This window comes from Kitasatospora sp. Root107, assembly GCF_001424875.1.
Lineage (GTDB): Bacteria > Actinomycetota > Actinomycetes > Streptomycetales > Streptomycetaceae > Kitasatospora.
On the sequence record NZ_LMCT01000067.1, the window covers coordinates 115,344 to 173,014 of the forward strand.

At 71.5% G+C, this 57,671-nt stretch carries 48 protein-coding genes and 1 pseudogene (1 of these 49 only partly in view); 33 read left to right on the top strand and 16 right to left on the bottom strand.

Features of this window, described 5'->3' with window-relative positions; translation table 11 throughout:
- Window positions 1-863: the 3' portion of an ATP-binding protein gene (locus ASC99_RS31775; protein WP_057238593.1), read on the top strand. The gene continues 202 nt to the left of window position 1, outside the view; 863 of the gene's 1,065 nt are visible here — the last part of the coding sequence; its start codon lies beyond the left edge, outside the window; the stop codon is at window positions 861-863.
- On the top strand, window positions 860-2,632 hold the full coding sequence (locus ASC99_RS31780; protein WP_057238594.1) for a hypothetical protein: 1,773 nt from the start codon (window positions 860-862) through the stop codon (window positions 2,630-2,632). The genes ASC99_RS31775 and ASC99_RS31780 overlap by 4 nt, the downstream gene beginning before the upstream one ends.
- 18 nt (window positions 2,633-2,650) lie before the next feature.
- On the opposite strand, the gene ASC99_RS31785 is transcribed toward ASC99_RS31780, so the two are convergent.
- The 3 genes from ASC99_RS31785 to ASC99_RS31795 form a co-directional block, all read right to left on the bottom strand.
- Window positions 2,651-3,385, bottom strand: a complete 735-nt coding sequence (locus ASC99_RS31785) for a hypothetical protein (protein WP_057238596.1) — start codon at window positions 3,383-3,385, stop codon at window positions 2,651-2,653.
- A 290-nt stretch (window positions 3,386-3,675) separates the two neighbouring features.
- Complete coding sequence (gene rpsT / locus ASC99_RS31790; RefSeq protein ID WP_057238597.1) at window positions 3,676-3,933, bottom strand: 30S ribosomal protein S20; 258 nt, start codon at window positions 3,931-3,933, stop codon at window positions 3,676-3,678.
- A gap of 124 nt (window positions 3,934-4,057) precedes the next feature.
- Window positions 4,058-4,363 (bottom strand): antibiotic biosynthesis monooxygenase, encoded by a 306-nt coding sequence (locus tag ASC99_RS31795; RefSeq protein ID WP_057238599.1) that lies wholly within the window; start codon window positions 4,361-4,363, stop codon window positions 4,058-4,060.
- Window positions 4,364-4,549: 186 nt separating this feature from the next.
- Here ASC99_RS31795 and lepA point away from each other — a divergent pair, with 186 nt between their 5' ends.
- Entirely contained in the window at window positions 4,550-6,421 is a 1,872-nt protein-coding gene (gene lepA / locus ASC99_RS31800) for a translation elongation factor 4 (RefSeq protein WP_082598799.1), read from the top strand.
- A 51-nt stretch (window positions 6,422-6,472) separates the two neighbouring features.
- On the opposite strand, the gene ASC99_RS31805 is transcribed toward lepA, so the two are convergent.
- From ASC99_RS31805 to ASC99_RS31815, 3 genes are read right to left on the bottom strand one after another with little or no spacing between them, the layout of a single operon-like run.
- Window positions 6,473-7,546 (bottom strand): NAD(P)/FAD-dependent oxidoreductase, encoded by a 1,074-nt coding sequence (locus tag ASC99_RS31805; protein WP_057238602.1) that lies wholly within the window; start codon window positions 7,544-7,546, stop codon window positions 6,473-6,475.
- Window positions 7,547-7,601: 55 nt separating this feature from the next.
- Complete coding sequence (gene sigJ / locus ASC99_RS31810) at window positions 7,602-8,501, bottom strand: RNA polymerase sigma factor SigJ (RefSeq protein ID WP_235502867.1); 900 nt, start codon at window positions 8,499-8,501, stop codon at window positions 7,602-7,604.
- A gap of 18 nt (window positions 8,502-8,519) precedes the next feature.
- A complete protein-coding gene (locus ASC99_RS31815) occupies window positions 8,520-9,023 on the bottom strand; it encodes a MarR family winged helix-turn-helix transcriptional regulator (protein ID WP_057238603.1) in 504 nt (167 codons plus the stop codon).
- 73 nt (window positions 9,024-9,096) lie between these two features.
- Between ASC99_RS31815 and ASC99_RS31820 the strand changes: the two genes are divergently transcribed.
- On the top strand, window positions 9,097-10,041 hold the full coding sequence (locus tag ASC99_RS31820; protein WP_057238604.1) for an EamA family transporter: 945 nt from the start codon (window positions 9,097-9,099) through the stop codon (window positions 10,039-10,041).
- A 104-nt stretch (window positions 10,042-10,145) separates the two neighbouring features.
- Here the strand turns inward: ASC99_RS31820 and ASC99_RS31825 are convergent, their stop codons facing one another.
- Both ASC99_RS31825 and ASC99_RS31830 read right to left on the bottom strand, forming a co-directional pair.
- The gene (locus tag ASC99_RS31825; RefSeq protein WP_057238606.1) at window positions 10,146-12,143 is read right to left on the bottom strand and encodes an ABC transporter ATP-binding protein; all 1,998 of its coding nucleotides are present in this window, start codon (window positions 12,141-12,143) and stop codon (window positions 10,146-10,148) included.
- A complete protein-coding gene (locus ASC99_RS31830; protein WP_057238608.1) occupies window positions 12,140-13,873 on the bottom strand; it encodes an ABC transporter ATP-binding protein in 1,734 nt (577 codons plus the stop codon). Before ASC99_RS31830 ends, ASC99_RS31825 begins: the two co-directional genes overlap by 4 nt.
- 281 nt (window positions 13,874-14,154) lie before the next feature.
- Between ASC99_RS31830 and ASC99_RS31835 the strand changes: the two genes are divergently transcribed.
- A complete protein-coding gene (locus tag ASC99_RS31835; RefSeq protein ID WP_057238610.1) occupies window positions 14,155-16,050 on the top strand; it encodes a long-chain fatty acid--CoA ligase in 1,896 nt (631 codons plus the stop codon).
- 49 nt (window positions 16,051-16,099) lie between these two features.
- Window positions 16,100-17,329: a radical SAM family heme chaperone HemW gene (hemW, locus tag ASC99_RS31840; protein WP_057238611.1), complete on the top strand. Its 1,230-nt coding sequence runs from the start codon at window positions 16,100-16,102 to the stop codon at window positions 17,327-17,329.
- A gap of 6 nt (window positions 17,330-17,335) precedes the next feature.
- Here the strand turns inward: hemW and ASC99_RS31845 are convergent, their stop codons facing one another.
- Entirely contained in the window at window positions 17,336-18,160 is an 825-nt protein-coding gene (locus tag ASC99_RS31845) for a DUF3097 domain-containing protein (protein ID WP_057238612.1), read from the bottom strand.
- A 125-nt stretch (window positions 18,161-18,285) separates the two neighbouring features.
- Here ASC99_RS31845 and ASC99_RS31850 point away from each other — a divergent pair, with 125 nt between their 5' ends.
- A complete protein-coding gene (locus ASC99_RS31850; RefSeq protein ID WP_057241193.1) occupies window positions 18,286-18,981 on the top strand; it encodes a hypothetical protein in 696 nt (231 codons plus the stop codon).
- Between the two features lie 10 nt (window positions 18,982-18,991).
- On the opposite strand, the gene ASC99_RS31855 is transcribed toward ASC99_RS31850, so the two are convergent.
- Both ASC99_RS31855 and htpX read right to left on the bottom strand, forming a co-directional pair.
- The gene (locus tag ASC99_RS31855; protein WP_057238615.1) at window positions 18,992-19,570 is read right to left on the bottom strand and encodes a hypothetical protein; all 579 of its coding nucleotides are present in this window, start codon (window positions 19,568-19,570) and stop codon (window positions 18,992-18,994) included.
- Window positions 19,571-19,585: 15 nt separating this feature from the next.
- Entirely contained in the window at window positions 19,586-20,506 is a 921-nt protein-coding gene (gene htpX, locus ASC99_RS31860; protein ID WP_057238616.1) for a zinc metalloprotease HtpX, read from the bottom strand.
- Between the two features lie 245 nt (window positions 20,507-20,751).
- Here htpX and hrcA point away from each other — a divergent pair, with 245 nt between their 5' ends.
- The 13 genes from hrcA (at window position 20,752) to era (ending at window position 33,805) form a co-directional block, all read left to right on the top strand.
- Window positions 20,752-21,783: a heat-inducible transcriptional repressor HrcA gene (hrcA, locus tag ASC99_RS31865; protein WP_057238618.1), complete on the top strand. Its 1,032-nt coding sequence runs from the start codon at window positions 20,752-20,754 to the stop codon at window positions 21,781-21,783.
- A gap of 65 nt (window positions 21,784-21,848) precedes the next feature.
- Entirely contained in the window at window positions 21,849-22,988 is a 1,140-nt protein-coding gene (gene dnaJ, locus ASC99_RS31870; protein WP_057238619.1) for a molecular chaperone DnaJ, read from the top strand.
- 40 nt (window positions 22,989-23,028) lie between these two features.
- Complete coding sequence (locus ASC99_RS31875; RefSeq protein ID WP_057238620.1) at window positions 23,029-23,778, top strand: 16S rRNA (uracil(1498)-N(3))-methyltransferase; 750 nt, start codon at window positions 23,029-23,031, stop codon at window positions 23,776-23,778.
- Between the two features lie 208 nt (window positions 23,779-23,986).
- Window positions 23,987-27,193 (top strand): S41 family peptidase, encoded by a 3,207-nt coding sequence (locus tag ASC99_RS31880; protein ID WP_057238623.1) that lies wholly within the window; start codon window positions 23,987-23,989, stop codon window positions 27,191-27,193.
- A 98-nt stretch (window positions 27,194-27,291) separates the two neighbouring features.
- A complete protein-coding gene (locus ASC99_RS31885) occupies window positions 27,292-27,645 on the top strand; it encodes an HIT domain-containing protein (RefSeq protein WP_057238625.1) in 354 nt (117 codons plus the stop codon).
- A gap of 4 nt (window positions 27,646-27,649) precedes the next feature.
- Window positions 27,650-28,567, top strand: coding sequence for a ribonuclease Z (locus tag ASC99_RS31890; protein WP_057238626.1), 918 nt, complete (start codon window positions 27,650-27,652; stop codon window positions 28,565-28,567).
- 168 nt (window positions 28,568-28,735) lie between these two features.
- The gene (locus tag ASC99_RS31895) at window positions 28,736-29,842 is read left to right on the top strand and encodes a PhoH family protein (protein ID WP_057238629.1); all 1,107 of its coding nucleotides are present in this window, start codon (window positions 28,736-28,738) and stop codon (window positions 29,840-29,842) included.
- Window positions 29,843-29,856: 14 nt separating this feature from the next.
- On the top strand, window positions 29,857-30,351 hold the full coding sequence (gene ybeY / locus ASC99_RS31900; protein ID WP_057238632.1) for an rRNA maturation RNase YbeY: 495 nt from the start codon (window positions 29,857-29,859) through the stop codon (window positions 30,349-30,351).
- Between the two features lie 13 nt (window positions 30,352-30,364).
- Window positions 30,365-31,696: a hemolysin family protein gene (locus ASC99_RS31905; protein WP_057238634.1), complete on the top strand. Its 1,332-nt coding sequence runs from the start codon at window positions 30,365-30,367 to the stop codon at window positions 31,694-31,696.
- Window positions 31,697-31,736: 40 nt separating this feature from the next.
- Window positions 31,737-32,249: a DUF4383 domain-containing protein gene (locus ASC99_RS31910; protein WP_057239153.1), complete on the top strand. Its 513-nt coding sequence runs from the start codon at window positions 31,737-31,739 to the stop codon at window positions 32,247-32,249.
- 48 nt (window positions 32,250-32,297) lie between these two features.
- Complete coding sequence (locus ASC99_RS31915; RefSeq protein ID WP_057238636.1) at window positions 32,298-32,642, top strand: hypothetical protein; 345 nt, start codon at window positions 32,298-32,300, stop codon at window positions 32,640-32,642.
- 44 nt (window positions 32,643-32,686) lie between these two features.
- Window positions 32,687-32,839: a hypothetical protein gene (locus ASC99_RS39160; protein ID WP_157531886.1), complete on the top strand. Its 153-nt coding sequence runs from the start codon at window positions 32,687-32,689 to the stop codon at window positions 32,837-32,839.
- A 36-nt stretch (window positions 32,840-32,875) separates the two neighbouring features.
- A complete protein-coding gene (gene era / locus ASC99_RS31920) occupies window positions 32,876-33,805 on the top strand; it encodes a GTPase Era (RefSeq protein ID WP_157531887.1) in 930 nt (309 codons plus the stop codon).
- A 197-nt stretch (window positions 33,806-34,002) separates the two neighbouring features.
- On the opposite strand, the gene ASC99_RS31925 is transcribed toward era, so the two are convergent.
- Window positions 34,003-35,016, bottom strand: a complete 1,014-nt coding sequence (locus ASC99_RS31925; protein WP_057238639.1) for a LacI family DNA-binding transcriptional regulator — start codon at window positions 35,014-35,016, stop codon at window positions 34,003-34,005.
- A 135-nt stretch (window positions 35,017-35,151) separates the two neighbouring features.
- Here ASC99_RS31925 and ASC99_RS38040 point away from each other — a divergent pair, with 135 nt between their 5' ends.
- The 13 genes from ASC99_RS38040 to ASC99_RS39165 all read left to right on the top strand — a co-directional run bounded on the left by ASC99_RS38040 (window position 35,152) and on the right by ASC99_RS39165 (window position 54,711).
- Window positions 35,152-36,552, top strand: coding sequence for an MFS transporter (locus tag ASC99_RS38040; protein ID WP_082598801.1), 1,401 nt, complete (start codon window positions 35,152-35,154; stop codon window positions 36,550-36,552).
- Window positions 36,553-36,578: 26 nt separating this feature from the next.
- The gene (locus tag ASC99_RS31935; RefSeq protein WP_057238643.1) at window positions 36,579-37,292 is read left to right on the top strand and encodes an alpha/beta fold hydrolase; all 714 of its coding nucleotides are present in this window, start codon (window positions 36,579-36,581) and stop codon (window positions 37,290-37,292) included.
- 2 nt (window positions 37,293-37,294) lie between these two features.
- The gene (locus ASC99_RS31940; RefSeq protein WP_157531888.1) at window positions 37,295-39,772 is read left to right on the top strand and encodes a beta-glucosidase; all 2,478 of its coding nucleotides are present in this window, start codon (window positions 37,295-37,297) and stop codon (window positions 39,770-39,772) included.
- Between the two features lie 164 nt (window positions 39,773-39,936).
- Window positions 39,937-40,302 carry a hypothetical protein gene (locus tag ASC99_RS31945; RefSeq protein ID WP_157531889.1) on the top strand — a complete coding sequence of 122 codons (366 nt, stop codon included), beginning with the start codon at window positions 39,937-39,939 and terminating at the stop codon, window positions 40,300-40,302.
- Window positions 40,299-41,300 carry a phosphate ABC transporter permease subunit PstC gene (gene pstC, locus ASC99_RS31950; protein WP_057238646.1) on the top strand — a complete coding sequence of 334 codons (1,002 nt, stop codon included), beginning with the start codon at window positions 40,299-40,301 and terminating at the stop codon, window positions 41,298-41,300. The genes ASC99_RS31945 and pstC overlap by 4 nt, the downstream gene beginning before the upstream one ends.
- Entirely contained in the window at window positions 41,297-44,122 is a 2,826-nt protein-coding gene (gene pstA, locus ASC99_RS39940; RefSeq protein ID WP_200948479.1) for a phosphate ABC transporter permease PstA, read from the top strand. Before pstC ends, pstA begins: the two co-directional genes overlap by 4 nt.
- A complete protein-coding gene (locus tag ASC99_RS31960; protein ID WP_057238648.1) occupies window positions 44,119-46,767 on the top strand; it encodes a hypothetical protein in 2,649 nt (882 codons plus the stop codon). Before pstA ends, ASC99_RS31960 begins: the two co-directional genes overlap by 4 nt.
- Before the next feature lie 138 nt (window positions 46,768-46,905).
- Complete coding sequence (locus ASC99_RS31965; RefSeq protein ID WP_200948480.1) at window positions 46,906-47,913, top strand: substrate-binding domain-containing protein; 1,008 nt, start codon at window positions 46,906-46,908, stop codon at window positions 47,911-47,913.
- A 49-nt stretch (window positions 47,914-47,962) separates the two neighbouring features.
- The gene (locus ASC99_RS31970) at window positions 47,963-49,555 is read left to right on the top strand and encodes an Ig-like domain-containing protein (protein ID WP_057238650.1); all 1,593 of its coding nucleotides are present in this window, start codon (window positions 47,963-47,965) and stop codon (window positions 49,553-49,555) included.
- A gap of 135 nt (window positions 49,556-49,690) precedes the next feature.
- Window positions 49,691-51,385, top strand: a complete 1,695-nt coding sequence (locus ASC99_RS31975; protein WP_057238652.1) for a hypothetical protein — start codon at window positions 49,691-49,693, stop codon at window positions 51,383-51,385.
- Complete coding sequence (locus ASC99_RS31980; protein WP_200948481.1) at window positions 51,382-52,326, top strand: sortase; 945 nt, start codon at window positions 51,382-51,384, stop codon at window positions 52,324-52,326. The genes ASC99_RS31975 and ASC99_RS31980 overlap by 4 nt, the downstream gene beginning before the upstream one ends.
- A gap of 31 nt (window positions 52,327-52,357) precedes the next feature.
- Complete coding sequence (locus ASC99_RS31985; RefSeq protein WP_057238654.1) at window positions 52,358-53,179, top strand: phosphate ABC transporter ATP-binding protein; 822 nt, start codon at window positions 52,358-52,360, stop codon at window positions 53,177-53,179.
- A 53-nt stretch (window positions 53,180-53,232) separates the two neighbouring features.
- Complete coding sequence (locus ASC99_RS39165; RefSeq protein ID WP_057238657.1) at window positions 53,233-54,711, top strand: insulinase family protein; 1,479 nt, start codon at window positions 53,233-53,235, stop codon at window positions 54,709-54,711.
- Between the two features lie 21 nt (window positions 54,712-54,732).
- On the opposite strand, the pseudogene ASC99_RS39170 reads toward ASC99_RS39165, so the two are convergent.
- From ASC99_RS39170 to ASC99_RS32005, 4 genes and pseudogenes are all read right to left on the bottom strand, one after another.
- A pseudogene (locus tag ASC99_RS39170) lies at window positions 54,733-55,050 on the bottom strand (PPOX class F420-dependent oxidoreductase); the annotation flags it as partial.
- 24 nt (window positions 55,051-55,074) lie between these two features.
- Window positions 55,075-56,511: an MFS transporter gene (locus ASC99_RS31995; RefSeq protein WP_057238659.1), complete on the bottom strand. Its 1,437-nt coding sequence runs from the start codon at window positions 56,509-56,511 to the stop codon at window positions 55,075-55,077.
- A 74-nt stretch (window positions 56,512-56,585) separates the two neighbouring features.
- Window positions 56,586-57,068, bottom strand: a complete 483-nt coding sequence (locus tag ASC99_RS32000; RefSeq protein ID WP_057238660.1) for a MarR family winged helix-turn-helix transcriptional regulator — start codon at window positions 57,066-57,068, stop codon at window positions 56,586-56,588.
- Between the two features lie 48 nt (window positions 57,069-57,116).
- The gene (locus ASC99_RS32005; protein ID WP_057238661.1) at window positions 57,117-57,401 is read right to left on the bottom strand and encodes a protealysin inhibitor emfourin; all 285 of its coding nucleotides are present in this window, start codon (window positions 57,399-57,401) and stop codon (window positions 57,117-57,119) included.
- Window positions 57,402-57,671: the final 270 nt, after the last annotated feature.

Consider the following 57,671-nt stretch of genomic DNA (forward strand, 5'->3'; position numbering starts at 1 on the left):
AGATCACCGCCGAGGGCCGGTCCCGGTTCTGCCCGCCGGAGTCGATCGCCAGGGACGAGCCCTACTGCCTCTTCCTGGACGAGCTCAACGCGGCCACCCCGGACGTGCAGAAGGCGTTCTACTCGCTGATCCTGGACCGCCGGATCGGCTCGTACGAGCTGCCGCCCGGTTCGATCGTGATCGGCGCCGGGAACCGGTCCACCGACGGGGCGCTGGCCCGGCCGATGGCCTCGGCGCTGGTCAACCGCCTGGTCCACGTGCACCTGCGGGCCAGTGCCACCGACTGGCTCAACTGGGCCGGGGCCAACGGCATTCACCCGTGGGTGCAGGACTACCTCACCGACCGTCCGGACCATCTGTGGTCCGCGCCGCCGAAGACCGAGGAGCCGTTCTCGACCCCCCGGGCCTGGCACATGCTCTCGGACAGCCTGCACTCCTTCGGGCCGACCCTGGACGAGCCGACCCTCAAGGTGCTCGCGCACGGCCTGCTCACCCCGCCGCACGCGGTGGCCTTCTGCGGCTACGCGAAGATCGTCCGCAACTCCTACGGCCTGGACGCGATCCTCAAGGGCGACGCCCGCTGGCCGCACCGGCTGGAGGACCGCGACCTGCTCTACTACCTGGCCGACGCCTTCCGGGGCCGGCTGGTCAAGGAACTGCCGGCCCGTAAGGAGCATGCCTCCAACTCCCTTCGGCAGACCGCCTTCCGGGCCAAGAGCCTGCTGGTCCAACTGGCCGAGATCTCGGTCGAGGTGGCGCAGACCGTGATCGCGGACGGCCCGGACGGGAACCCGGTGCTGCCCGCCTGGTTCCTGATCGAGGCGGCCCGCGACCTGCCGCGCCTGGTCGAGGCCCGTCGGTGAAGCCCGCCGCCGCCCCCAAGGACCCGGCGGCCGAAGCGTTCACCGAAGGTCTCCGGCTGCTCCGGAACAACCACGCCTTCGCCGCCCTGAACGTCAGCATCTGCTGGGACGCGGACTGCGAGCACGCCCCGCCGGACGGCTGGGCCGTGGTCGACTCGGCCGGCACCGTGCACGCCAACCGCAAGCGCCGGGCCGAACCGGCCGAGTGGGCCTGGGTGTTGGCGCACTGCCTGCTCCACCTGGGCTTCGGCCACGTCCCCGCCGAGCGGGGCCGCCGCAACGCCCCGGACGAGTACCTGCGGACCGCCCGGTGTGCCGTGGTGAACCGCTTCCTGGCCACCTTCCCGACCGGCCGCGCCCCGTTCGAACTGCCGCCCCCGGTCCCGTCCGGCGACGAGGAGGAGCTGGCCGCCCGCTGGCGCCGGGACGGCCTGCCCCGGGTGCCCGGGGTGGCCGGTGGCGGGGCCGACCAACTGCTGGTGCCGTGGACCGGGGAGAGGGACCCCGAGGACTGGACCACGGCCTTCGCCGCCGCGCTCACCCGCACCATGTCCGCCGCGATGGACGTGGCGGGCGGCCGCCGCGAGGAGCTGACGGGGGAGCGGCTGCCGGAGCGCCCCTGGACCAGGGCGCTCAACTGGTTCATCTCCTCCTATCCGCTGCTCGGCGGCATCGCCGCCGGGATCACCCTGGTCGCCGATGCCGAACTGGCCCGCGCCCAGGGCATCTCGGTGGCCGCCGTGAACGCGGAGGCCGGGGAGATCTACCTCAACCCGCTGCGTCACCACACCGACGAGGAGTGGCGGTTCATCCTGGCGCACGAGATGCTGCACGCCGCCCTGCGGCACGGCGAGCGCTGCGGCGCCCGCGATCCGTACCTGTTCAACGTCGCGGCGGACTACGTGATCAACGGCTGGCTGCTGGAGATGGGCGTCGGCGAGATGCCCGAAGGACTGCTGCACGACCCGCAGTTGCAGGGCCTGTCGACCGAGGAGGTCTACGACCGGATCGTCCGGGACCAGCGCCGGATCCGTCGGCTCGCCACCCTGGCGGGCAAGGGCAAGTCCGACCTGATCGGTGAACGGCTGGGCCGCCCGCGCGACTACGTCGACCTGGACGACTTCTACCGGCGCGGCCTCCAGCAGGGTTTCGAACTGCACCGGCGCGACCGCGGCCTGCTCCCCTCCGGGCTGGTCGAGGAGATCCGCGCGCTCGCTCACCCGCCACTGCCCTGGGATGCCCGACTGGCCCGCTGGTTCGACGAGTTCGTGCCGTCCCCGCAGCCGGTCCGGAGCTACGCCCGGCCGTCCCGCCGCCAGGCCGCCACCCCCGGCATTCCGCGCGCCGGGCACTACTACCCGCCCGAGGAGGTGGCTCGCTGCACCTTCGGAGTGGTGCTGGACACCTCGGGTTCGATGAGCCGTCAGCTGCTCGGCAAGGCACTCGGCGCGATCGCCTCGTACGCCGCTGCCAGGGACGTCACCGCCGCCCGGGTGGTGTTCTGCGACGCCGCCCCGCACGACGCCGGGTACCTGCCCACCGACGAGATCGCCGGCCGGGTCCGGGTCCGCGGCCGGGGTGGCACCGTCCTCCAGCCGGGTGTGGACCTGCTCGAGCGGGCCGAGGACTTCCCGCCCGGGGCCCCGGTCCTGCTGATCACCGACGGCGAGTGCGACGTGCTCCGGGTCCGCCGCGAGCACGCGTACCTGGTCCCGCAGGGCGCGGGGCTCCCGTTCACCCCGCGCGGCCCGGTCTTCCGGATGCGCTGATGACCGGCCGACGGAGCGTCAGAGCCCGGCCAGCGCGTGCAGCACGTCCCGGCTGTCCATCAGCAGCGCCTGCCGGACGGTCTCCCGGTCGGGCGCCACGGCCTTGCCCTCCTGGTACGAGCCCGACCAGCTCAGGTAGTACGTCAGCCCGCCGTCCCGGACGTACAGCACCTGGGTGAGGTAGTGCCAGGTCCGGTCCGAGCTGCTCCGGTCGTCCAGGTAGCCGACGTACGCCTGGTCACCCAGGTCGGGGACCTCGGTGATCAGGTACTTCCGCTGCCGCAGCCCGGACTTCTGGGCCTCGAACTCGGCCCGGGGGTTCACCTTCCGGTGCAGCTGCGCCTGCATGTAGAGCGAGGAGTGCTCGGTCTCCCCGGCGCTCTTCTTCAGGTACTGGCTGCAGTACATGTCGTCCAGCGCCGCGTGCCGGGTCGAGTAGTGGTACGGCGTGCCGGACTGCGCGGGGTAGAGCTGGGTGAAGCGGCTCAGCCGGGCGGTGGCGCAGAGGTCGTCGACCACCCGGTAGCTGCCGATCTCGGGGGCAGGGCCGTCCGGCAGGGTGACCAGGCCCGGTACGGTCAGCACCGCGACGGCCCAGATCGCCGAGGTCAGCAACGCGCTCAGGACTCCCCAGAGCAGCGGCCGGCGCCGGGGGCGGGCGGTGGCCCGGGGCGGCGGCCCGTAGGGCGGCGGGGTGGAGCGGCCAGGGAACGCCGGACCGGTGTCCGTCGGCGTCGGCAGCTGATGCGACATCTGATGAGCCCCCAACCGGGATGCGTGCTGGCCACGTCGCAGCGAACCCTATCGGTGTGCGCAAGGTGGCAGAGGGTGAGAAAACCCCCGGACAGACGCCGACAGGCGCCGTAGCCGAAGCTACGACGCCTGTCGTGTACCGCACCCGCGTGGCGAACGCAGGCCGCGTGCGGTACGGAGTTTCTTTACGCCTCACGAGTTCCGGATAGAGGGCCGGAAAGTTGACGTGAGGGCTGGTCGTCGGAGGCGGGTAGAGGGCCGCCTGGCCCGTCGACCGGGGTGGCCTGGAATCAGGCCGAGACGAGCTTGGTGACCGCGGACTTCTTGTTGGCGGCCTGGTTCTTGTGGATGATGCCCTTGCTCGCAGCCTTGTCGAGCGCCTTGGAGGCGGCCCGGGCGAGCTCGGTGGCCTTCGCGGTGTCGCCGGCAGCGGCGGCCTCGCGGGCCTTGCGCACAGCGGTCTTCAGCGAGGACTTGACGGCCTTGTTACGCAGGCGCGCCTTCTCGTTGGTCTTGTTGCGCTTGATCTGGGACTTGATGTTCGCCACGAAATAGCCTCAGTCTTGAGTCGAGATTGAACGGGTTGCACCGAGCGCGGCAGGCTGAGAGGGCATGCCGGTGCCAGGTGCAGCGGCCAACGCTACCAAAGTCGGCAGCCCCAGCCCAAACCGGCTACGCCGTGAGCAGAGCCTCGCCGTAGTGCTCGACCTCGGGGAACGGCTCGTAGAAGCGGTGCAGCAGCTCGCGCCACTGCTGGTACTCGGCCGAACCGCGGAAACCCTCGGTGTGGTCCGCCAGGGTCTCCCACTCCACCTGGAGCAGGAACCGCGAGCTCCGGCCCTGGTCCAGGCAGCGGCGCAGCTCCAGCGAGCGGAAGCCCCGCTGGACCGCGATCAGTGGCCGGGCCTCGGTGAAGGCGGCCAAAAAGTCCTCCTCCTGGCCGGGACGGACGTCGAGCAGTGCGCTTTCCAAGATCATGAGAGCTGATCCTGTCCGACCCCGGCGGACAACGGAAGAGCTGGACACCGTACTGGTCCGGGCTCGTGGGAAGATGGCAGGAACCATTTCGATCGGACGAGACCGTCCGGTCCCGGGAAGCCGCTCGGCGCCGTCAGCGTCGGGCCGGAGCGCCCGGCCCCCGGACCAACGGAGAATCGGACCAAGGTGCCCGCGACCCCCAGCAATGTGCCACAGCCCAGCCGTACCGACCCGGCGCTGATCCGCAACTTCTGCATCATCGCCCACATCGACCACGGCAAGTCCACCCTCGCCGACCGGATGCTCCAGATCACCGGCGTGGTGGACCCCCGGCAGATGCGCGCCCAGTACCTCGACCGGATGGACATCGAGCGCGAGCGCGGCATCACCATCAAGTCGCAGGCGGTCCGCCTCCCGTGGGCGCCGAAGACTGGTGAGAACACCGGCACGACCCACATCCTGAACATGATCGACACCCCGGGCCACGTGGACTTCACGTACGAGGTGTCCCGTTCGCTGGCCGCCTGCGAGGGCACCATCCTCGTGGTGGACGCCGCCCAGGGCATCGAGGCGCAGACCCTCGCCAACCTGTACCTGGCGCTGGAGAACAACCTCACGATCATCCCGGTCCTCAACAAGATCGACCTGCCGGCCGCCCAGCCGGAGAAGTACGCCGCCGAGATCGCGCACATCATCGGCTGCGAGCCGGAGGACGTCCTCAAGGTCAGCGCCAAGAGCGGCCTCGGTGTGCCGGAGCTGCTCGACCACGTGGTCGCGAAGATCCCCGCCCCGGTCGGCGTGAAGGACGCCCCGGCCCGCGCGATGATCTTCGACTCGGTCTACGACACCTACCGTGGCGTGGTCACCTACGTCCGCGTGGTCGACGGTGAGCTCACCAAGCGCGAGCGCATCCAGATGATGTCCACGGGTGCGACGCACGAGCTGCTGGAGATCGGCGTCATCTCGCCCGAGCCGAAGGTCTCGGACGGCCTCGGCGTCGGCGAGGTGGGCTACATCATCACCGGTGTGAAGGACGTCCGGCAGTCCAAGGTCGGTGACACCATCACCTCGATGCACAAGGGTGCGACCGAGGCGCTGGGCGGCTACAAGGAGCCGCGCCCGATGGTGTTCTCCGGCCTCTACCCGCTGGACGGCAGCGACTACCCGCTGCTGCGCGACGCCCTCGACAAGCTCCAGCTGAACGACGCCGCCCTGGTGTTCGAGCCGGAGACCTCGGTCGCGCTGGGCTTCGGCTACCGTTGTGGCTTCCTCGGCCTGCTGCACCTGGAGATCGTCCGGGAGCGGCTGGAGCGCGAGTTCAACCTCGACCTGATCTCCACCGCCCCGAACGTGGTCTACCGGGTGGTGATGGAGGACGGCAGCGAGCACACCGTCACCAACCCGAGCGAGTTCCCCACCGGCAAGATCTCCGAGGTGCACGAGCCGGTGGTCAAGGGTTCCATCCTGGTGCCGAACGAGTTCGTCGGCCCGGTCATGGAGCTCTGCCAGGCCCGCCGCGGCAACATGCAGGGCATGGACTACCTCTCCGAGGAGCGGGTGGAGCTGCGCTACACCCTGCCGCTCGCCGAGATCGTCTTCGACTTCTTCGACATCCTGAAGTCCAAGACCCGTGGTTACGGCTCCTTCGACTACGAGCCGATCGGCGAGCAGACGGCCGATCTGGTCAAGGTCGACATCCTGCTGCACGGTGATGCGGTCGACGCGTTCTCCGCGATCGTGCACAAGGACAAGGCGTACGGCTACGGCATCATGATGGCCGGCAAGCTGCAGAAGCTGATCCCGCGTCAGCAGTTCGAGGTGCCGATCCAGGCGGCCATCGGCTCCCGGGTGATCGCCCGTGAGACGGTCCGCGCGATCCGCAAGGACGTCCTCGCCAAGTGCTACGGCGGTGACATCTCGCGTAAGCGGAAGCTGCTGGAGAAGCAGAAGGAGGGCAAGAAGCGGATGAAGATGGTCGGCCGGGTGGAGGTCCCGCAGGAGGCCTTCATCGCCGCGCTGTCCACCGACGCGGATGCTCCCAAGGGCGAGAAGAAGTAGCCCGTACGCCGAAGGGCCCGGTCCACGAGGACCGGGCCCTTCGGCGTACCGTCAGCGCAGCTGCCACAGGACGCCGGTGACGATGAGGCTCTTCACCAGCCGCGCTGCGGTCCCGGTCAGGGCGCTCGGCTTCATCGAGTCGTCCTTGCGGACCATCTGGACCAGGCCGTCCTTGCGGCCCAGGCTCAGGCAGTGCACCACGTAGCCGTAGTGGAACGGCTTGTCGGTCTTCCCGGTGAGCAGCTTGCCCAGGTAGAGGCCCATCGGCTGGGCGGTGGCGCAGCTCATCCGCAGCTCGCCGACGCCCTCGACCACGACCTGGGCCGCGTCGCCGATCACGTACACGTCGGGGTGGCTGACCGAGCGCAGGTGGCCGTCCACCACCGCGCGGCCGTCGGGGGTGACGGTCAGCCCGGCCTCGGCGGCCAGCTCGCGCGGTTCCATCGAGGCGGCCCAGCCGACCAGGTCGGCGTCGATGGTGCCCTGGTCGGTACGGAGCCCGGCCTCGGTCACGGCGGTGACGGCCGACTGGTCGTGCACCTGGACCCCGAGACGCCCGAACACCTTCCGGATGTGGGCCTGGCCCTTGGCCGAGAGCCAACCGCCGACCTGGCCGGCCGCCACGATCCGGACCTGCCAGGCGGGGTGCGCCTCGGCCAGCTCGGCGGCCATCTCGATACCGGTCGGGCCGCCGCCGACCACCGCGACGGTGCCGGGCTTCGCGGCGGTGCGCATCCGCTCGGCCAGTTCGGCAGCCCGCTCGGCGGGGTAGGCGTGCTCGGCCGCGCCGGGGATGCCGTGCAGCGCGGTGCGGCTGCCCAGCGCGTACACCAGGGTGTCGTAGCTCAGCGCCTCGCCGGAGTCCAGGAAGACCTTGTGCCCGGCCAGGTCGATCTCGGTGACCCGGGCCTGGCGGTGGGTCACCTGACGGCCCCGCACCACCTCGGCCAGGGCCGGACGGTGCTCGGGCAGCCCGGCCGCGGCCTCGTGCTGGCGGACCCGGTGCAGGAACCGGCTCTCCGGCGCGACCAGGGTGACCCGGTGCTGCTTGCCGATCCGGGTGGCCGCCGCCAGGCCCGCGTAGCCGGCGCCGATCACGACGATGTGCTGCTGCTGACCGGTCATCTCGTCCTCCTGCGAAGCGTGTGTGCTGCTTTCGGAAGGTGGACGACGCAGCCGGTCAGCTTGTGACAGTGAGCTGGGTCACATGGGTCAGCTTCTCCGGATTGAGCGCCACGTACGCCGCGGTGATCCGCCCGTCGGTCACCTGGAAGGCCAGCACACCGGCGATCCGGCCCTCGGCGTCGTGCCAGGCCAGGCCCGCTTCGCCGTTCACCAGGACGGGGCTGGTGAAGTAGCCGCTGTCCGGGCCGAGCCACTTGGTGGTCAGGCCGCGCACCAGGCGGGAGACCTTGTCGGCGCCGAGTACCGCGCGGGCGCCGGCCGTGACCACGCCGCCGCCGTCGGAGTGCCAGACCACGTCCGGGTCCAGCACGGCGAGCAGCCCCTGGATGTCGCCCTCGGCGGCGGCCGCCGCGAAGGCGTGCACCACCTGGCGGTGCGCCGCCGGATCGACCCGGCCCCGGTGGCCGCGCTCGCGGACCCGGCGGCGGGCCCGGGAGGCCAACTGCCGGGCGGCGTCCGGGGTGCGGTCCAGCGAGCAGGCGATCTCCTCGAAGCCGACCGCGAACACGTCGTGCAGCACGAAGGCGGTCCGCTCGGCCGGGGTGAGCTCCTCCAGCACCGCGAGCAGCGCGATCGACACCTCGTCGCCGAGCTCGGCGATCCGGTCGGGGGTGCTCTCCTCGGCGACCAGCGGCTCGGGCAGCCATTCGCCGTAGTACGCCTCGCGGCGCACCCGGGCCGAGCCCAGCTGGTCGTAGCAGAGCCGGGTGACGACGGTGGTCAGGTACGCACGCGGCTCGTCGACCGTGCTCCGCTCGGTGGAGCGCCAGCGCAGCCACGCCTCCTGCAGCACGTCCTCGGCGTCGGTCACCGAACCGAGCAGCCGGTAGGCCACCGAGCCCAGGTAGCGCCGCAGCGACTCGAAGACATCCACCCCTGATGCGTCGTCAATCACGACCGGAACCGTACCCGATCAGTGCGTGGCCGATGCCAGCAGACGCCGCAGCAGGTCGTCCAGGGTGGCCCGCTCCTCGGGGGAGAGCACGGCGAGCGTCTCCTCGTAGATCGCCACCCCGGGGTCGACGGCGCGGTCCACCAGCGCCAGCCCCTCCGGGGTGAGGGTGATCCGCAGGCCCCGGCGGTCGTGCGGGTCGGGGGAGCGGGTGATCAGGCCGGCCCGCTCCAGCTTGTCCAGCCGCCCGGTCATCCCGCCGGTGGTGAGCATCAGAGTGGCCGTCAGCTCACGGGGCGAGAGCGTGTACGGGGCGCCGGAGCGGCGCAGGGTGCCGATCACGTCGAACTCGCCCTTGGCGATGCCGTGTGCCGCATGGGCCTGACCGAGCCGGTCGGTCATGGTGCGGGAGATCCGGAAGATCCGGCCGAAGACGGCCATCGCCTCGGTGGGGAGGTCGGGGCGGACCTCGTTCCACTGGCCGGTGATGGCGTCCACGGCGTCGGGGCGAGGGGTGCTGTCCATGGGGAAAGTCTGGCACAGAGTGGCTTGCCCAGAAGTAGCTTGCCAGAAAGTAGCTTAGTGCTAAGTTATCTCCATGCCTCCTGCCACCCTTGGTCTGACCGCCCTCGCCCCGCTCGCCTGGGGCACCACCTATCTGGTCACCACCGAGTACCTGCCGGCCGACCGTCCGCTGCTCACCGCCACCCTGCGCGCGCTGCCCGCCGGGCTGGTCCTGCTGGCCGCCGCCCGGCGGCTCCCGAAGGGCGCCTGGTGGTGGAAGGTGGCCGTGCTCGGGACACTGAACATCGGGATCTTCCTGGCCCTGCTCTTCGTCGCCGCGTACCGCCTGCCCGGGGGAGTGGCGGGCGTGCTGGGTGCGATCCAGCCGCTGCTGGCGGCCGGCCTGGCGATCCCGCTGCTCGGTGAACGGCCCGGCGGCCGGGCGCTGCTGGCCGGCCTGGCGGGGGTGTTCGGGGTCTCCCTGGTGGTACTCAGGGCCACCGCGCAGCTGGACACGGTCGGCGTCCTGGCCGGTCTCGCGGGCGCCGCCTGCATGGCGCTGGGGACGGTCCTCACCAAGCGCTGGGGGCGCCCCGAGGGCGTCGGCCCGCTGGCCATGACGGGCTGGCAGCTGACGGTGGGCGGGCTGCTGCTGCTCCCGGTCGCGTTGCTCGCCGAGGGCATGCCGCCCGCGATGACCGGCACCAACCTGCTCGGCTACGGCTACCTCGCCGTCGTCAACACCGCCGTCGCGTACTGGCTCTGGTTCCGCGGCATCGGCAGGCTGCCCGCCTCCTCGGTCGCCTTCCTCGGCCTGCTCAGCCCGGTCTCCGCCGCCGCCCTAGGCTGGCTCGCCCTCGGTCAGTCCCTGACGCCCCTTCAACTCCTGGGCATGGCCATCGCCCTGGGCGGCACGGCAGTGGGAGCGCTGGGCACTCGCGGACGGAAGCCGGTGGCTCGGGCGCTGCGCTCCGGGCATCAGCCATCAGGGGCTCGGGGAACTGCGACGCCGACCTCGGAAAAGGTCACGCGCACGTAGGTGGTCAGGCACTTTCGCGGTGAACCCGCACGCCAGATCTCCTCGCAGTTCCCCGAGCCCCTCGATAGTGCAACCTTGGGCCCTGCAAAAAAGCTGAGCCTCCGTCAGTCGACCTCGGCCACTGCCTCGGTGAACTGGGCCGCGTACAGCCGCGCGTAGGCGCCCTTCGCGGCGATCAGCTCCTCGTGCGACCCCTGCTCCACGATCGAGCCGTCCTCCATCACCAGGATCACGTCCGCGTCCCGGATGGTGGAGAGCCGGTGCGCGATCACGAAGCTGGTGCGGCCGCTGCGCAGCCGGGCCATCGCCCGCTGGATCAGCACCTCGGTCCGGGTGTCCACCGAGGAGGTGGCCTCGTCCAGCACCAGGATGGACGGCTGCGCCAGGAAGGCCCGGGCGATGGTGATCAGCTGCTTCTCGCCCGCGCTGACCCCGGTGCCCTCGTCGTCGATCCGGGTGTCGTAGCCGTCCGGCAGGGTTCGTACGAAACGGTCCACGTGCGCGGCCTTCGCCGCCTCGACCACGGCCTCCCGGGACGCGCCCTCGGCCCCGTACGCGATGTTCTCCGCGATGGTGCCGCCGAACAGCCAGGTGTCCTGGAGCACCATGCCGATGCCTGCCCGGAGTTCCTCCCGGGACATCGCCGCGATGTCCACGCCGTCCAGGGTGATCCGGCCGCTGGTGGTCTCGTAGAACCGCATCAGCAGGTTGACCAGGGTGGTCTTGCCCGCGCCGGTCGGGCCGACGATGGCGACCGTGTGGCCGGGCTCGACCTTCAGGGACAGGTCGTCGATCAGCGGCTTCTCCGGGTCGTACCGGAACGAGACGCCGTCGAAGGAGACCAGGCCGCGCAGCTCCTCGGGCCGCTCGGGGGCGATCGGCTCGGCCGACTGCTCGGGGGCGTCCAGGAGTTCGAAGACCCGCTCGGCCGAGGCGACGCCGGACTGCACCAGGTTGGCCATGCTGGCGACCTGGGTGAGCGGCTGGCTGAACTGCCGGGAGTACTGGATGAACGCCTGCACGTCACCGATGGACAGCGCGCCGCTGGCCACCCGCAGACCGCCGACCACCGCGACCAGTACGTAGTTGAGGTTGCCGATCAGCATCATCGCGGGCTGGATGATGCCCGAGATGAACTGGGCCTTGAAGCTCGACGCGTACAGCGCCTCGTTCTCCACCCGGAAGGTCTCGGCGGCCTCCTGCTGCCGGCCGAAGACCTTCACCAGGGCGTGCCCGGTGTACATCTCCTCGATGTGCGCGTTCAGCGTGCCGGTGGTCTTCCACTGGGCGATGAACTGCGGCTGGGCCCGCTTGCCGACCTTGGTGGCGACCACCACCGAGACCGGGACGGAGATCAGCGCGATCACCGCGAGCAGCGGGGAGATCCAGAACATCATCGCCAGCACACCGACGATGGTGAGCAGTGAGTTCACCACCTGGCCCATGGTCTGCTGCATGGACTGGCCGATGTTGTCGATGTCGTTGGTGACCCGGCTGAGCACCTCGCCGCGGGACTGCCGGTCGAAGTAACTCAGCGGCAGCCGGGACAGCTTGGCCTCCACGTCCTCGCGCAGCCGGTAGACCGCCCGGTTGATCGCGGTGGCGGCCAGCCGGCCCTGCAGGATGCCGAACACGGCGGAGCCGACGTAGAGCAGCAGGGTCCAGAACAGCACGGTGCCGATCGCGTCGAAGTCCATCCCCTGGCCGGGGACGAAGTCGACCGCGCCGAGCAGGTCGGCGACGCCGCCCTGGCCGCTCGCCCGCAGGCTGTCGAGCACCTGGGCCTTGTCCACGCCGGCCTGGGTCTGCTGGCCCACCACGCCCGCGAAGATCAGGTCGGTGGCATGGCCGAGCACCAGGGGGCCGGTCACCGCGAGGCCGATGCTGAGCACACCGAGCGTCAGCACGCCGGTCAGCAGCCGGCGTTCGGGGCGGAGCATGCCGAGCAGGCGCTTGGAGGAGACCTTGAAGTCGAGCGACTTCTCGGTGGCCTGCCCGCCCATGAACCGGCCGGGACCGGCCGGTCCGCGCCGGGCGGCGGCGGCCTGGGAGTTCTCCACCTGGGGCTTCTTCGGGGTGGCCCCGCGGTCCGAGGTACTCATGCCGCCTCCTGCTCGGTGAGCTGGGAGAGCACGATCTCCCGGTATGTCGGGTTGTCGGCCATCAGCTCGTGGTGGGTGCCGCTGCCGACCACGGCGCCCTCGTCCAGCACCACGATCCGGTCGGCCTCCCGGATGGTGGAGACCCGCTGCGCCACGATCAGCACCGCGGCCTCGGCGGTCTCCCGGGCCAGCGCCTTGCGCAGTCTGGCGTCGGTCGCATAGTCGAGCGCGGAGAACGAGTCGTCGAACAGGTACACCTGCGGACGGCTGACCAGCGCGCGGGCGATCGCCAGCCGCTGGCGCTGACCGCCCGAGACGTTCGTACCGCCCTGGGAGATCGGGGCGTCCAGGCCCTCGGCCAGTTGCTCGACGAACTCCTTGGCCTGGGCCACCTCCAGCGCGTGCCAGAGCTCCTCGTCGGTGGCGTCCGGCTTGCCGTAGCGCAGGTTGCTGGCCACCGTGCCGGAGAACAGGTACGGCTTCTGCGGGACCAGGCCGACCGTGTCGGCGATCACCACCGGGTCGAGCTCGCGGACGTTCACCCCGCCCAGCAGCACCTGGCCGCCGGTGGCGTCGAACAGCCGGGGCACCAGGCCGAGCAGGGTGGACTTGCCGCTGCCGGTGGAGCCGATCACGGCGGTGGTCTGACCGGGCCGGGCGACCAGGTCGATGCCGCGCAGCACCGGGGCCTCGGCGCCCGGGTAGCGGAACTCGACCGCGCGCAGCTCCAGCTGACCGCGGGTCAGCAGCTCGGTGACCGGGTCGGTGGGCGGGACCACGCTGCTGTCGGTGGCCAGCACCTCCTGGATCCGCTCGGCGCAGACCTCGGCGCGCGGCACCATCATGAACATGAAGGTGGCCATCATGACGCTCATCAGGATCTGCATCAGGTAGGAGATGAAGGCGGTCAGCGCGCCGATCTCCATCTCGCCGGAGTCGATCCGGTGCGCGCCGAACCAGATCACCGCGACGCTGGAGACGTTCACCACGAACATCACGCTGGGGAACATGAAGGACAGCATCCGGCCGACCTTGAGCGAGACGTCGGTCAGGTCGCTGTTGGCACCGGCGAAACGATCCTGTTCGTGACGGTCCTTCACGAAGGCCCGGATCACCCGGATACCGGTGATCTGCTCGCGCAGCACCCGGTTCACCGTGTCGACCCGAGTCTGCATGATGCGGAACTGCGGCCGCAGCCGGCGCACCAGCGTGATCACCACGGCGCCCAGGACCGGCACCACGACCAGCAGCAGCGCGGACAGCGGCACGTCCTGGTTGAGCGCCATCAGGATGCCGCCGAAGCACATGATCGGCGCCGCCACCATCAGCGTGAAGCCCATCAGCACCAGCATCTGGACCTGCTGGACGTCGTTGGTGGTGCGGGTGATCAGCGAGGGAGCGCCGAAGGAGTTCAGCTCCCGGGCGGAGAAGCTCTGCACCCGGTCGAAGACGGCGGCCCGGATGTCCCGGCCGATCGCCATCGCGGTCCTGGCACCGTAGTAGACGGCGGCGACCGAGCAGATCGCCTGCACCACGGTGACGCCGATCATCACCCCGCCGAGAGCCAGGATGTGTCCGGTGTCACCCTTCACCACACCGTTGTCGATGATGTCGGCGTTCAGGGCGGGCAGATAGAGCGCTGCGATGGTGGAGACGAGCTGGAGCAGCACCAGCAGAGTGATGGGTCGGGAGTACGGGCCCAGATGAGCCCGCAGAAGTTTGATCAGCACCGTGACACTTTCGTTGTCGGCCGGGGGAGTCGCACCTCATTTTCGGGGTTCCGGCGCGCCGTGTGGGGGTTTACGGTGGCTCGACCTAGCGGTTTTGTACTGTCTTTGCACAGCGCGGCGGCCCGGGTGCCAGCTCACTTCACCCCCTTACGGATCGGCCGCCGAGCCCCTAGGCTGCTGATTGCCAGCTTGTTACTCGCTGGTTAACCAACAGCCGGTAGGCAGGCCCCCCACGCCACCGCGCTCCACCCTCGGCCACCCGCGCCCCCCGGAGGTCCTCGTTGAGTTCCGCGCAGTCCACGATCGACCGGCGTCCGCCCTCGGTGGCCCACCTCTTCCTGAGCCGCGTCGAGGCCACCCCGAATGGTGAGGCCTACCGGTTCCCCGTCCCCGTGGACGAGCACGCAGCGGACGGCGCCCCCGGCGCCGAGCAGTGGCGCTCGCTGACCTGGGCTCAGGCCGCGGAGCGGGTCACGGCGGTGGCGGCCGGTCTGATGTCGCTCGGCATCGGTCCCGAGGACCGGGTCGCGCTCTCCTCCTCCACCCGGATCGACTGGATCGTCGCCGACCTCGGCAACATGTGCGCCGGTGCGGCGACCACCACGGTCTACCCGAGCACCAACGCCGAGGAGACCGCCTTCATCCTGGCGAACTCGGCCAGCCGCGCGATGTTCGCGGAGAACGCCGCCCAGCTCGCCAAGGTGGTCTCCCGCCGGGCCGAGCTGCCCGAGCTGCGCACCGTGATCCTGTTCGACGCCGCACCGGCCGACCAGGAGACCGGCGGCCTCGAGGTGCTCTCGCTGGCCGAGCTGGAGCAGCGCGGCGCCGCGCACCTGGCCGAGCACCCGGACGCGGTGACCAAGGCGGTCGAGGCGCTCGACCGCGAGCAGCTGGCCACCTTGATATACACCTCGGGCACCACCGGCCGCCCCAAGGGCGTCCGCCTGGTGCACGACTGCTGGGCGTACGAGGGCGTGGCCCAGCAGGAGAGCGGTCTGCTCCGCGCGGACGACGTGCAGTTCATGTGGCTGCCGCTGTCGCACGTGTTCGGCAAGACCCTGATCTCGGGTCAGATCGCCACCGGTCACGTGATGGCGGTGGACGGCCGGGTGGACCGGATCATCCACAACCTCCCGGTGATCCGGCCGACCATGATGGCCAGCGCCCCCCGGATCTTCGAGAAGGTCTACAACGGCATCGCCGGCAAGGCCAGGGCCGCGGGCGGCGCCAAGTACAAGATCTTCCTCTGGGCCGCCAAGGTGGCCCGGGACTACGCCCGGATCACCCAGGCCAACCGGATCGCCACCGGGCAGAACACCGCCCCGCTCGGTCTGACGATCCAGCACACGATCGCCGACAAGCTGGTCTACGCGAAGATCCGGGCGGCCTTCGGCGGCCGGATGCGCGGCGCGGTCTCCGGCAGCGCCGCACTGGCCCCCGAGATCGGCTACTTCTTCGCCGGCGCGGGTGTGCCGGTGCTGGAGGGCTACGGCCTGACCGAGACCAGCGCGGGCTCCACGGTCAACCGCGAGGAGGACTTCCGGGTCGGCACCGTCGGGCAGCCGCTGCCCGGCACCGAGGTCCGGATCGCCGAGGACGGCGAGATCCTGCTCAAGGGCCCCGGCGTGATGCGCGGCTACCACAACCTGCCCGAGCAGACCGAGGAGGTGCTGGAGGCCGACGGCTGGTTCCACACCGGCGACATCGGCGAGCTGGACGGCGGTTTCCTGCGGATCACCGACCGCAAGAAGGACATGTTCAAGACCTCGGGCGGCAAGTACGTCGCGCCCAGCGAGGTGGAGGGCAAGTTCAAGGCGGTCTGCCCGTTCGTCAGCAACATCCTGGTGATCGGCAACGGCCGCAACTTCTGCACCGCGCTGATCGGCCTGGACGAAGCGGTGATCATGCCGTGGGCCGCCGAGCACGGCCTGGCGGGCAAGTCCTACGCCGAGGTGGTGGCCTCCCCGGAGGTGCACCAGCTGATCGACGGCTTCGTGCAGCGCCTCAACGGCGAGCTGCAGCGCTGGCAGACCGTCAAGAAGTTCAGCCTGCTCCCGCGTGACCTGGACATCGAGCACGGCGAGCTGACCCCGAGCCTGAAGATCAAGCGCCCGGTGGTCGAGCGGACCTACGCCGACGCGGTCACCGAGATGTACGCGGGCACCGTCGAGGCGTGATCATCGTTGTCCGGTACGGCTCACTCGGGTCGTACCGGACAATGGGTGTATGCCCTCCGCACTTCCCGACGGTGAACCGCTGCCGTCCGACGGTTCGCTGCCCGCCTCCGCCCTCGAAGGGCTCGGCGGGCGGCCGTTCGGTTTCTACCTGCACGTGCCGTACTGCGCCAGCCGCTGCGGCTACTGCGACTTCAACACCTACACCGCGACCGAGCTGCGCTCCTCCGGTGCAGTGGCCTCCCAGGAGACCTACGCCGACAACCTGGTGGCCGAGATCCGGCTGGCCCGCCGGGTGCTCGGGGACGTCGACCTACCGGTCGAGACGGTCTTCCTCGGCGGCGGCACCCCGACCCTGCTGCCCGCCGCCGATCTGGTGAAGGCACTGGCCGCGATCCGGAACGAGTTCGGCCTGGCCCCCGGCGCCGAGGTGTCCACCGAGGCCAACCCGGAGTCGGTCGACCCGGCCTACCTGGCCGAGCTGCGCGCGGGCGGTTTCAACCGGCTCTCGTTCGGGATGCAGAGCGCCAAGCCGCACGTACTCCAGCTGCTGGACCGGCACCACACCCCCGGCCGCCCGGAGGCCTGCGTCGCCGAGGCCCGCGCGGAGGGCTTCGAGCACGTCAACCTGGACCTGATCTACGGCACCCCGGGCGAGTCCGACGACGACTGGCGGGCCTCGCTGGACGCCGCGATCGGCGCCGGGCCCGACCACGTCTCGGCGTACTCGCTGATCGTCGAGGACGGCACCAAGCTGGCCGCCCGGGTCAAGCGCGGCGAGCTGCCGATGATCGACGACGACGTGCACGCCGACCGCTACCTGATCGCCGAGGAGGCGCTCTCCGCGGCCGGCTTCTCCTGGTACGAGGTCTCCAACTGGGCCACCTCCGAGGCCAGCCGCTGCCGCCACAACGAGCTCTACTGGACCGGCGCCGACTGGTGGGGCGCAGGCCCGGGCGCCCACAGCCACGTCGGCGGGGTCCGCTGGTGGAACGCCAAGCACCCCGCCGCGTACGCCCAGGCGCTGGCCGAGCAGCGCACCCCGGGGCAGGGCCGCGAGGTGCTCCCCGAGGAGGACCGCCGGGTCGAACGCATCCTGCTGGAGCTCCGCCTGCGCGAGGGCTGCCCGCTCGGGTTGCTGACCGCTGACGGCCTGCGCGCCGCCGAACGGGCGCTGGCCGACGGCCTGTTGGACGAGGCCGCGTACGCCGACGGACGGGCCGCACTGACCCTGCGGGGGCGGCTGCTGGCCGACGGCGTGGTCCGCGACCTGGTGGACTGAGCGCCGTTACCCGGGCAGTGTGACGAAGTCGATCAGCTCCTCGACCCGGCCCAGCAGGGCCGGGTCGAGGTCGCGGTAGGAGTCGACCGAGGCGAGGATGCGCTTCCAGGCGGCGGGGGTGTCCTCGGGCCAGCCGAGGCGGCGGCAGACGCCGAGTTTCCACTCCTCGCCGCGCGGGACGTCGGGCCAGCCGGGGATGCCGACGCTGCTGGGCTTCACGGCGGCCCAGACGTCGATGTAGGGGTGACCGACGATCAGGACCTCGGAACCGGTCACCTGCTGGGCGATCCGGTGTTCCTTGGTGCCGGGCAGCAGGTGGTCGACCAGGACGCCCAGCCGGCGGCCCGGGCCGGGGCCGAACTCGGCGACGATGGCGGGCAGGTCGTCGATGCCCTCCAGGTACTCCACCACCACGCCCTCGATCCGCAGGTCGTCGCCCCAGACCCGCTCGACCAGCTCGGCGTCGTGCCGGCCCTCGACGTAGATCCGCGACTCCCGGGCCACCCGGGCCCGGGCACCGGGCACCGCGACCGAACCGGAGGCGGTCAGCTTGGTACGGGTCGGGGAGGCGGCGGTCGGCCGGACCAGCGTCACGACCTGACCCTCCAGCAGGAACCCGCGCGGCACCAGCGGGAACACCCGGTGCTTGCCGAACCGGTCCTCCAGCGTGACGGTGAACCCCTCCGCCGTCCGCTCGCAGCGCACCACCGCCCCGCAGAAGCCGGTGGCCGCCTCCTCCACCACCAGGTCCCGCTCGGCCGCCACCTCGGGGGCGGGCTGCTGCCGCTTCCACGGCGGGGTCAGATCCGGGCCGTACTCCCTGCTGCGCATTCCACCGAGTCTACGAGACGAACAGCTGCCCACCTGGGCACGAGCCACCAACTGCCTTGTGACAGGGTGCGGGTGACTACGAATCTGGTGGGAGAATGGTGCGCGCACGTCCTGTAGTGGTGGCCATGGCCGCTCTGGCGGTCCTCGGTACGTCGGCTTGCTCCGCCGACTCGTCCGCCCACCCGGCGGAGGTGGCGGCGTCCGCCCGGGTGCCGCTGCAGGATCGGCTGCGGAGCGGCCTGCTGACGCAGGACCGGCTCCCGGAGGGTTTCGAGCTGCTGTCGGCGCAGGTCGACTCGACGACCACCGGTGCTCCACACCTACCCGCCTCCACCGTCTCCCTCGCGCAGATGCCGTGCTCCGAACTCGGCGTCGAGTCCTTCATGACGCGTCACGCCCCTCCCCTGGAGGACGTGGCGGTCGGCCTGGAGCGGCATCCGCCGGACCTGGCCGACGAGGGCTGGTTCGGGCAGGAGGTGCTCGACCGCTACGCACCCGGCCGGGCGGCCGAGGTGATGGCCGCCATCCGCGGTGCCGCGCAGCGCTGTGCCTCCTACACCAGCACGCTCTCGGACGGCACCCGGGTCCAGGACGTCGTGTCGGTGGCGGCGGCCGGGGTGCCGGCCGACGACAGCCTGGTGCTCCGGATCACCTCGGACTACCCCGGCCAGTCCGACCCGTTCGTCACCGAGACCGCCTTCGCACGCGAGGGCGACGTGATCCTGATGGTGCAGAAGGTGGTCGCACAGAAGTCGTCGCCCGACATGGAGGCGGTCCTCGCCCCCGCCGTGGCGGCCTACCGCGCGGCCGCAGCGGGCTGATCCCCGGGGGTCAGAGCCCCGGCGCGCCCCAGACCGGGAACCAGCGGGTGAGGTCCTGCTCCACCCGCAGGTCGTTGCCGAGCATCGCCTTGACCTGGAGTTCCAGCGGGTTGTCGCGCTTCTCGCCGGGGAGCGGGGCGAACGGGTAGAAGGTGCCGCGCTTGTAGAGGTAGACCAGACCGAGCGGGCGGTCGGCCGCGTTGCGGAAGCCGACGATGGAGCAGAGCAGCTGGGGGCCGAAGCCGTTCGCCTCCAGTTCGCTGTTCACCGCGTGCAGGTCGTTGACCAGGGCGGGGAGCTCTTCGGGCGGGTGCCGGGCGAGCAGCCAGGAGTAGCCGTACGAGTCCTGCGAGACCTCGACCGGGATGCCGCCCCGCTCGGTGTCGGCGTCCAGCAGGGCCCGGATCTGGGCGGCGACCTCGGTGAAGGCGGCGCCCTCGACGGCGGCGAAGCAGACCGAGCCGAAGCCGGTCGGGCGGAAGCCGGCGGCGGCCTCCAGGGTGAGGGCGGCGGAGGGCACGCCGAAGAGCTGGTCGAGGTCGGGCCTGACCGGCTTGCTGCGGCCGAAGAGGGCGTTCAGGAATCCCATGGCGTCGGTGGCTCCTCAGCGGCCGAGCTCGGCGGAGATCCGGCCGAGCTGCTCCAGCCGCTGCTCCAGCGACGGGTGAGTGGACATCAGCTGGCTCGCGGCCTGCCGGGCGCTCAGCGCCGGGGCGAAGTAGAAGGCGTTGTACGGCTGCGCCCGGCGCAGGTCCTCGCTCGGGATGGCGGCGATCTGGCCGGTCACCTTGGTCAGCGCGGAGGCCAGTGCGCTGGGCCGTCCGGTGAGCTGGGCGGCGGCCCGGTCGGCGGCCAGCTCGCGGTAGCGGGAGAGCAGCCGGGTGAGCAGGAAGCTGGCGCCGTACACGATCATGCTGACCAGCGGGACCAGGATCATCGCGAGCGCCGCGTTGCTGTCGTTGCTGCTGCGGCCGCGCCCGTTCATCATGCCGCTGTACAGCGCGATCCGGGTGATCGCTCCGGCCAGTACGCCGAGGAAGCCGGCGATGGTCATCACCGCCACGTCCCGGTGCGCGACGTGCGAGAGCTCGTGCGCGAGCACGCCCTCCAGCTCCTCCGGCTCCAGCCGCCGGAGCAATCCGGTGGTGACGCAGACCACGGAGCGTTGGGGGTTGCGGCCGGTGGCGAAGGCGTTCGGCATGTCGGTGTCGGTGACCGCCACCCGGGGTTTGGGCATGTCGGCCAGTGCGCACAACCGGTCGATGGTGCCGTGCAGTTGCGGGTACTCCTCGGGGGTGACCTCGTGGGCGCCCATCGCCCGCTGGGTGATCTTGTCGCTGAACCAGAACTGGGCCACGAACAGCCCGCCGGAGATCAGGACGACCAGCGGCCAGGCCCCGCGGAACAGCACTATCAGCAGTCCGGTGAAGCCGACGTAGAGCAGTCCGATGACGAACATCGTGGTGACCATCCGACCGGTCAGCCCCCGGTCGGGTGCGAAGCGGGAGTGCTGGCCTGGCGACATGGCTGCTCCTTATGTCCTGATCTGTCGCTTTCGATGCTGCCACTTGCCGAGGGCAATCGGCGGGCGCCACGGGTGGGAGGTGGCTGAGACAGGGAGAAGGATCACCAGGCGGCGCCGTTCCTGCCGCGGAGGTCGGGCCTTACACTGGCAGGTACTGTCCTGGCACTCTGCCCAGCTGAGTGCCAGGGGACGGATCAGGTCAGACGGATCAGGTCAGGACGAAGCGAAGACGGAGGTGCGTGGCCATGTACAGCGAGCGGCCGTTGGACGACCGCAAGCTCGCGGTGCTGCGCGCGATCGTCCAGGACTACGTCGGCACCGAGGAGCCGGTCGGCTCCAAAGCCCTGGTCGAGCGGCACAACCTCGGCGTCTCCCCGGCCACCGTGCGCAATGACATGGCGGCTCTGGAGGAGGACGGCTACATCCACCAGCCGCACACCAGTGCGGGCCGGATCCCCACCGACAAGGGGTACCGGCTGTTCGTCGACCGGCTGGCCGAGGTCAAGCCGATGACCGCCCCCGAGCGCCGGGCGATCCGGCACTTCCTGGACGGCGCGGTCGACCTGGACGACACGGTGGCCCGTACGGTCCGGCTGCTCGCGCAGCTGACCCGCCAGGTCGCGGTGGTCCAGTACCCCTCGCTGTCCCGTTCGACGGTGCGTCACGTCGAGCTGGTGGCGCTGGCTCCGGCCAAGGTGATGCTGGTCCTGATCACCAACACCGGCCGGGTCGAGCAGCGGATGGTCGACTGCCCCGGGACGGTCGGCGAGACGGTGCTGGCCGACCTGCGGGCCAAGCTCAACACCCAGGCGGTCGGTCGGCCGCTGCCCGAGGTGCCCGGTCTGCTGGAGGACCTGCCGGCGGCTTTCGAGCCCGCCGACCGGCCCACCGTCAGCACCGTGCTGGCCACCCTCTTCGAGACCCTGGCCGAGCAGAACGAGGAGCGGATCATGCTGGCCGGTACGGCCAACCTGACCCGCTTCGGCCACGACTTCCCGCTCACCATCCAGCCGGTGCTGGAGGCCCTGGAGGAGCAGGTCGTCCTGCTCCGTCTCCTGGGTGAGACGGCGGACGCGGGGATGACGGTCCGGATCGGTCACGAGAACGCCTACGAGGGGCTCAATTCCACCTCTGTCGTCTCGGTCGGCTACGGTTCGGGCGATCAGAGTGTCGCGAAGCTGGGCGTGATCGGACCGACCCGGATGGACTACCCGGGCACAATGGGGGCGGTGCGAGCGGTGGCACGGTACGTGGGTCAGATCCTGGCCGAGTCCTAACCGAGTAACAGAGCACTGTCAGACCAGTCGCAGCACTTCTAGAGGCGGAACAAGCGGAGCATTTGGTGGCCACGGACTACTACGCGGTACTCGGCGTCCGACGGGATGCGGGGCAGGACGAGATCAAGAAGGCGTTCCGACGCCTTGCCCGCGAACTGCACCCGGACGTCAACCCGGACCCGAAGACGCAGGAGCGGTTCAAGGAGATCAACGCCGCCTACGAGGTGTTGTCCGACCCGGCCAAGCGCCAGGTCTACGACCTCGGCGGCGACCCCCTGTCGCCCAACGGTGGCGGTGCGGGCGGCTTCGGCGCGGGCGCGGCGGGCTTCGGCTTCTCCGACATCATGGACGCGTTCTTCGGCGCGGCCTCCGGTCAGCGCGGCCCGCGCTCGCGCACCAGGCGCGGCCAGGACGCGATGATCCGGCTGGAGATCACCCTGGAGGAGGCCGCGTTCGGCACCACCAAGGAACTCCAGGTGGACACCGCCGTCACCTGTACCACCTGCTCCGGCGAGGGCGCGGCCCCCGGCACCTCGGCGCAGACCTGTGACATGTGCCGCGGCAAGGGCGAGGTCTCCCAGGTCACCCGGTCCTTCCTGGGCCAGGTCATGACCTCGCGGCCCTGCCCGCAGTGCCAGGGTTTCGGCACCGTGGTCCCGACCCCGTGCCCCGAGTGCGCGGGCGACGGCCGGGTCCGGGCCCGTCGCACCCTGACGGTGAAGATCCCGGCGGGTGTCGACAACGGCACCCGGATCCAGCTCGCGGGCGAGGGCGAGGTCGGCCCCGGCGGCGGCCCCGCCGGCGACCTGTACGTGGAGATCGCCGAGACCAACCACCCGACCTTCCAGCGGCGCGGGGACGACCTGCACTGCACGGTCACCATCCCGATGACCGCGGCCTCGCTCGGCACCCAGGTGCCGCTGCAGACCCTGGACGGCCTGGAGGAGGTCGACATCCGGCCCGGCACCCAGTCCGGCCAGTCGATCCCGCTGCACGGCCGGGGCATCACGCATCTGCGCGGCGGCGGGCGTGGCGACCTGATAGTGCATGTCGAGGTGCAGACGCCCACCAAGCTCGACCCCGAGATGGAGGACCTGCTCCGCCGCCTCGCGGTGCTGCGCGGTGAGGAGCGGCCCTCCGGGACCTTCGCACCGGGGCAGCAGGGTCTGTTCTCCCGTCTGAAGGACGCGTTCAACGGCCGCTGAGCCGGTCCGGTTCAGGAAAGTACGAAGGTAAGGCAAGCGCATGACCGCCCCCGTGTTCGTCGTGGAGACCGACCGTCTCGCCGGGATCGCCCCCGGCGGTGTGGTCCGGCTGGACGGGCCCGAGGGGCGGCATGCGGCCGCCGTGAAGCGGCTGGAGCCGGGCGAGGCCCTCACCCTGGCGGACGGCCTCGGCCTCGGCGTCGAGGGCACCGTGGCGGCCGTGCACGGCAAGGACGCGCTGGACGTCACCGTGCTGAGCGTCCGTCAGGAGCCCGCCCCCACACCCCGGATCATCGTCGTGCAGGCCCTCCCCAAGGGCGACCGCGGCGAGCTCGCGGTGGAGACCATGACCGAGGTCGGGGTCGACGTGGTGATCCCCTGGGCCGCCTCCCGCTGCATCACCCAGTGGAAGGGCGACCGGGGCGCCAAGGCGCTCGCCAAGTGGCGGGCCACCGCCCGGGAGGCGGGCAAGCAGTCCCGCCGCCTGCGCTTCCCGGAGATCCGGGAGCTGATGACGACGCGTCAGCTCGCCCCGGTGCTGGCCTCGGCGGCCTTCGCCGCCGTGCTGCACGAGGAGGGCTCCGCCCCGCTCGCCACCGCACCGCTGCCCGAGACCGGCGACCTGATCCTGATCGTCGGCCCCGAGGGCGGGGTCTCCCCGGACGAACTCGCGGCCTTCGCCGAAGCGGGGGCCGCCCCGCACCGGCTCGGTCCCTCCGTGCTGCGCACCTCCACGGCGGGCGTGGCGGCGGGGGCCCTGCTCCTTGGACGCACCAACCGCTGGACATAGGTAGTGGCACACGCCAGGGGCTCGGGGCTCTGCTGATGTGCGGCTCCGCCGCGTGGGCGACGCCGACCTCCGGAGCGTTGCACCTGCGGACATGGTCAGGCACTTTCGCAGTGATACCCGCCAGCCACGAACCGTCGCCGTTCCTCGAGCCCCTGGATAGTGCAACTAACCCGTGTGCGGAAGCGCCCGCGCTGCATAAAGTGACGCAGTGACCACCTCTGCGAGCGCGTATCTGCGCCATCCCCACCTGCACGGCGACCTGGTGACCTTCGTCGCCGAGGACGACATCTGGCTCGCGCCGCTGGACGGCGGACGGGCCTGGCGGCTGACGGCCGATCAGGTGCCGGTCAGTCACCCGAGGTTCGCGCCGGACGGGCGGCACGTCGCCTGGACCTCGACCCGGGACGGTGCGCCGGAGATCCACGTGGCGCCCACCGACGGCGGCCAGGCCCGCCGGCTGACGTACTGGGGCGCGCCGAAGACCAGGCTGCGGGGCTGGACCGAGGACGGCCGCCCGGTCGCGGTCTCCAGCGCCGGGCAGGCGACCCCGCGCCGCAGCTGGGCGTTCGCCGTCCCGCTGGACGGCGGCGAGCCGACCAGGCTGCCGTACGGGCCGATCGGCGGCCTGGCGCAGGAGCCGGACGGCGACCGCACGCTGCTGCTCGCCCCGCTGGGCACCGAGCCCGCGTACTGGAAGCGCTACCGGGGTGGCACAGCGGGCAAGTTGTGGATCGGCGAGCGCGAGTTCGAGCGGGTGCACGCCGGGCTTGACGGCAACATCGACTCGCCGCTCTGGGTCGGCGGCCGGATCGCCTTCCTCTCCGACCACGAGGGCATCGGGCAGCTGTACTCCAGCCTCCCGGACGGCACCGACCTGCGGCGGCACAGCAGCGGGGAGTTCTACGCCAGGAACGCCACCACCGACGGCACCCGGATCGTCTGGCACAGCGCCGGCGACCTGTGGATCCTGGACGACCTGGCGGGCGCCGAGCCGCGCCGGCTGGAGATCATGCTCGCGGGCCCCCGGACGGGCCGTCAGCCCCGGCCGACCTCGGCCACCGGCCAGCTGGAGACCGTCTCGCCGGACCGGACCGGCCGGGCCAGCGCCGTGGTGGTGCGCGGCAGCGTGCACTGGCTGACCCACCAGGAGGGCCCGGCCCGGGTGCTCGCCGAGACCCCGGGCGTCCGCCACCGGCTGGCCCGGATCGTGCCTGGTCAGGACGGTGCGCAGGGTGCGGTGTGGATCACCGACGCCGAGGGCGACGACGCGGTGGAGTACGCCCCCGCCGTGCTCGGCACCGAGCGCCGCCGACTGGCCGCAGGGCAGCTCGGCCGGGTGCTCGGCCTGGCCGTCTCGCCGGACGGCGGAACGCTGGCGCTGGCCTCGCACGACGGCCGGGTACTGCTGCTCACACTGGCCGACGGCACCCTGCACCAGCTGGCCAGGAGCGGCCACGGCGAGGTCTCCGGGCTGGCCTTCTCGCCGGACTCGCGGTGGCTGGCCTGGTCCCAGCCGACCCTGAACTCGGAGTCGCTGCGCCAGATCATGCTGGCCGGCCTGACGGACCGTACGGTCGCCGAGGCCACCCCGCAGCGCTTCCTGGACTACTCGCCCGCCTTCACGGCGGACGGCAAGCACCTGGCCTTCCTGTCGGTGCGCAACTTCGACCCGGTCTACGACGCGCACGTCTTCGACCTGTCCTTCCCGACCGGCGCCCGGCCGTTCCTGATCACGCTGGCGGCCGACACCCCGTCACCGTTCGGCCCGCAGCGGGCCGGTCGCTCGCTCGGCGGCGAGGACGAGGAGCCGAAGAAGAAGGACGAGGACGCGGCGGAGGAGCCCACCGCCCCGGAGACCCGGGTGGACCTGGACGGGATCGCCGACCGGATCATCCCGTTCCCGGTCGAGGGCGGGCAGTTCGGCAGCCTGCGGGCGGCCAAGGACGGCGTGCTGTGGACCAGGCACCCGCTGTTCGGCATGCTCGGTGACAACGCCGCCTCGCTGGAGGACGAGCACCCGCGCCCGGCGCTGGAGCGGTTCGACTTCAAGAAGCTCAAGGTCGAGCAACTGGTCGAGGCGCTGGACGACTTCCGGGTCAGCGGCGACGGCAGCCGGATCGCGGTCTTCGACGAGGGCGGTCTGCGCGTTCTCCCGGCGGACCACAAGGCCGGTGACGACGACGATCTGACGGTCGATCTGGACCGGATCAGGGCGGTCGTGGACCCGACCGCCGAGTGGCGGCAGATGTTCGACGAGAACGGCCGCCTGATGCGGGACAACTTCTGGCGGGCCGACCTCGGCGGCTTCGACTGGGCCGGTGCGCTGGCCAGGTACCGGCCGCTGGTGGACCGCGCGGGCACCCACGACGACCTGGTCGACGTGCTCTGGGAGACGGTCGGCGAGCTGGGCACCTCGCACGCGTACGTGATGCCGCCCGGGCGGGGCACCGAGGCGGCGCGTCGGCAGGGCCTGCTCGGCGCCGACCTGGTGCGGGACGGCGAGGTCTGGCGGGTGGCCCGGGTGCTGCCCGGCGAGTCCTCCGACCCGCGGGCCCGCTCGCCGCTGGCCGCGCCCGGTGCGGCGGTCCGGGCCGGGGACGCGGTCCTGGCGGTGAACGGCCGCCCGGTTGACCCGGTGACCGGTCCGGCCCCGCTGCTCGCGGGCACGGCCGGCCAGCCGGTCGAGCTGACCGTCGCGGGCAAGGACGGCGCGGAGCGCCACCCGGTGATCGTGCCGCTGGCCGACGAGGAGGCGCTGCGCTACCACGACTGGGTGGCCGGGCGCCGGGCGGCCGTCCGGGAGCTGTCCGCCGGGCGGCTCGGGTACCTGCACATCCCGGACATGCAGAGCGTCGGCTGGGCCCAGCTGCACCGTGACCTGCGGGTCGAGATGTCGAAGGAGGGCGTGCTGGTCGACCTCCGGGAGAACCGGGGCGGCCACACCTCGCAGCTGATCATCGAGAAGCTCAGCCGGAAGATCGTCGGCTGGGACGTGGGCCGCGACCTGGACGGCGCCGCCCCGTACCCGGCGGACGCCCCGCGCGGCCCGGTGGTCGCGCTGGCCGACGAGTTCGCCGGCTCGGACGGTGACATCGTGAACGCCGCCATCCAGGCCCTGAAGATCGGCCCGGTGGTCGGCACCAGGACCTGGGGCGGCGTGGTCGGGATCGACGGCAAGTACAGCCTGGTCGACGGCACCGGCGTCACCCAGCCCAAGTACGCCTTCTGGCTGGAGGGTTACGACTGGGGCGTGGAGAACCACGGCATCGACCCGGACGTCGAGGTGGTGATCGCCCCGCATCAGTGGGCCAACGGCGAGGACCCGCAGCTCGCCGAGGGAGTCCGGATCGCGCTGGCCGCGCTGGCCGAGACCCCGGCGGTCACCGGGCCGGAGCTCACCGGGCCGGAGCTGTAAGGCCGTCAGGGGGCGGCCCGGCGCCGGGCCGCCCCCTGATAGACCGTCTCGGTTAGGCTGCGGCGGGTAGTGACGATCACCGCGAGAAGGAGAGCGAAATGGCCGGCGAGTCGCAGTCCGACTGCCTGTTCTGCAAGATCCTGGCGGGCGAGATCCCCGCGACGGTGGTCCGGAAGAGCGAGCGGACGCTGGCCTTCCGGGACATCCACCCGCAGGCGCCGACCCACATCCTGGTGATCCCGCACGTGCACTACCCGAACGCCGCCGAGCTGGCCGCCGCCGAGCCCGCGATCGCCGCCGAACTGCTCACCGAGGCCGGTGCGGTGGCGAAGGGCGAGGGTCTCGAGGACTACCGGCTGATCTTCAACACCGGTGCCAAGGCGGGGCAGACCATCTTCCACGCCCATGTGCACGTGCTCGGCGGCAAGCCGCTGCGCGAGGGCATGGTCTGATCCGGTGTCACAGCGTGAGCTCGTCGTCCTCGGCACCGCCAGCCAGGTGCCCACCCGGCACCGGAACCACAACGGCTACCTGCTCCGCTGGGACGGCGAGGGCCTGCTCTTCGACCCCGGCGAGGGGACGCAGCGTCAGATGCTGCACGCCGGGATCTCGGCCACCCAGCTGACCCGGATCGCGGTCACCCACTTCCACGGTGACCACTCGCTCGGCCTCGCCGGGGTGATCCAGCGGATCAACCTGGACCGGGTCCCGCATCCGGTGGACGCCTACTACCCGGCCAGCGGCCAGATGTTCTTCGACCGGCTCCGGCAGGCCACCGCCTTCCACGAGACCGCCGAGCTGCGCCCGCACCCGATCGAGGAACCGGGCCCGCTGTCTGCGCCCGGCGCCCCGTTCGAGCTGGCGGCGGTCCGGCTCTCGCACCCGGTGGACTCCTTCGGGTACCGGCTCACCGAGCCCGACTCGACCCGGCTGCTGCCCGCGAAGCTGGCCGAGTTCGGGCTGCGCGGCCCGGCCGTCGGGCAGCTCCAGCGGGAGGGCAGGATCGAGCTGGCCGGACGGACCGTCACGCTGGCCGAGGTGAGCGAGGTCCGCCGGGGGCAGCGGTTCGCCTTCGTGATGGACACCCGGCTCTGCGACGGCGTCGGTGAACTGGCCGAGGGCGCCGACCTGCTGGTGATCGAGGCGACCTTCCTGGAGAGCGAGGCCCAGCTCGCCGAGGACCACGGTCACCTGACAGCGGGCCAGGCCGCCAGGGCCGCCGCCGAGGCGGGGGTGCGCACCCTGGTGCTGACCCACTTCTCGCAGCGCTACCCGGACCTGAGCGGGCACCTGATCGAGGCCCGGAAGTACTTCGACGGCGAGCTGGTGGTGGCCGAGGACCTGGCTCGGGTCGCGGTTCCGGCCCGGCTCTGAGCGAAAACCACTCGCATCACGCGGACAACTCCCGGACCATCGAACTCCGTCGCCTCGGCGGCGGGCCGCACCGCCGCAACGGTCCACCGCGCGGCGTACCCTGGTGACCGCGGAAAGACCGAGCGGCACCCGAGACGAACGGGATGAGGCAGGCCACAGCGCCGACCCATGACTGAGACACCGCAGACCCGTACCAATGGACAGCCGCGTCCCGACGGGGACGCCGCCACCGCCAGGTTCACCATTCCGGAGAAGCACCCGATGGTCACCCTGCTCGGTGCGACCGACTCTCTGCTCCGGGTGATCGAGGAGGGGTTCCCGACCGCAGACATCCACGTCCGCGGCAACGAGGTGACCGCCACCGGATCCCGTACCGAGGTCGCTCTGGTCCAGGAGCTGTTCAACGAGATGATGCTGGTGCTGCGCACCGGCCAACCCCTGACGGAGGACGCCGTGGAGCGCTCCATCGCCATGCTCAGGAGCGCCGCCGACAACCCGGACCACCCGGCACCGTCCGAGGTCTTCACCGCGAACATCCTGTCCAACCGGGGCCGCACCATCCGCCCCAAGACCCTCAACCAGCAGCGCTACGTCGAGGCGATCGACAAGCACACCATCACCTTCGGCCTCGGCCCCGCCGGTACCGGCAAGACCTACCTGGCGATGGCCAAGGCCGTCCAGGCCCTGCAGGCCAAGGAGGTCAACCGGATCATCCTGACCCGGCCGGCCGTCGAGGCGGGGGAGCGGCTGGGCTTCCTGCCCGGCACGCTCTTCGAGAAGATCGACCCGTACCTGCGCCCGCTCTACGACGCGCTGCACGACATGATCGACCCGGACTCGATCCCCCGGCTGATGGCCGCGGGCACCATCGAGGTCGCCCCGCTCGCGTACATGCGCGGCCGGACCCTGAACGACGCCTTCATCATCCTGGACGAGGCGCAGAACACCTCGCCCGAGCAGATCAAGATGTTCCTCACCCGGCTGGGCTTCAACTCCCGCGTCGTGGTCACCGGTGACACCACCCAGATCGACCTGCCGAGTGGCACCCGCTCCGGCCTCAAGGTGGTCCAGGAGATCCTGATGGACGTCCCGGACATCCACTTCTCCGTGCTCACCAGCACCGACGTGGTCCGGCACAAGCTGGTCGGCCGGATCGTCGACGCCTACGAGCGCTGGGACGCCCTGCAGGAGCCCGACGCACCCGCCGTACCCCGTAAGCCAGTTCAGCGGAAGGGCGCCCGTGCCCCCCGCCAGTCCCATCGCACCGAAAGCTGAGTACCGACCCCGACATGTCGATCGACATCGCGAACGAGTCCGACTGGGAGGTTGACGAGGAGTCAATCCTCGACGTCGCCCGCTACGCCCTCGACCAGATGCGGATCCACCCGCAGGCGGAGCTCTCCGTCATCCTGGTGGACAGCGCCCAGATGGAAGAACTGCACATCCAGTGGATGGACCTGCCCGGTCCGACCGACGTGATGTCCTTCCCGATGGACGAGCTGCGTCCGGGCAAGGAGGACGAGGAGCTGCCGCAGGGTCTGCTCGGCGACATCGTGCTCTGCCCCGAGGTGGCGAAGCGGCAGGGCGAGGAGGCCCCCTCGAAGCACTCCGTGGACGACGAGCTCCAGCTGCTCACCGTCCACGGGGTGCTGCACGTCCTCGGGTACGACCACGAGGAGCCGGAGGAGAAGGAGGTCATGTTCGGCCTCCAGAAGCGGATCCTGGACGACTGGCGGGCCGGCCGCGGGCTCTCGGGGATCTCCCCGGCGCCGACCACCCACTGAGGCCCGGCCGTCTGTGAGTGGTGACAGTACGAGCTTCCTGATCGGAGCTCTCCTGCTGGTCGGCTTCGGCTGGCTGGCCGCCTGTGCGGAGGCGGGGATCTCCCGGATCTCCCGGTTCCGCGCCGAGGAGGCCGTCCGGGCCGGGCGGCGCGGTGCGGACCGGCTGCTGACGCTGGCCTCCGACCCGATCCGCTACCTCAACCTGGCCACCCTGATCCGGGTGGCCTGCGAGATGGCCGCCGCCGTCCTGGTCACCGTGGTCTGTGTGCGCACCCTGCACCAGACCTGGGAGGCCGTGCTGCTGGCGATCGGGGTGATGGTGCTGGTCTCGTTCGTAGCGGTCGGCGTCTCGCCCCGCACCATCGGCCGCCAGCACCCGCTGACCACGGTGACCGCCGCCTCCTTCGTGCTGCTGCCGCTGGCCCGGGTGCTCGGCCCGATCCCGCGGCTGCTGATCCTGCTCGGCAACGCGCTCACCCCCGGCAAGGGGTACAAGGAGGGGCCGTTCGCCTCCGAGGCCGAACTGCGGGCGCTGGTCGACCTGGCGGAGAAGGACGACCTGATCGAGGACGAGGAGCGCCGGATGGTGCACTCGGTCTTCGAGCTCGGCGACACCATCGTCCGCGAGGTGATGGTGCCGCGCACCGACCTGGTGATGATCGAGCGGCACAAGACGGTCCGTCAGGCGCTCACCCTGGCGCTCCGGTCCGGCTTCTCCCGGATTCCGGTGGTCGGCGACAACGAGGACGACGTGGTGGGCATCGTCTACCTCAAGGACCTGGTCCGGCGCACCCACATCAACCGGGACGCCGAGAACGAGCCGGTCTCCTCGGTGCTCCGCCCCGCGGTCTTCATCCCGGACTCCAAGCCCGCGGCCGACCTGCTGCGCGAGATGCAGCAGATGCGCTCGCACGTGGCGATCGTGATCGACGAGTACGGCGGTACCGCAGGTCTGGTCACCATCGAGGACATCCTGGAGGAGATCGTCGGCGAGATCACCGACGAGTACGACCGGGAGCTCCCGCCGGTCGAGGACCTCGGCGACGGCTCGTACCGGATCACCGCCCGGCTGCTGGTGGAGGACCTCGGCGACCTGTTCGGTCTCCAGCTGGAGGACGAGGACGTGGAGACCGTCGGCGGTCTGCTCGCCAAGAACCTCGGCCGGGTGCCGATCCCCGGCTCGTCCTGCGACCTGCCGGTGCCCGAGGACGCGCACACCGACCTGACCGCGATCCGGCTCACCGCCGAGAGCGCGGCCGGGCGGCGGAACCGGATCGGCACCGTACTGGTGGCCCCGGTCCGGGCCGACACCCACCCGCAGGAGGGCACCGAGCCCGAGGAGTAGCGTGGTTGAGGGGGGTCTGTGCCACCTGGAGGACGTCATGCTGAAACTCAGGGACGAACTGCCGGTGGATCACCGGCTGGCCCAGATCTATCGCTTCGGTGCCGGTCTCGGCGGGATCTTCCTGCTGGTCTTCGGCATCCTCGGGCTGCTCGACCGCCCGGGCTTCCTGGACACCCAGGGAGACCGGGTGGCCGGGATGAGCAGCAACGGCCTGCTCGGCCTGCTGTCGGTCCTGGTCGGCCTGATCCTGATGGCCGGCGCGGTGATCGGCGGCAACATCGCGTCCTGGATCAACATGGTGGTCGGCGCGGTCTTCGTGGGGGCCGGGTTCGTCGGGCTGATGATTCTCTCGACCGACGCCAACTTCCTGGCCTTCGGCATGAGCAACGTGATCTTCAGCTTCGTCTTCGGCCTGGTGCTCGCGACCTTCGGCATGTACGGCCGGGTCAGCCGCCACCTCCCGCACGACAACCCGTACTGGCGGAAGCGGCACGCCAACTACGCCGCGAGCCTGCGTGGCCCGGCCGGACCGCCGGTGGCGCTCAGGCACTGAGACACATGGCCTGTTCGGCCGGGCGGGGCGGGCGCCTATGCTCGGCGCATGAGTGAGCTGACTGAGCTGGACGCCGAGGACAAGAAGATCATCACGTTGGCCCGCTCGGCCCGCGCCCGCAACGGCGTGGCCGAGGGGGCGGCGGTCCGGGACGAGACCGGACGGACGTACGTGGCGGGCAGCGTGGCGCTGCCCTCGCTGGAGCTGAGCGCCCTGCGGACCGCCGTCGCGATGGCCGTGGCCAGCGGCGCCAAGGGCCTGGAGGCGGCCGCCGTGGTGACGGAGTCGCTGACGCCCACCGAGGCCGACCTGGCCGCTGTACGGGACCTCGGCGGCCCGGGGGCGCCGCTGCACCTGGCCGGTCCGGACGGGGTCCTGCGGCACAGTTTCTGAGACGCCGTACCCCGTCGGGCTCGGCGGTCGATAATCTGACCGGCATGGGTGCGTTCGCGTTCTTCGCCGGGGTGTTGCTGAGCCTGATGGGGTTGGGGCGGTGGCAGGAGACCGGATCGCCGTACTGGTTGGTCGGCTCCTTGGTGCTGTTTCTGCTGGTTCTGGTGGGCGCGGTGACCGGGAAGAAGACCGGGTGACCGTTCCCACTCGGCGGATCAGGGAGAATGGTCGGCATGACTGCCCCTTCCTCCCCGTACCGCTCCGGGTTCGCGTGCTTCGTCGGCCGTCCCAACGCCGGCAAGTCGACCCTGACCAACGCTCTGGTCGGGACGAAGGTCGCGATCACCTCGGACCGTCCGCAGACCACCCGCCACACCGTCCGCGGCATCGTGCACCGGCCCGACTCCCAGCTCGTCCTGGTCGACACTCCCGGCCTGCACAAGCCGCGCACGCTGCTCGGTGAGCGCCTCAACGACCTGGTCCGCTCCACCTGGGCCGAGGTCGACGTGATCGGCTTCTGCCTCCCGGCCGACCAGAAGCTCGGCCCCGGCGACAAGTTCATCGCCAAGGAACTCGCGGAGGTCAAGAAGACCCCCAAGGTGGCCATCGTCACCAAGACCGACCTGGTCGACTCCAAGACGCTGGCCGAACAGCTCATCGCCGTCCACCAGCTGGGCCAGGAGCTCGGCATCGAGTGGGCCGAGATCATCCCGGTCTCGGCCGTCGGCGACAAGCAGGTCCAGCTGGTCGGCGACCTGATCACCAAGCTGCTCCCCGAGGGCCAGCCGCTCTACCCCGACGGTGACCTGACGGACGAGCCCGAGCTGGTGATGGTCGCGGAGCTGATCCGGGAGGCCGCGCTCGAGGGTGTCCGGGACGAGCTGCCGCACTCGCTGGCCGTCGTGGTCGAGGAGATGATCCCGCGCGAGGGGCGTCCGGCGGACCGGCCGCTGCTCGACATCCACGCCATCGTCTACATCGAGCGGCAGAGCCAGAAGGCGATCGTCATCGGGGCGAAGGGCGCTCGGCTGAAGTACGTCGGGACGACGGCGCGGAAGCACATCGAGGCGCTGCTGGGGACTCCGGTCTTCCTGGACCTGCACGTGAAGGTGGCGAAGGACTGGCAGCGGGACCCGAAGCAGCTGCGCAAGCTGGGGTTCTGACCTTTTGGCAGGCGCCTGAGCATCTACGGTCCAGGGGCTCGGGGAACTGCGACGCCGACCTCAGAAGAGGACACCCGTGCGTAAATGGTCAGGCACTTTCGCAGTGACCCGAACGCCAGATCTCCTCGCAGTTCCCCGAGCCCCTGGCGTGTGCCACCAGCGCGTGTGCCCGAGCCCCTGGTGCACCCAGCCGACGGTCAGGACGAGTCGCGGGTGATCAGGCGGAGGGTCAGCAGGTTCTGGGTGCCCGGAGGAGCGGTGGGGTCGGCGATGGCCTGGTCGATCAGGGTGGCAAGGGTTTCGCCGCTGAGCAGGGTCATCCCGACGGTGCTGAGCCGGGGGCGGAGCAGGCGTCCGAGCAGGAGGTCGTCGGCGCCGACCAGGGCGACCTGCCGGGGGACGTCGACCCCGAGGTCCTGCAGGGAGCGCTGCAGGAGCATCGCGTACTCGTCGTTGTAGCAGAACACCCCGTCCAGCCCGAGTTCGCGGCAGCGGGCTGCTGCGGCGGCTCCGGAGGCCTCGGTGTAGTCCAGTGACAGGGTCTCCACCGGCCCGGTCCCGGCCGAGGCTGCGGCGGCCCTGACCCCGGCGAGGCGGGGGCCGCTGAACTGGTCGAGTTCCGGGTCGGCGGGGATCACGACGCCGAGGCGGCGGCGGCCGGCCGCGAGCAGGTGGGCGCCGGCGACCGTGCCGACCTCGGGCTGGTCGATGATCAGGGCGTGCGCCCCGGCGACCGGGGCGGTGCTCATGCTGAACACCGCCCGGGTGCCGGAGCGGTGCAGCAGATCGACCCCGGCGGGGGTGAGGACCGGCTCCATGCAGAGCACCGCCGCAGGCCTCAACTCGGCCCAGGCGCGGGCCGGTTCGTCGCCCTCGCCCGGGCTGGGGCCGTACAGCACGCTGGTGTAGCCGTGTCGGCGCAGGGCGCCCTGGAGTTCGCGGTAGAACTCGCTGAACAGCGGGCCGATCGGGGCGGCGGAGCCCGCCAGCAGGACCACGCCGGTGCGGCCCGCGCGCAGTGAGCGGGCGGCGGCGTGCGGGACGTAGCCGAGTTCAGCGGCGGCCGCTCTGACCCGCTGCCGGGTCTGTTCGCCGACCCGGCCTCCTGCGGTGTCGTTGAGCACGAAGGAGACGGTGGCGCGGGACACTCCGGCGAGGCGCGCGACGTCGGCGCTGGTCGGTGGGGTGGTGGCGGCGGGTCGATTGCTCATAACGGTTCGAATCTTTTCATGCCTGACCTCTGGTCGGGGCGCGGACGGACGGGTTACATGGCTGCTTACACGTGCAAGCGTTACACGTGTAACCTCATGAGCATGACTTCCCCCTGAGTCACTTTGGAGGGCAATGTGGCCCTTTCCCCCACCCACCCCGGTGCCGAGACCGAGACCGCCGAAGGTCACCGTGCCACCCGCGGCCTGCTGCCACTGCTGTTCACCGGCAACGCCGCCATGTACGCGCTCTACATCGGGGTCGGCAGCGTCCTGCTGCCGCTCCAGGTCGAGCAGATCGACGCCGCGCACAAGGTGGCGAACCTCGGCCTGATCAGCGGGATCGCGGCGATCTTCGCGACCTTCTTCAACCCGCTCGCGGGTGCGCTCTCGGACCGCTCCGGGCGGCGCAACCCGTGGATCCTCGGCGGCGGTCTCGCCGCCGTCGCCGCGATGGCCCTGCTCGGCAGCGTGGACACCGTGCTGCTGGTCGCGATCGCCTGGTGCCTCGGCCAGGCGGTGATGAACTTCTACCAGTCCGCGCTCACCTCCGTAGTGCCCGACCGGGTGCCGCTCGGCAGACGCGGCGCCGCCTCGGCGGCGGTCGGTCTCGGCCTGCCGGTCGGCTCCACGATCGGTGTGCTGGTCGCCTCGGCCACCTCCGACCACTACCGGACCGGGTACCTGGTGCTCGGCCTGCTGGTCGCGCTCGGCGCGGTGGTCTTCACCGCCGGGGCCAAAGAGCAGCGGATGCCTGAGGCCGGCCGGCCGTTGGGGGGCGGCGGCGCGGCGCCGGGGCACGCACCTCGCCGGCTTCTCGTCAGTCGCCGCAGCTCCGCTGCTACTCCCTCCTCGGCACCGCCGAGCCACGCACCCCACCACCGCTCCTTCACCCACCCCCCAACGGCCGGTCGGCCTATGTCCCCCGCGCCGCTGCGGGAGCAGGCCGCCGCCTTCCTCGGGGTGCTGCGCGAGCACGACTTCCGCTGGGCCTTCATCGGCCGCTGGCTGCTGGTGCTGGGCTACTTCGCGGTGGTCGGCTACCAGCTCTACATCCTGCAGGACCACATCGCGCTGCCGGCCGGCCTGGAGCCGACCGAGGCGGTGGCGATCCTGACCCCGGTCTCGGCGATCACCATGGCGCTCTCCACCGTTGTGGGTGGGGTGCTCTCCGACCGGCTGGACCGCCGCAAGCTCTTCGTCGGCGTCTCGGCCGCCCTCTCCGGGGTGGCCCTGCTGATCCCGGTGGTCAGCCCCACCTGGCCCGGGATGCTGGTCTTCGCCGCCGTCAACGGCCTGGCCTTCGGCTGCTTCATGGCGGTCGACACCGCGCTGGTCACCATGGTGCTGCCGAAGGCGGAGGACGCCGCCCGGGACATGGGCGTGCTGAACATCGCCAACGCCGGACCGCAGATCCTGGCCCCGTTCGTGGCCTCCGCCGTGGTCGCCCTCGGCGGCTACACCCCGCTGTTCGTTCTCGGAGCCCTGCTCTCGGTGCTCGGCGCGCTCGCCGTGCGGCCGATCAGGGGTGTCCGGTGACCGACCGTCAGAAAGGTATCGAGCAAGTGAAGTTGCACACTCAGGAGTGGGGTGCTGGCGATCGCGTGGCACTGCTGGTGCACGGCATCATGTCCGACCACCGGACCTGGCGCCGGGTCGGCCCCGCGCTGGCCGAGCGCGGTTACCGGGTGATCGCGGTGGACCTGCGCGGTCACGGCGCGAGCCCGCGCGGCACGGGGGAGACCCCGGCCGAGCGGTACAGCCCCGCGCAGTACGCGGAGGACCTGGTGGCCACCCTGCCGACCGGTGCCGAACTCGCCATCGGGCACTCGCTCGGCGGTCTCTCGCTGCGCTGGGCGGTGGACCGGCTGCGGCCGCAGCGGGCGGTCTTCTCCGACCCGGCCTGGCTGTTCGCCGACTCCGGCATCGACCCCGAGCTGTTCGTCGGGTTCGCCGCGCAGGCGACCGCCGAGCAGATCACCGCGATGAACCCGCGCTGGGAGCCGGCGGACGTAGAGGTCGAGCTGGCCACGCTGGCCGCCTGGGACCCGGACAGCGCCCGTTCGCTGACCTCGCACCTGGGGTACGCGGGTCTGCCGGACGCCCCGGTGGTGCCCTCGCTGGTCCAACTCGCCGACCCCAGCTTCCTGGTGGGCCCGATGGACGCGGAGCGGCTGCGGGAGCGGGGCTTCGAGGTGCGCACCGTGCAGGGCGCGGGCCACACCATCCACCGGGACGACTTCGAGGGCTTCATGACCTCGCTCGACGGCTGGATCTGAGCATGGACGACAAGGAGACGCAGATGACCGAGTTCGCCAGGGAAGCCGCCGTCCAGGCCGCACTCGCCACGCTGGACCTGCCCGCCAAGGTGGCGCTGCTGGCCGGTGCCGACATGTGGTCGCTGCCCGCCAACGAGGAGATCGGCCTCGGCCGGCTGGTCATGTCGGACGGCCCGGCCGGGGTGCGCGGCGAGCAGTGGACGCCGGACGACCCGTCCGTCTCGATCCCCTCGCCGACCGCGCTGGCCGCCACCTGGGATCTCGAACTGGTGCGCAGGGCCGGCCAGTTGCTGGCCCAGGAGGCCCGCCGCAAGGGCGCCCACGTGGTGCTGGCGCCGACCGTGAACCTGCACCGCAGCCCGCGCGGCGGTCGGCACTTCGAGTGCTACTCGGAGGACCCGCTGCTCACCGGCGAGCTGGGCGCCGCGCTGGTGTCCGGGGTGCAGGACGGCGGGGTGGCCACCACCCCCAAGCACTTCGTCGGCAACGACTCGGAGACCGACCGCTTCACGGTGGACGTGCGGCTGGACGAGCGCACCCTGCGCGAGCTCTACCTGGCCCCGTTCGAGATCATCGTGCGGAAGGCGAGCCCCTGGGGGCTGATGGCCGCGTACAACTCGGTGAACGGCCCGACCATGAGCGAGCACGACAAGCTCAACAACCGGGTGCTGCGCGAGGAGTGGGGCTTCGACGGGGTGCTGGTCTCGGACTGGACCGGGGCCAGGGACACCGTGCGGTCCGCGCTGGGCGGGCTGGACGTGGCGATGCCGGGCCCGGCCACGGTGTACGGCGAGCACCTGGTGAAGGCGGTCCAGGAGGGCCTGGTGCCCGAGCGGACGGTGGACGAAATGGCCCGCCGGGTGCTCCGGCTGGCCGCCCGGGTGGGCCTGCTGGCCGGTGCGCCGGCGGCGGTGCCGGCCGACCGGCTGCCCGCCGAGATCGACGGCGAGGCGCTGGCCAGGGAGCTGGCGGCGCGCTCCTTCGTGCTGCTGCGCAACGAGGGCGGCGTGCTGCCGCTGGCCCCGGCGCCGGGTACGAAGGTGGCGCTGATCGGCGCGGCGGCGGATCAGGCCCGGATCGGTGGCGGCGGCAGTGCCCAGGTCTTCCCGACCCGGGTGGTCTCGCCGCTGGAGGGACTGCGCGCCGCGCTCGGCGCAGAGGTCGGGCTCGACTTCGCGGTCGGTGCCGACCCACGCACCTTCCTGCCCCCGGCCGGCTTCTCCGGGCACGCCGAACTGCTGGATGCAAAGGGTGAGTTGCTCGGGACGGCGGCCACCGTGGACGGCAGTGTGCGCTGGCTCGGCACGCTGCCGGGCGAGGTCTCGTTCGGTGACCTGCGCCGGGTGGTGCTGGAGACCACGGTGACCCCGGAGCGGTCCGGCGAGCACCAGTTGGCGATTCGCGGGGTCGGCCACTACCGGCTGGAGGCGGCCGGCGAGCTGCTCTTCGACGGCCTGCTGCTGCCCGAGGGCGAGGACCCGGCGGCGGCCTTCCTGAACCCGCCGGAGCGGCGGTTCGGGCTGGAGCTGACCGGCCCGGCCGAGGTCAGGCTGACCTGCACGCTGCCGGAGGCGAGCGCGTTCTCCGGCTTCGGGCTGGTCTCCTTCACCCTGGGTCACGCTGAACCGACCGCCTCCGCCGACGAGTTGATCGAGCAGGCGGTCGAGGCGGCCCGCGCTGCCGAGGTGGCGGTGGTGGTGGTCGGCACCACCGAGGAGGTGGAGAGCGAGGGCGTGGACCGCTCCGCTCTGCGGCTGCCGGGGCGGCAGGACGAGCTGGTGTCCCGGGTGCTGGCGGTCAACCCGCGCACCGTGGTGGTGGTCAACGCCGGTGCCCCGGTGCTGATGCCGTGGCGCGAGCAGGCGGCGGCGGTGCTGCTCGCCTGGTTCCCCGGCCAGGAGGCCGGGGCGGCGCTGGCCGACGTGCTGCTCGGCCTGGCCGAGCCGGGCGGGCGGCTGCCCACCACCTGGCCCGCCGAGGAGGCCGACGCACCGGTCTGGGAGGTGGAGCCGACCGACGGCCGACTCGTCTATGAGGAGGGCCTGTTCATCGGCTACCGGGCCTGGCAGCGCCGGGCCGGGGCGCAGCCCGCGTACTGGTTCGGCGAGGGCCAGGGCTACACCGAGTGGGCGTACGAGGGGCTGGAGGCGCGGCGCGGCGAGCAGCCGGGTGTGCTGGCCGAGGTCTGCGTCCGGGTCCGCAACACCGGGGCCAGGGCGGGCCGTGAGGTGGTCCAGGTCTACCTGGCCACCGACGGGGTGGACCGCACCCGGCCGGACCGTCAGCTGGCCGGTTTCGCGGTGGTGGAGGCGGCGCCGGGCGAATGTGTGACGGCCCGGGTGACGGTGCCGGAGCGGGCCGCGCAGACCTGGGTGGCCGGCGAGGGATGGGTCAGGCGGCCGGGTACGTACACGGTCGAGGCGGGCCGCAGCTCGGCCGACCGGCCGTTGGTGCTGGCTCTGGAGGTGGGGCAAGCCTGACGTATCGTCAGATTCGTACGTGGGGTGTGTGATCCGTGGAGGACCTGCGCACCGTTCGTTAAGCCGTCCCGTGTCCGGTGTTCATCCGGGCGCACCTGAGCCGCGTTTCTGAGCCGCGACAGTCGCTTTCGGCCAAGCAGCGCTGCGGAAGGGCGAGCACCGGCATGGGACACCCCAGGTTTCTGATCGTCAGCAGACCGGCCCGCCCTGACATCGCGTCGGGCGGGACGGTCTGGCGACTCCTCGGTGCCAACAACCGGCACCTGGGACAGAGTCAGGAGATCTTCCGGGATGCCGCCTCCTGCCGGGTGGCGATCGAGGAGTTCCAGCACCGGGTGGACCAGGGCCGGACCACCATCTGCTCCATGGAGCAGGGCCAACTGTGGCTATGGCGGCTTGAGTTGGACGGCCGGACGGTGGCCCACTCGGCCCGCGGCTACCGGCGGCAGCGCGAGTGCCAGTACAACCTCGCGCGTTTTCTGGCAGGTGCACGGAGTGCGGCCGACACCGCCCGTGGAGGTGTCGGATGAGTGCCGACACCCCGGTCGTCCAGGACCGCCCGAGGGCGCTCACGGTCAATCCCGGTCTGGCGGACCGGATCTTCCTGGCCTGGGCCAGGGCCAGCGGCGTGTTCGTGCTGGCGGTGATGCTCGGCGTCGGCGGCTATCTGGCGGTCCGGGCCACCGAGGCGCTCTCGGTCGCCGGACTCTCCTTCGTGACCACCGAGACCTGGAACCCGGACGGTGGCCACGGCCAGTTCGGGATCGCCGCGGTGCTGATCGGCACGCTGCTGATCGGCGGGACGGCGGTGCTGGTGGCGGTTCCGCTGGCACTGGGCAGCGCGCTCTACATCAGCGAGTACGCGCCCCGGAAGCTGCGCCGGACGCTGGTCAGCCTGGTCGACCTGATGGCCGCCGTGCCCAGCGTGGTCTACGGGGTCTGGGGCTTCATGCTGCTGCAGTACCAACTGACCGGTGTGGCACGGTGGGTGTCCACCTACTTCGGTTGGATCCCGCTGTTCCGGGTCAACGGCGCCGACCCGGACGACCCGCTGACGCCGCCGCTGGTGTACACCGCCTCCACGCTGATGGCGGGCATCGTGGTGGGCTTCATGATCACGCCGATCATGTGCTCGATCATGCGCGAGGTGTTCGACCAGGCGCCGGCCGGTGAGCGGGAGGGCGCGTACGCGCTCGGCTCCACCCGCTGGGGCATGATCCGCTCGGTGGTGCTGCCGTTCGGCCGGGGCGGGATCATCGGCGGCACCATGCTCGGTCTGGGCCGGGCGCTGGGCGAGACCATCACGGTCTACCTGATCCTGTCGATGAACTTCGAGATCCAGCCGCACGTGCTGCAGAGCGGCGGCAGCGCGGTCGCCCCGCTGATCGCGCTGCGCTACGGCGACTCCACCGACTTCTCGGTCTCCGCCCTGATGGCGGCCGGGCTCACCCTGTTCCTGCTGACCCTGGTGGTCAACTTCGCCGCGGCCGCCGTGGTCGCCCGCAGCCGCTCGGGGGCCAGCTCATGACCACCACCACCGCACCCCCCAGAACCACCGTGGTCACCCCGCCGGCCGGGGCGGCCCCGCAGCGCCCCCGCCGGATCAACGCCCGCCGCGCCTCCGACCACTACGCCTTCTGGGGCAGCCTGGCCGGGGCGGTGGCGACCTCCGCGGTGCTGTTCCAGCGGCTCACCCCGTTCAACGGCGGGATCGGCTTCGTGGTCTGCAGCTGGATCTGCTTCCTCGGCCTGTACGCGCTGCTGGTCTCCCGGGACGAGGGCCCGCTGACGGTCCGTGACCGCCTTGCCTCGGCCGTGGTGCACAGCCTGGCCGCGGTGCTGATCGGGGTGCTGTTCTGGGTGGTCGGCTACGTCTTCACGAAGGGCTGGTCGGCCCTCTCGTACGGCAACTTCTTCACGGAGGACCTGGCCGACGCCGGGCCGACCGACCCGCTGGACCACGGCGGTGCGCTGCACGCGATGGTCGGCACGCTGACGCAGATCGCCATCTCACTGGCCATCACCATCCCGCTCGGGTTCAGCTGCGCGGTCTTCATGAGCGAGGTGCCGGGCCGGTTCAGCCGCCTGGTGCGCACCCTGGTCGAGGCGATGACCGCGCTGCCGTCGATCCTGGCGGGTCTGTTCATCTACGCGGTGATGGTGCTCACCCTGGGGCTGCCCCGATCGGGCCTGGCCGCCGGGGTGGCGCTCTCGGTGATGATGCTGCCGATCCTGATCCGGGCCTCCGACGTGGTGCTCCGGCTGGTGCCCGCCTCGCTCAAGGAGGCGTCCTACGCGCTCGGCGCCGGACGCTGGCGGACGGTCTGGACGGTGACCCTGCCGAGCGCCAGGTCCGGTCTGGCCACCGCGGTGATCCTGGGCGCGGCGCGCGGGATCGGCGAGACCTCGCCGGTGCTGCTCTGCTCCGGCTACACCAAGAACCTCAACCTGGACCCGACGCGCGACCCGCAGACCTCGCTGCCGCTGATGGCCTTCACCCTGATCAAGTTCCCGTCCGAGCTCCAGGCTGCCCGGGCCTTCGGAGCGGCGGCGCTGCTGCTCGGCCTGGTGCTGCTGCTCTTCGTGGTCGCCCGGACCCTCGGCGGCCGGGGCCCGGGTGAGCTGAGCCGGCGTCAGCGTGAAAGCCGGGTCCGGCAGTCCGCGGCCGACCTGGTCCGGATGACCAACCCCGTCGTCCCCTCCGCCCGGAAGGCGCCCGTGATCACCCGCACCCTCACCCTGCTCACCGCGCTCGCGGTGTTCGCCACCTCGCTGCTGTTCGGTGCGGCCGACCGGGCCGAGGCCGCCGGATACCTGCGGATCAGCGGCGCGGGTTCCACCTGGAGCTACAACGCGGTCGACGGCTGGATCAAGAACGTCCGCCAGTACGGCATGACCGTCGACTTCGACCCGCAGGGGTCCTCGTTCGGCCGGAACCAGTTCAAGAACGACGCCACCGACTTCGCGGTGACCGAGATCCCCTACGGGCTCACCGACGGCGGCCAGTACGACGCCCCGCCGCCGTTCCCGTCGGCCTACCTGCCGATCGTCGCGGGTGGCACCTCCTTCATGTACAACCTGAAGATCAACGGCAAGCGGGTGACCGACCTGCGGCTCTCCGGCGAGGTGATCGCCAAGCTCTTCACCGGTGGCATCACCTACTGGGACGACCCGCTGGTGAAGGCCGACAACCCGGGCCTGGAGCTGCCGCACGTCGAGGTCCACCCGGTGGTCCGCTCGGACGGCTCCGGTACCACCGCGCAGTTCACCACCTGGCTGAGCAAGCGTCAGCAGCCGATCTGGGACGACTACTGCCGCCGTACCCCGCGCGGTGCGGCCTGCGGGATGACCTCGTTCTTCCCGCTGCTGAACGGCTCCACCTGGAAGGCGCTGGGCAGCTCGATCACGGTGGCCTCCTCGGTCGCCAACGAGGGCAACAACGGTGCCATCACCTACGTCGAGTACTCCTACGCCAAGGAGGCCAAGTTCCCGGTCGCCAAGGTGCTCAACAAGGCCGGCTACTACGTCGGGCCGACCGGGCAGAACGTCGCGGTCGCCCTGGTCAACGCCCGGATCAACCCGGACCTGACCCAGCTGCTGGACGACGTCTACGACAGCCCGGCAGCGGCCTCCTACCCGCTCTCCAGCTACAGCTACATGGTGGTGCACACCACCGAGACGAAGAACTTCAAACAGGACAAGGGCGCGGCCCTGAGCGCCTTCGGCTACTACTTCCTCTGCGAGGGCCAGAAGAAGGTCGGTGACAACGGGTACTCGCCGCTCACCCCGCAGCTGGTCACCTCCGGCTTCGACCAGCTGGCGAAGATCCCGGGTAGTGAGAAGAAGGCCTTCGACCCGGCAGCCTGCAGCAATCCGACCTTCGGCAAGGACGGCACCAACCCCTACGTGGCCAGTGCCCCTCAGCCGCCGGAGTGCGACAAGAAGGGCGCGACGTCCCAGTGCGGTGCCACCGGCACCAAGTCCACCGGCACCCAGACGGGCACCGGCACCTCGACCGGTGGCGCGGGGAACGGCAACGCGGCCGGAACGGGTGGCGCGACCGGCGGTACGGCTGCGGCGGCCGGCGGTGCGGCGGGCACCGGAACCGCCGGCGGGACGGGCGGCGAGGCAGCTGCCGACGACCCCGCGCTCGGTGGTGGTGACGGCGGAGCCGCCGGTGGCGGCAGCGGACAGAGCGTGAGTGCCACCGCGATCGAGGTGGCCGCCTCGGCGGGCAGTGGACTGCGGACCTCGCTGATGGTGATCGCCGGGCTGCTGCTCGGTGCGGTCATCGTGCTGCCGCCGGTGATCGCGGGCAGGGCGGCTCGCAGACGGGATGAGGAGCTGTGAGCCGACGGACCGTCAACGGCAGTGCCCGGCGGGCGCTGCGGACCGCAGGGGTACTCACCCTGCTGCTCGTCACCGCGGCCGGAGCGGCGCTCTCGGCCGGCCCGGGCGACACCCCGGTGGGGGTTGCCGCCGAGGCTTCGGCGAAGCCCGAGATCCCGGTCGACCCGATCACCGGTGCCCCGGTGGGGATCGACCCGAAGGCCCCCGCCCAAGCTGCCGGACAGTCGGGCACCGGTACGAAGTCCGGTGCGAAGTCCGTGACGACGGCGGTCGGTTCGGCTGCGAGCTCTGCAAGCTCGGACCCGGTCGCCAACGACCCGAAGCCGGTCAAGGTCAAGGGCGCCGGTGAGTTCGCCGACCTGGAGGTGACCGTCCCGCAGACCGACCACCTGGTGAACCAGGTGGTCGAGATCACCTGGAAGGGCGGTCGGCAGACCGTGCCGAACCCGCGGTCGTTCGGGCGCAACTACCTCCAGTTCATGCAGTGCTGGGGCGAGGACGCCACCGGCCCGGACCGGGAGCAGTGCCAGTACGGGGCGACCAAGGGGGACTCCCGGATCTCGGCCGGTGACTTCGTGTCCCAGCGGCAGCTCAACTTCGGCCCGGCGCTGGTCGACGACGCCGAGCCGATCAAGCAGACCAAGCCGAACGAGAACGTCTACGTCCCGTTCCGCTCCGCCACCGGTGCGCCTCCGGAGACCAGCGGCACCAGTTCCTTCTACAACGCGCAGACCACCAACGAGGTGCCGTTCGCCCCGACCAGGGCCGACGGCAGCGGGCAGCTCTTCTTCGAGATGCAGAGTGGCATGGAGGCCCCGGGCCTGGGTTGCGGGCAGCCGGTGAGCACGGCGGCCGACGCACCGCTGCACCGGTGCTGGCTGGTGATCGTGCCGCGCGGCGAGCTGGACGTGGACGGCAAGGTGCCGACCACCGGCGGCGGCAAGCTCCAGTCCACCCCGCTCTCCACCACCAACTGGGCCAAGCGCCTGGTGGTCCCGCTCGACTTCGAACGGGTCGGCCTGTCCTGCCCGATCGGCAGCTCCGAACGGCCCACGGACGGCAACGAGTTGATGTCCGAGGCGATGCAGCGCTGGCAGCCGGTGCTGTGCCGGCAGGCGGGCGGTATCTTCAACTTCTCCCAGGGCAGCGACGACACGGCCAGGGAGCGGCTGCAGAGCGGCAACCCCGGGCTCGACTTCCTCGGCTACCCGCTGGCGGTCGAGGAACAGACGCCCGGCCGGACACCGGTCTACGCGCCGATCGCGCTGTCCGGGCTCACCATCGCCTTCGACGTCGAGAACCAGTCCTCGATCCGGGCCCCGGAGGACGTCCGCAAGCAGGAGGGGCAGCGGATGCCGGAGATGAACCTGACGCCCCGTCTGGTCGCCAAGCTGGTCACCCAGAGCTACCAGTACGCGGTCAACCCGGGTGACAAGGACGTGCCGGCCACCAACCCGCTGGACCTGCTCAGCGACCCCGAGTTCCTGGAGCTGAACCCGCAGTTCAAGTACTTCTTCGGAGCCCGGGTGCCGGACCTGATGCTGCCGCTGGGTTCGAGCGACGCCGCCCAGCAGCTCTGGAAGTGGCTGCAGGGCGACCCGGAGGCCAAGGCCTTCCTGAAGGGCGAAGTCCACCCGAAGTGGAAGGACCGGGTCAACCAGGCCTTCACCAGGCTGGAAACCAGCTACCCCCGCTCGAACTACCCCAAACAGGACGACTACTGCCAGGAGTTCGAGAAGTCCGAGGCCCGCTCCGACTGGTGCAACACGGAGTCGCACCCCTACCTCTCCTCGATGGGGGACGCCGCCCGGTTCGCCGCCCGCGGTGACACCACCGGCAAGTCGGTCTGGAGTGCGGACAGCATCCCGCCCTCGATGAAGAAGGACCCGCCGCAGCCGCAGGGCCTGCGGTCGCTGATGGCACTGGCCACCACCGCCCAGGCCGCCCGGTACGGGCTGAGCACCGCCAGACTCCGCAACGGTGTGGGCGAGTTCGTCGCCCCGACCGAGACCGCGCTGCTCGCCATGGCGAACGCGGCGACGCCGGCGGACCCGGCCCGGATCGCGGTCGTCCCGCCCGGCCTGCCGGTGGCCGGCGGCTACCCGCTGACCATCACCACCTTCGCCGCCACCGTCCCGTCGGCCCTCGACACGGCCGACGGCAAGGCGTACGCCGGTCTGCTCCACTACGCGGCCGACACCGGCCAGGTGCACGGCGTCGCGCTCGGCCAACTCCCGGACGGGTACGTGCCGTTGCCGGAGAAGATGCGGGTCCAGCTCCGGCGGGTGGCCGAGCTGGTGGAGAAGAACGCGGGCGTGCCCGAGCCGGCGCCTAGCACGTCCCCGACGCGGCGGGACGTCCCGCCGGCCACCGAGGCCGCCGTGGCCCCGGCCGGAGCCGGTGCGGTCCAGCACCAGCCGCCGGTCGACAACGCGCCCACCGCCCCGCCCGCGCTCGCCCCGCCCACCGCGCACACCCCCGTCGTGCTCACGCCCAAGCCGGTCGTCCCGGTCGCCCGGACGGCCGACAGCGACCTGGGTTCGGCCCGCTACCTGCTGCTCGGCGTGCTGATCACCGGTCTGCTGGCCGGTGCCGCCGGGCTGTTCCTGCCGCGCCTGCTCCGCAGTCGGCGTCCCCGGCCCTGAGCGGCCGGGGACCCGGCGGGCCCCCAAGACCACACCACAAGACCACACCACCACCAGCACCACGCCAACGCATGTGCGCCACGCGGCCGGAAAACCCTCCGGCCGTGCCTGAGAGCTGCCCGAAAAGGACGAAGAACAGTGAAGAGTCTCACCAAGAGCAACCTGGCCAAGTGTGTGACCGTCGCCGCCGGCCTCGGCCTGGTGGTGGCCGGTACCGGGACCGCCCAGGCGGACCCGACCGGCGTCCCGGTCTACCGTCAGCTCGCGGGCGTCGGCTCCGACACCACCCAGGGCGTCATGAACGCGATGGCCGACGCCATCACCGGCCCGACCGGTGAGAAGCTGATCGCCTCCTACAACGCGACCGGCTCCGCGACCATCAACACCAAGGCCGCCGCCGCCTGCCAGGGGCTCAACCGTCCGAACGGCTCCGGTGCCGGCCGCACCGCCCTGTTGAACGAGCTGAACAAGGGCAACGGCTGCCTGGACTTCGGCCGTTCCTCCAGCCTCAACGTGACCGCCAGCACCCCCGGCCTGACCTACGTCCCGTTCGCCGTCGACGCCGTCACCTACGCGGTCGGCGCGGGCAGCGCGCTGCCGCTCGACCTCACCACGGCCGACCTGCACGCCCTCTACACCTGTGACCCCGGCTTCGTCGGCACCGCCCCGAACTGGGACATCCGCCCGCTGCTGCCGCAGAGCGGCTCCGGCACCCGCTCGTACTGGCTGACCGTGGTCGGCATCACCGAGGGCGACCTGAGCGCCAACCGCTACCCCTGTGTCACCGACACCAAGGGCGGCAAGAAGATCGAGGAGCACGACGGCCGGGTGCTCGACAGCAAGTCGCTGGTGCCGTTCTCGATCGGCCAGTACCTCGCGCAGAGCGCCAGCACCATCCCCGACATCCGCGGCGCGGCCCAGCTCGGCAACATCAACGGTGTCCCGTCGCTGCTGCTGAACACCGGTGCCGCCGCCACCCGTGACGTCTACAACGTCATCCCGACCAGCAAGGTCGGCGTCAGCCCGTGGAGCGACGTCTTCGTCGGCAAGACCTCGAAGATCTGCTCGCGCGCCGACCTGATCAAGCAGTACGGCTTCGGCACCAACGACAACTGCGGTGACACCTCCCGCAACTCCGGCAACTGACCTTCCCTCAACCCTCCGCGTCTCTCTGCCTGAAAGGCACACCAGAACCGTGAGCATCCGTATCCCGCGCACCGTCGCGATCGGCGCCGCCACCCTCCTGGCCGCCGGCAGCATCACCATGGCCGGTACCACCGCGCACGCGGCCGAGACGGTCCCGACCGTCGGCACCCTGGCCCTCAACCCGGCGACCGGCACCGACGAGGAGCTGATCAGCCTGGTCAGTTCCGCCGCCTGCCCCGGCGGCACCAACCTGCAGGGCCTGGTCTTCGGTGCCGGCTTCCCGGTGGACGGCTTCGGTGTCACCGCGAACCAGGCCCAGTCCAACTTCCCGGTCGACGGCCAGGGCCACCTGACCGTGCCGCTGAGCGACACCATGCGCGGCTTCGCGCAGAAGAACGGCTTCTCCACCCTGGCCGGCAAGTACGAGTTCCGGCTGCGCTGCCGCGCCAAGCTCGGCACCACCTACTTCGGTGACTTCGTCGGCGCGATCAGCTTCAACACGCCCACCAGCTACACCACGGTGGACACCACGCCGGTCGCGACCGCCACCAGCACCGCGCTGACCGTCACCCCGAACGGCTCCGCCACCGTCGGCGGCGACGTCAAGCTCTCCGCCGCGGTCACCCCGGCCGCCGAGGGCACCGTCCAGTTCCTGGACGGCAGCACCCCGCTGGGCGCCCCGGTCACCGTGACGGCCGGTGCGGCCGAGCTGACCGTCAACACCCTGACCCTGGGTGCGCACAACCTGTCCGCGGTCTTCACCTCGACCTCGACCGCCTTCCTGGGCTCGACCTCCTCCACGGTCAGCTACACCATCAGCCCCAAGGGTGCCGCCGCGACCACCACCGCGCTGGCCATCACCCCGGCCGGCTCGGCTGCCAAGAACACCCCGGTCGCGCTGAGCGCGACGGTGACCCCGGCCGGCACGCCCGGTGCGGTCGAGTTCCGTGACGGCGGCACGCTGCTCGGCACCCAGTCGGTGAACGCCGGCACCGCCGGGCTGACCGTCGCCACCCTGACGGAGGGCGACCACCTGCTGACCGCCACCTTCGTCCCGGCCGTCCCGGCCGACTTCGCGGCCTCGACCTCCCCGGTCGTTCCGTTCACCGTCACCCCGCCGGTGGTCGTCCCGAACCCGGGCGACCCGCTGCCGCCGTCGCCGGTCTTCGAGACCATCACCACCACGGTCGCCCCCGGCGCCCTGGTGATCAGCGTGGCGGGCACCAACGTCACCCTGCCGCCGCTCACCCTGAACGGTGACAGCACCCTGTACTCCACCACCGGTGCGATCCAGACCGTCACCGTCACGGACACCCGCGCGGGTGCGCCGGGCTGGTCGGTCAGTGGCCGGGTGGACCAGTTCGCCTCGGGCGCCAACCAGATCAACGCGCAGAACCTCGGGTGGGCCCCGAACCTGGTCTCCAAGGGTGACGGTCTCAAGATCAACCTCGGCGGTCAGATCGCTCCGGCCAACGCCGTGGCGGCTGCCGACGCGGGTGTCTTCGGCCTGAAGTCCTCCCGGACCCTGGCCACCGCGACCGGCCTCGGCACCGCCAAGCTCGGCGCCGACCTCACCCTGCTCGCCCCGACCTCCACGCTGGCCGGGACGTACCAGGGCCTGCTCACCCTGACGGCGATCTGACACCGGTAGTTCACCGGGGTCCCGCCCGCCCTTAATCCGGCGGCCGGGCCGTCCGCGCGACACTACGTCGAACCCGTGGACGGCCCGGCCGCCGGTGCCCAACTTCCGTACCAGCAAGCGAGGATGACGCCGCCGATGCGCCGATGGTTCCTACTGCCCCTGCTGGCGGCCGCCGCTCTGGTGATGACCGCTGGGACGGCGTACGCCGACGACCCGCCGGCCGCCCAGGCGGCACCCGCTGCGCAGACCTTCGGCATCCAGCCCGCGACCGCCACCGAGCCGGACGCCCGAGGCACATTCTCGTACGCGGCCACCCCCGGCGCGCTGCTCAAGGACCACGTCGCGGTCTGGAACTACGGCGAGCAGCCGCTCACCGTACGGCTCTACCCGGCCGACGCCTTCAACACCGACAGCGGCGGCTACGACGTGCTGCCCGACGGCAAGCCCTCGACGCAGGCCGGGAGTTGGATCAAGGCCGCGGTCGACTCGGTCACCCTGCCCGGCCGCAGCCGCCAGATCGTCCCGTTCACCCTCGCCGTCCCGGCGCAGGCCTCGCCAGGCGACCACGCGGCCGGCATCGTGGTCGCGGTCCGGGCCGAGAGCAAGGACGCCAAGGGCAACGCGGTCACGGTCGACCAGCGGGTCGGCTCCCGGGTGAACATCCGGGTCTCCGGTGACCTGAAGGCCGAGCTCAAGGTGGAGAACGCCAAGGCGGTCTACCACCCGAGCGCCAACCCCCTGGACACCGGCCGGACCACGGTCAGTTACACCGTCCGCAACACCGGCAACATCCGGCTCGGCGGCAAGCAGGCGGTCCGGATCACCAACGTGTTCGGTTCGATCGCCACCGGCAACGCCCCGGCCGATCTCCAGGAACTGCTGCCCGGCAACGCGGTCAACTACCGCTTCGACGTCTCCGGGGTCTACCCCACGCTGTGGGGCACCGCCGGGATCACCATCGACCCGCTGCCGGTGGCCGGGGACAAGGACCCGAAGCTGGTCAGCGACGTCTCCAAGCACCGCTTCGCGCTGATCCCCTGGACCACGCTGGCGGCGCTGCTGCTGCTCGCCCTGCTGGCCGGCCGCTGGTGGCTGGCCCGGCGCCGCCGTCGCCCGCTCCCCGGAGCGGCCGCCAAGCCGCCGGTGCTGCCCGTCCCGGTGGCCGCCGCCGCGCTGCTGGCCGTCCTGGTGCTGTGTCAACTCCCGTACGCCCCTGGGGCATCAGCCGCAGAGCCGGTCGGCACGCTGTCCTTCGACTACCCGAAGGGGCACGACGACGACTCGATCGACCTGCTCAGCTCCGGTCCGTGCCCGGACCCGGCCAACTATCTGGCGGTGCGGATCAACGGTGCCGGATTCCCGGCCGAGGGCGCCCCGTTGACCGGGACGGTGGCCGCGTCGGTCTACCGGGTCGCACCCAACGGCGGCTTCGTCCTGCCGCTGGCCAACACCCTCAAGGTGGTGGCCACCCAGGCGGGTTCGGGCCCGCTCAAGGGTGACTACACCATTACCGCCAGCTGCCGGCACAAGGTCAAGCCCGTCTCGGTCAAGGACTTCACCGCCGTACTCACCTTCACCGACCCGACCAACTGGACCACCGCTGCGGTGGCCCCCGCAGGCATGCTGCACCAGGCCGTCGCCGCCGACCCGGTGCCAAACCCGGCCGCCGGTGCGGCTGGGTCCGCCGCCGCCCCGGCCGCCGACTCCGGGGTGCCGCTGTACACCTGGATCGCCGTCACCGCCGGGCTGCTGCTGGCAGGGTGGCTGGCCGTGCCGTACGTTCGCCGACTGCGGGCCGGCCGGACATCCGTCGAGGAGGCCGCCGAATGACCGCCGTCATGACCGAGACCCCGGTCGGGCTCCGCACCGAACTGCCGGTGCCGCCGCCCGCCGCGCCCGCGGTCCCTCCGGCGCGCCGACTCCGGCCGGACGGCCCGCAGTTGGCCGGTGCGGCGCTGGCCATCCTGGCCGGGCTGCTGCTCGGCCTGCTGTTCGACTTCGGTCCGCTCGGCGGGCTGCGCCACCTGCGCGACCACCAGAGCGGCTACGCCGAGCTGCGGCTCTCGCTGGCCCAGGGCACCGCGCCGATCGGCCAGTTGGACGCCGACGGCAAGCCGGTCCGACCGGGCACCCCGGTGGCCCTGCTGGAGATCCCGCAGCTCGGCCTGCGCGAGGTGATCCGGGAGGGCAGCGCCGGTGAGGTGCTGGCGGCCGGGCCCGGTCACCGGCGGGACACCGCGATGCCGGGGCAGGCCGGGTCCAGCGTGCTGCTCGGCCGGCAGGCCGGGTTCGGCGGCCCGTTCGGCAGCATCGGCCAGCTGCGGGCGGGGGAGACCTTCACCGTCACCACCGGCCAGGGCCGGCACACCTTCCGGGTGGTCACCGTCCGCCGGGCGGGCGACCCGGTGCCGCCGGCGCTGAAGAAGGGCGCGGGCCGGGTGGTGCTGGTCACCGCCGACGGTCCGCTGTACGCGCCGTCCGGCCTGCTGCTGGTGGACGCCGACCTGACCAGCGAGGTCCAGGAGGCGAACGCCAGGCCGCTCACCGCCGCCGCGCTGCCCGCAGCCGAGAAGGCGCTCGGCACCGAGGACGGCGCCTGGGTGCCGCTGGTGCTCTGGGGCGAGGCGCTGCTGCTGGCCGCCGTCGCGCTGGCGCTGGCCTGGTCGCGCTGGGGACGCCACCAGAGCTGGATCGTCGGGGTGCCCGTGCTGAGCGCGCTCGGCCTGGCGGTCGCCGACCAGGTCGCCCGCCTGCTGCCCAACCTGATCTGACCATTCGTCACCCGAGAAAGGGGCCCGTACCGTGAGCCTCGACACCACGGCCGTCCTGCCGACCGTCCAGCAGAGCTCGGCGGGCACCCTGGACGCCCGCGCGGTCTCGGCCTGGTTCGGCGACCGCAAGGTCCTCGAGCAGGTCTCGCTGCTGATGCCGGCCGGGCAGGTCACCGCGCTGATCGGCCCGTCCGGCTGTGGGAAGTCCACCTTCCTGCGGATCCTCAACCGGATGCACGAGCTGATCCCGAGCGCCGCGCTGGCCGGTGAGGTGCTGCTGGACGGTGCCGACATCTACGCTCCCGAGCGGCGGCTCACCACCGCCCGACGGGACATCGGAATGGTCTTCCAGAAGCCCAACCCCTTTCCGGCGATGTCGATCTACGACAACGTGCTGGCCGGGCTCAAGCTCACCGGTGTGCGGGCCTCGCGGGCCGAGAAGGACCGCCTGGTCGAGGAGTGCCTGAGCAAGGCCGGCCTGTGGAAGGAGGTGCAGGACCGTCTCCGCCAGCCCGGCGGCGCGCTCTCCGGTGGCCAGCAGCAGCGGCTCTGCATCGCCCGCTCGCTGGCGGTCCGGCCCAAGATCCTGCTGATGGACGAGCCCTGCTCGGCCCTCGACCCGACCTCCACCCGCCGGATCGAGCAGACCATCCGCGAACTGGTGGCCGAGGTCACCATCGTGATCGTCACCCACAACATGCAGCAGGCCCAGCGGGTCTCCGACCAGTGCGCGTTCTTCCTGGCGGAGCAGGGCACCCCGGGCGGCATCGTGGAGCACGGTCCGACCGACGCGATGTTCGGCTCCCCGGTGGACCAGCGCACCTCGGACTACGTGAACGGCCGGTTCGGGTAGCCGTGGCTGAAAGGTGAGGTAGGACAGGCGAAATCCGGCCATATGATCGCCTGATGCAACGCGATCTCATCGACGGCGTCCCCGTCCTGTGGGCAGAGGCACCCGGTCCGCTCGAAGCCGTCCTGATCTTCGGCTGCGGGGCGAGCGACGAGACCTTCCGCACGCTGGGGGTGACCCACCTGGTGGAGCACCTGGCGATGAGTACGCTGCCCCGGCTGCACCACGACCACAACGCCTCGGTGGATCTGAATCTGACCCAGTTCACCGCGACCGGCCGCCCGGAGCAGGTGGTCGAGTTCCTGGCCAAGGTCTGCGAGGCGCTCGGCGCGCTCCCGCTGGAGCGGATCGAGCGGGAGGCCGGGGTGCTGGCCGCCGAGAACGGTGCGGTGACCGACCCGACCACCGCCGAGCTGCTCTCCAGCCGCTTCGGCACCCAGGGCCCCGGCCTGGCCTCCTTCCCCGGCCCGGGCCCCGACCGGATTCCGGTCGAGGCGGTGACCGAGCTCGCCGCGCGCTACTTCCACTCCGGCAACGCGGCGCTGGTGCTGACCGGCCCGCCGCCCGCCGGGCTGCGGCTGCCGCTGCCGGCCGGTGAGCGGCCGGACCGCAGCGCCGCCCACCCGGCGCGGCAGGTCGGCCCGTCCTGGCAGCAGGCCGACGTCCCCGGCCCGGGCCTGGCGCTCTCCTGCGACCTGGACGACCCGGCCATGCACCTGGCGCTGAACCTGCTGCGGCAGCGGCTGACCGAGCTGGTCCGGCATCAGCACGGCCTCTCCTACGACGTGGGCGGCGACGTCGTGCACGCGGGGCCGGCCTGGGGCGAGCGGGTGATCTGCCTGGACGCCCGGGAGGGCCAGGAGCAGCGGGTGGCCGAACTGCTCTGGCAGGAGGCGGTCCGGCTGGCCACCGAGAACGCGACCGAGGCGGAGCTCGCCGAGGAGGTCGAGGGGGCCCGCGAGGTCTTCGAGGACCCGCGCTCGGTGGTCTACGAACTCGGCGAGGCAGCAGGGGAGTTCCTGCTCGGTGGGACCTACCGGCCGGCCTCCGACCGGCTGGAGGCGATGCGCCGGGTGACCCCGGACGGGCTCCGGACGGCCTTCGCGGCCGCACTGCGCTCCGCCCTGCTGGTCGTACCGCTGGACACCGAGGTCGCGCTGCGGCTGCCGGACGGCGCCGAGCTGACCCGCTACCGCTGCGCCGATGCGGCCGAACTTCCCCGCGGCGGGCAGGAGTTCCGGCCTTCGCTGAAGGACCGGCTGCGCTACGCGGCGGCCCGGAAGACCCGGCTGGTGGTCACCGACGAGGGCCTGTGGTCCAGCCAGTCCGACGGCTCCGTGCACCACCTGCCGTTCACCGACGTGGTCGGCGTGGAGCAGCGCGGCCCCGGCCGGATGGTGTTCGGCCGGGGCAACTGCTGGATGCCGGTCCTGCCCGATGTCTTCCAGGGCATCGCCCCGGCGGTCCGGGCGATCGACGCGGCCGTCCCGGCGGCGCTGCGCTACCCGGCCTCGGGCTTCAACTCCGAGGACTGACCGGCCCGTTCGGCCGGCGGCCCGGGTGCTCCGGTTCAGACCGCGAACGTACGGCAGCCGCCGGTCCGGGTCGGGGAGCAGCTCGGCGGTGCCGCGCAGCTCGACCGAGGAGTAGGGGTTGGCGAGGTCGTAGACCGAGACGCTGACCCGGGGGTCGCGGGCCAGGTTGCGGGCCTTCTGCCGGCCCGCGGTGGTGGAGAGCAGGACGGTGTCGCCCTCGCGCTTCAGCCACATCACCGAGGACTGCGGGCCGCCGTCCGGGTTCAGCGTGGTGACGGTGGCGAAGTTCCGGGCGTCCAGCAGGGCGCGGACCTCGGGGCCGAGCGTCGGCGTGCTCATCGTGGTGGCTCCTTCGGGTGGAGTTCAGACCAGGGCGTGGACGGGTGCGGGGGCGGCGGCCGGGGCGGGGCGGCGCAGCAGGGTGGCGGCCAGCAGGAAGGCCAGGACCAGCAGCCCGGTGCCGATCCCGAAGGCGAGCCGGAAGCCGTCGGTCAGGGCGGCCTGGGCTGACGCCCCGTCGGCCAGCAGGGCGTCGGTACGGCTGCCGGCCAGGGTGGCCAGCACGGCCACGCCGAGGGCGCCACCGACCTGCTGGGTGGTGTTGAAGAGGCCGGAGCTGACGCCCGCGTCCTCAGGGCTCGCGTCGGCCATGGCGAGCGAGGTGAGGGCGGAGATGGCCAGCCCGAAGCCGCCCGCGAGCAGCATGGTGGGGAGCAGGTGGACCGGGTAGGAGGCGTCCACCGGGAGCCGGGTGAGCAGGCCGATGGCGGCCACCAGTAGGGCCAACCCGCCGAGCAGCACGGCCCGTTCGCCGAACCGGGCGTTCAGCCGGGCGGACAGGAGGAGTGAGACGGTGCCGATGGTCAGGGCGGCCGGGAGCATGGCGAACCCGGTGGCGGCGGCGCCGTAGCCGAGCACGTTCTGCAGGTAGAGCGCGATCAGCACCTGGAAGCCGAACAGCGCGGAGACCATCAGGACCTGCACCAGATTGGCCCCGGCGACGGTGCGGGAGCGGAGCAGCCGCAGCGGCAGCAGCGGTTCGGCGGCCTGCCGCTGGCGGAGCACGAAGCCGGTGAGCAGCAGCACGGAGAGGCCGCCGAGCAGCAGTGCGCCCCAGCCTTGGCGGTCGATCGAGACGATGGCGTAGACACCGGTCATCAGCCCGGCGGTGACCAGGGCGGTGCCGGGCAGGTCGAGGCCCCGGAGCGAGCGGGCCGGGCCGTCGGCGGCCAGCACCCGGAGGGAGAGCAGGACGGCGACGAGGCCGATCGGCAGGTTGACGAAGAAGATCCAGTTCCAGCCGACCGCCTCAGTCAGCACCCCGCCGAGCACCTGCCCGATCGAGGCCCCGGCCGCGCCGACGAAGCTGAATGCGCCGATCGCCCGGCCGCGCTCGCCCGGCTCCGGGAAGAGCGTGACGATCATCCCGAGGCTGACTGCCGAGGCCATCGCCCCGCCGATGCCCTGCAGGAACCGGGCGCCGATCAGCAGTTCCTGACTGCCCGCCACCCCGCAGAGCAGCGAGGCCGCGGTGAAGATCACCAGCCCGGCGACGAACATCCGGCGCCGGCCGAGCAGGTCACCGAGCCGTCCGGCCAGCAGCAGGAGCCCGCCGAATGCGATCAGGTAGGCGTTCACCGTCCAGGTCAGGTTCTCCGGGGAGAAGGCCAGGTCGGCCTGGATGGCGGGCAGCGCCACCGTCACGATGCTGCCGTCCAGAATGATCATCAGCATCCCGGCGCAGAGCACGGCGAGTGCCAACCAGCGTGAGCGTTCGGTGGAGTGGGCGTGCGGGGTCATGGGGTCCCTCCCGTTCGGTGGCTACGGGATGGAACATTATCAGATAGTCCCGTACGGGACTATCTTTTCCAGGACTATCCCCGCGCCCGTCGGGCCCGGCGGACCGGCCGGTCGCTCTCGACCGGCGTGGCGAGGTGTCCCTCCTGAAGGGCGGTCAGGGCGCGCAGCAATGCTGCTCCGTCCTCGCCGGGCAGGGCGTCCAGGGCGTCCTGGTGGACCCGGTCGACGATCTTCACTCCCTCGGTCACCGCCTTGGCGCCGCTCGGGGTGACCGAGATGATCCGGGCCCGCCGGTCGGTGCTGGACGGACGGCGCTCGGCCAGGCCGAGGCGTTCCAGCTCGTCGACAGTGACCACCATGGTGGTCTTGTCCAGGTCGGCGATCTCGGCCAGCTGGATCTGGGTCCGCTCCTGCTCCTGTGCGTGCAGGAGTACGCAGAAGCCGCGCGGGGTGATCTCGAGGCCGCTCTCGGCGAAGGCGGCCGACATCCGGGTCGCCAGTACGTGACTGGTGTGGGCCAGTAGGCCGGACAGGTCCAAAACGGTGCGGGTGGTCATGCCTGCAGTCTACAAACTGCGGCAAGCTCCGGATTATCCGGAAGCGGACTACTGGTGCGGATGCAGCCCCACGCCCTCGCGCAGCACCAGGGAGACCAGCTCGTGCTGCGAGTCGGTGAGTCGGGGGTCGGCGCAGTACACCGTCCGCCCGTCCACGGTGATCGCATAGTGGAAGCCGTCCGGCACCCCGTACGAGGGCGCGCGCAGCCCGCCCGCCACCGCCTCTCTGGCCAGCGCGTGCACATGGGGCGCGTCGGTCCGTTCGGTGGTGTCCAGCTCGGCTCGGAGGGGGTGGCCGGCCAGGCCGCCGGTCCGGGTCACCTGGATACGCATGGTTGCCAGTGTGCTACGCACCGCCGTCGGCGCGCTGCCGATTTTCGTGAAAATGCGGTGCGGAGTCGGCGGGGCTCCGGAATGGGGGGAGCGACGGTGGGCTGATGGAGCGTCAGTTCGACCCCGTCTCACAGGGTGGAATGGTGGCGAGGCTCACTGTGAGGACGGAGGGGCCTGGGTTACGCTGGGACACATCATGCGTTACGGGCTGCTTCTTCTTAGCTGCCGCGGCGAGGGCCTGTAGACCACTGAAGGCCGGCTCCCTCTCCG

What these genes read in the sequence shown, in the direction of transcription:
- ASC99_RS31785 (WP_057238596.1), bottom strand. Translation starts at nt 3,385, where the DNA reads ATGTCGCATCAGCTGCCGACGCCGACGGACACCGGTCCGGCGTTCCCT.
- ASC99_RS31795 (WP_057238599.1), bottom strand. Translation starts at nt 4,363, where the DNA reads ATGATCTTGGAAAGCGCACTGCTCGACGTCCGTCCCGGCCAGGAGGAG.
- ASC99_RS31805 (WP_057238602.1), bottom strand. Translation starts at nt 7,546, where the DNA reads ATGACCGGTCAGCAGCAGCACATCGTCGTGATCGGCGCCGGCTACGCG.
- ASC99_RS31815 (WP_057238603.1), bottom strand. Translation starts at nt 9,023, where the DNA reads ATGGACAGCACCCCTCGCCCCGACGCCGTGGACGCCATCACCGGCCAG.
- ASC99_RS31820 (WP_057238604.1), top strand. Translation starts at nt 9,097, where the DNA reads ATGCCTCCTGCCACCCTTGGTCTGACCGCCCTCGCCCCGCTCGCCTGG.
- ASC99_RS31825 (WP_057238606.1), bottom strand. Translation starts at nt 12,143, where the DNA reads ATGAGTACCTCGGACCGCGGGGCCACCCCGAAGAAGCCCCAGGTGGAG.
- hemW (WP_057238611.1), top strand. Translation starts at nt 16,100, where the DNA reads ATGCCCTCCGCACTTCCCGACGGTGAACCGCTGCCGTCCGACGGTTCG.
- ASC99_RS31845 (WP_057238612.1), bottom strand. Translation starts at nt 18,160, where the DNA reads ATGCGCAGCAGGGAGTACGGCCCGGATCTGACCCCGCCGTGGAAGCGG.
- ASC99_RS31850 (WP_057241193.1), top strand. Translation starts at nt 18,286, where the DNA reads ATGGCCGCTCTGGCGGTCCTCGGTACGTCGGCTTGCTCCGCCGACTCG.
- ASC99_RS31855 (WP_057238615.1), bottom strand. Translation starts at nt 19,570, where the DNA reads ATGGGATTCCTGAACGCCCTCTTCGGCCGCAGCAAGCCGGTCAGGCCC.
- htpX (WP_057238616.1), bottom strand. Translation starts at nt 20,506, where the DNA reads ATGTCGCCAGGCCAGCACTCCCGCTTCGCACCCGACCGGGGGCTGACC.
- hrcA (WP_057238618.1), top strand. Translation starts at nt 20,752, where the DNA reads ATGTACAGCGAGCGGCCGTTGGACGACCGCAAGCTCGCGGTGCTGCGC.
- ASC99_RS31875 (WP_057238620.1), top strand. Translation starts at nt 23,029, where the DNA reads ATGACCGCCCCCGTGTTCGTCGTGGAGACCGACCGTCTCGCCGGGATC.
- ASC99_RS31885 (WP_057238625.1), top strand. Translation starts at nt 27,292, where the DNA reads ATGGCCGGCGAGTCGCAGTCCGACTGCCTGTTCTGCAAGATCCTGGCG.
- ASC99_RS31895 (WP_057238629.1), top strand. Translation starts at nt 28,736, where the DNA reads ATGACTGAGACACCGCAGACCCGTACCAATGGACAGCCGCGTCCCGAC.
- ybeY (WP_057238632.1), top strand. Translation starts at nt 29,857, where the DNA reads ATGTCGATCGACATCGCGAACGAGTCCGACTGGGAGGTTGACGAGGAG.
- ASC99_RS31915 (WP_057238636.1), top strand. Translation starts at nt 32,298, where the DNA reads ATGAGTGAGCTGACTGAGCTGGACGCCGAGGACAAGAAGATCATCACG.
- ASC99_RS39160 (WP_157531886.1), top strand. Translation starts at nt 32,687, where the DNA reads ATGGGTGCGTTCGCGTTCTTCGCCGGGGTGTTGCTGAGCCTGATGGGG.
- era (WP_157531887.1), top strand. Translation starts at nt 32,876, where the DNA reads ATGACTGCCCCTTCCTCCCCGTACCGCTCCGGGTTCGCGTGCTTCGTC.
- ASC99_RS31925 (WP_057238639.1), bottom strand. Translation starts at nt 35,016, where the DNA reads ATGAGCAATCGACCCGCCGCCACCACCCCACCGACCAGCGCCGACGTC.
- ASC99_RS31940 (WP_157531888.1), top strand. Translation starts at nt 37,295, where the DNA reads ATGGACGACAAGGAGACGCAGATGACCGAGTTCGCCAGGGAAGCCGCC.
- ASC99_RS31945 (WP_157531889.1), top strand. Translation starts at nt 39,937, where the DNA reads ATGGGACACCCCAGGTTTCTGATCGTCAGCAGACCGGCCCGCCCTGAC.
- pstC (WP_057238646.1), top strand. Translation starts at nt 40,299, where the DNA reads ATGAGTGCCGACACCCCGGTCGTCCAGGACCGCCCGAGGGCGCTCACG.
- pstA (WP_200948479.1), top strand. Translation starts at nt 41,297, where the DNA reads ATGACCACCACCACCGCACCCCCCAGAACCACCGTGGTCACCCCGCCG.
- ASC99_RS31975 (WP_057238652.1), top strand. Translation starts at nt 49,691, where the DNA reads ATGCGCCGATGGTTCCTACTGCCCCTGCTGGCGGCCGCCGCTCTGGTG.
- ASC99_RS31980 (WP_200948481.1), top strand. Translation starts at nt 51,382, where the DNA reads ATGACCGCCGTCATGACCGAGACCCCGGTCGGGCTCCGCACCGAACTG.
- ASC99_RS39165 (WP_057238657.1), top strand. Translation starts at nt 53,233, where the DNA reads ATGCAACGCGATCTCATCGACGGCGTCCCCGTCCTGTGGGCAGAGGCA.
- ASC99_RS31995 (WP_057238659.1), bottom strand. Translation starts at nt 56,511, where the DNA reads ATGACCCCGCACGCCCACTCCACCGAACGCTCACGCTGGTTGGCACTC.
- ASC99_RS32000 (WP_057238660.1), bottom strand. Translation starts at nt 57,068, where the DNA reads ATGACCACCCGCACCGTTTTGGACCTGTCCGGCCTACTGGCCCACACC.
- ASC99_RS32005 (WP_057238661.1), bottom strand. Translation starts at nt 57,401, where the DNA reads ATGCGTATCCAGGTGACCCGGACCGGCGGCCTGGCCGGCCACCCCCTC.